The organism is Actinomyces oris, from assembly GCF_001937445.1.
Classification (GTDB): Bacteria; Actinomycetota; Actinomycetes; order Actinomycetales; family Actinomycetaceae; genus Actinomyces; species Actinomyces acetigenes.
This window is the reverse complement of sequence record NZ_MSKS01000007.1, coordinates 1-43,442: the sequence shown is the minus strand read 5'-3', so window position 1 is coordinate 43,442 and position 43,442 is coordinate 1. Positions and strand designations below refer to the sequence as shown.

The following is a 43,442-nucleotide window of genomic DNA, read 5'->3' as shown; positions in this document are numbered from 1 at the left end:
AGTTCTCAAACAACACACCCACCGAGATTTGAGACCAGGAAGAATTCCTTGCTTGCCTCTCGAAGACGACCGGACTAGCATAAGCAGGTTGTCGTTCGGGAATCAAATTCGGATCGCGTGACCCTGATCTCTGAACTATTCTGCTTTTCTCCGTACCGACTGGATCACTCCCGCCGTTCCGGCGTTTCCGCCGTCCGGTGCCACCGTCGAACCGTGAGGTCGCGTCGGCAGCGAGGAGTACTATAGGCAGGCTTGATGGCCTCCTGTCAAACGACTTTCGCGCGACCTGCGTCACACCTCAGTTCCTGAGTGCCAGACCTGCTCTCCCCGCTCCGTCGCCTCGCTTCACCACTGCTCCGCTCGGCACCGCGTGGAGCCGAACCACGCGGGCCCTCAGGAGGCGCGGGCGCGGGAGGCCTGGTAGGCGGCCCCCACGATGCCGGCGGTGTTGAGCAGCTGGGCCGGGACGATCGGGGTCTTGAGGTCGAGCAGCGGCAGGTACTTATCGTGCTTGCGGGAGACGCCCCCGCCCACGACGAACAGGTCCGGGGAGAAGAGCATCTCCACGTGGGAGTAGTAGCGCTGGAGGCGCTTGGCCCACTTCTTCCAGGACAGGTCCTGGGCAGTGCGCTGCCCGGCCGAGGCCCGGCTCTCGGCGTCGTAGCCGTCGATCTCCAGGTGCCCGAGCTCGGTGTTGGGGACCAGGGTTCCGTCGACGATGACGGCCGAGCCGATCCCGGTACCCAGGGTGGTCACGATGATGGTCCCGGGCACGTCCTTGGCGGCACCGAAGGCGACCTCCGCCAGCCCCGCGGCGTCGGCATCGTTGAGCCCGGTCACCGGCCGGCCCAGGTGCTCGCGCATGAGCTCGGTGAGGTTGACGCCAGTCCAGGACTTGTCGAGATTGGCGATGAAGGGAACGGTGCCGTGGACGATCGGAGCGGGCAGAGCCACGCCGACCGGGACGTCGTCGCCCACCTCGAGCTGTTCGAGGAGCTCACGGCACACCTCGGCGACAGCCGCGGGAGTGGACTCCTCAGGAGTATCGATGCGGACGCGCTCACCGATGAACGTGCCCGTGGCCAGGTCGACCAGGGCGCTCTTGACGCCCGATCCGCCGATGTCGATCCCGCATGCCACGGAAACTGCTGATGCTGTCGAAGTCATGAGGCCCTCCTGGTACTACGCGTCCTCGCGGCCGCCGCCCAGCCTAGTGCAGGGACGGCGACCGCGAGGACGGTCGGAGGAAGCGATGGTTGCCGGAGACTCCAGCAGCGCCCCTCAGTCGCGAGAACTCTCCTGGCGGGCGCCCCGGTAGAGGTACCACAGAGTGCCGACGAACAGCACCGCGCCCACCCAGGGAGCGATGCCGGCGAAGCCCTCAGGCATGATGGCCAGCGGGTCCGCCTTGCCGCCGAAGGCCACGACGATCCCGGCGTAGACCACCCCGGCGAGGCTCTCGCCAACGATGAGGCCGGTGGCCATGAGCGTGCCCATGCGCTTGGCCCGCTCCGGGTTGGCGGTGCGCTCGGCCCAGCGGTCGTAGAGGTGACCGAGGACGGCACCGATGACGAGCGCCACCTGCTGCTTCCACGAGCTGGCCGGTCTTGAGGTCCTGAAGGTTGTCGTTCGAGATCGTGGCCACGCCCTCGGGGTAGGGCAGGTCGGAGTTGGTCACGAGCGTGCGCCGCAACGGGATGGAGTAGGTGACGCCGAGGATGCCGCCCAGGACGATGACCAGGACCGTCTGGAGGTAGGGGAATACCCACGATGATGAGTCCAGGCAGCACGAAGATGATGGCGGACAGCGTCCCGGCCGCCGAGGCGATCGTCTGGTTGTTGTGGACATGGTGAGATCTCTCGATGTCGGGACGATTCCGAGGCGAGACCAGCGCTGTGTCCGAAAACGATCGTTAACAGCTCATTCGATGCACAACGGATCAGGGCGGCCGTCGTCGTCCTCAACACTTCGACCGAATCTTCATAGAAGACCCGGAGCCGCGTCTTTCATGAAGTTTTGGTCGAGGTCGAGAACCCAGCCAGGTAGGAGGCGGCCATGTCCTCGTGAGCGTGGCCGGCCTCGGCGACACGGTCGAGCCGGGCGGAGAAGGCCTCCATGCCATCGAGCCTCAAGCCGGCTTCACGGGCGAGGTCGAGGATGAGGTGGGCGTCCTTGCCGGAGGTGTCCACGGCGAAGTTGGCCGGGCTCAGAGCGCCCCGTTCAACGAGGTCGGCCTTGATGCGCAGGAAGGGCAGGTCCAGGCCACCGCCGTCGAGCACCTCGAAGAACTGGGCCGGGGGCACACCGATCGCCTTCGCCAGGGTGACGATCTCGCCGGCGGCGTTGGACACGGCGATGACCCAGGAGTTGACGACCAGCTTGAGGCGGGTCGAGGTGGCGGCGGCACCATCCTCGCCGGTCCACACAGTGCGCGACCCGACGGCGTCCAGGACCGGGGTGACCAGCTCACGGCCGGAGGCAGGGCCGGCGGTCATGATGACCAGGGTGCCGGACTCGGCGGGCTGGCGGGTCCCGGAGACGGGCGAGTCGTAGAAGAGAACCCCGGCTGACTCCGCGATGGCGGCCAGGCCGGCCACATCATCAGGGCCGACGGTGGTCATCTGCAGCCAGGCGGCTCCGGAGCGCATGGCGGGGGCGGTCTCACGCATGACCTCGGCGACGGCGGCGCCGTCGAAGAGCATGGTGATGACAACGTCGGCCCCCTCGACGGCGGCGGTGACGGTGGGAGCGACCTCGATGCCGTCGTCGGCCAGGGGCTGGGCACGTGAGATTGTGCGGTTCCAGGCGCGCACGGCGTGGCCGGCGCCAGCGATGTTGCGAGCCATCGCCGAGCCCATGATTCCGGTACCGAGTACGGCTACGGTCAGCTGAGACATGCTTCTCCCTTGATTTTCTCTGATCGAGCGTGTCGACCTGTCCTTGGTCGGCCACCCGCCTGGGCACCCTCCGGCGCCCAGGATCGGGAGTGTTGCCGTCCTCTGCACACGACCATAGGCACCCAAGTCACTCGGAAGCCAGGGCGCCGGCGATCCTGTACAGGGCGACAGCCAGGAGGAATGCGAGGCCAGTCATGAGGCTGGGGCCCCAGAAGCCGGGGAGTCGGGTGAGAAGGTCCCCGCCGACGGCGCCGGCGATCGTGGCACCGAGGTACATCGCCGTGTTCGACAGTGAGGAGACGGTTCCTCGCGCCTGGCCTGCGTGGGCCTGCAGCTGCCCCATGAGAACCGGCAGGAGGAAGCCGGCGACCACCAGGGCCGCGGCGAAGGCCATGACGGCACCCCACATAGTGTGCACAATGAGCGGCATCGCAGCGGCCAGGAGGTAGAACGCGCCCTGGACGAGGATGCCGGCCCACAGCGACCGCCGCTCACCGATCCTTGCAACGAGCCTCGGACCGAGGATCGACCCCAGCGCGGTTCCCAGTCCGATCATCATCATGGCCTTCCCGATAGCGGTCTGCGAGGCACCGAAGTCCTTGGCCAGCCAGGAGCCGATGAAGGAGAACGAGGCGTAGTTGCCGGTCTGGAACACGAGGTAGGCGAGGAGCGACCACCGCAGCACCCGAGAGCCGAGGACTCTCCGGTGGGAGCCGACGACGTCGACGGGCTCCCCGACCGGCCGCACATGCGGGAACGCGATGAAAAGAAGTCCCCACAGGACGACGCTGACCGCCGCAACCACGAAGAACGGCAGCTGCCACCCTCTGACCGACAGGTAGGAGCCGATCGGCACGCCGGCCACCTGAGCAACCGCAAGTCCCGCGGTCGCATAGCCCATGACCTTGATGATGGACGGCCGGGGCACCGTCATCGGGATGGAGGCCCAGATCTGGGAGCTGACGAAGGCGGCGCTCACGCCGGCCAGGAAGCGGGCGGCGACCATGCTCCAGAAGCTCCAGGCCAGACCGCACGCGCAGGTGAGAACGGCGAAGGCCGCCAGGCCGGAGAGGATGACCCGACGTCGGTCGTGGCGGTCAGAGACGGGTCCGGCCACGAGGGCGAACAGCGCGTACCCCAAGGCGTAGGCGGAGACCAGCCAGCCTGCCCGGGACAGGGGGACGTCGAGCTCTCGCTGGAGCAGGGGCAGCAGGGGCGCGACGAGGAAGGTGTCGGTCCCGATGGCGAACATGGTGAAGAAGGACAGCCATCCCATGGTCGAGACGCGAGCACTCTTCGGCGGCACCCTCTCGTCATCTGCGGACGCACGCGTTGAGACACGAGCTTCTTCCGTCATCCCAAACCTCCTTAGTTCGATGTTTGACGAACTAAGAATTATTCGAGACGCTATCGTTGTCAACCTCATCCCAGCGCACGCCGGGGCGACGGTCGGGACACACGGGGCAGAAAGGCAGGAACGATCCGTGAAAGACAGGGAGCTCTTCCACCCCGAGGCGGCCGATATCTCCCTGGACGCGGTCCTGGGCGCCCTGTCCGACCCCATCCGCCGCGACGTCCTGCGCCGGATTGCCAGTGAAGGCGCCCTGTACTGCGGTGACCTGAGCTACGACGTCGTCAAGTCCACGATGTCGCACCACTTCCGGGTGCTGCGTGAGTCTGGGCTCATGCACACCGAACGAGAGGGCAAGCACCGGCGCATTACCCGACGCGACGACGTCATCGAGCAACGCTTTCCGGGGCTGCTGGCCGCCGTCGGCCTGCCCGCGGGCAAGGGGCAGTGGCCGGACTGACGACCGCCCGGGCGAGCACTCTCACGGTGCCAGGACAGGCCGCCGTCGTCGACCTCAACACTTCGACCGAATCTTCAGAATAGACGCGGCTCCGGGTCGATTTTGAAGATTCGGTCGAAGTGAGCGGCGGGCGCGGCCGCCTCACTGCGAGGTCACCTCGACCTGCTGGCAGGTGTTCCACCCCATCTTGGCGCTGGTGACCATCCCCCAGACCCGCAGGGGACGCAGGATCGGTGCGGACCGCAGCGTCGCCACCGGGGACAGGAGGAGGGCCGGCGTACCTCTGGGGGCCGCTGGTGTCTGAGCGCCACACGGTGATGTACCGCAAACCCTGCGCCAGTCCGATCGCGAGAGGTACCAGCACCACCGTCGGGGGGATACCGCCACCGAGGACGAGCGGACGCCACAGCAGCAGGTAGACGAAGACCGAGATCACCAGCCAGATCTGCATCCACCCGGTGGCCTGGCGCCACCAGCCCCATGAGAGGACCGGCAGGAAGCGGATGCGCCAGAGCCCGCGGATGAAGGAGCCGCGGAACCAGCGCTCCTGCTGGCGGTAGTGGTGGCTCCAGCGGTCGGGCATCCAGGCGAAGGCGAAGGCCGAGGGTTGCTGGACGGTCCGGCCGTGCAGCAGGGCGGAGAGCATCCGCACCACGACGTCGGGATCCTCCGTTGTAGAGCGGAACGAGCACGACGACCCGGTACGTCTCTCCGCGGCCGATCACGCGCCCCTCGAAGCCGGCCACCACGAGCTGCACGGCCACGACCACGAGGAGGACATCGAAGGTCCACACGATCCACGCATCCAGGACGTGGTGCCGACTGACCAGCATGCGCCAGCACAGCCACCCCACAACACCGAGGGCCACGACGACGGGCAGGGGTCCGCCGGCCCGCATGTGCGCCCGGGGCAGCCCGGTGGCGTCGGCCGATCGCTGAGCCTCGTCCGTCGTCGTCACCAGAGCTCGTACGGTGACCACCCCGCCACGGCCCCTGCCCCGTCCTCCGCAGCGGACCATCCGCACCACCTGGAGCCTCGTCCCGCGCTTGAACAGCAGCTTGACCGCGAAGCAGGCCAGCAGGACGAGCAGGCCGAGGGACCATGGCATAGGCGTCAGTCTTTCAGTGTCGAGGTGCCGGTTCCAGGCGAGGATGCGATGGCACCTCAGGCCGAGGCGGGCGACTGGCTGCACATGACCTCCGGAACCGTCTTGACGGGCAGGCCGCAGTCCACCACCCGCCTCATGTAGCGCTCGAAGGTGTCCGCCTTCACCGACTCGGGGGCGCCGTCGGGCTGCTCGTCGATGCGGTGGAAGACCATATGGGTCCAGCAGCGGTGCTCCTGGCAGCAGAGGTGAGGTCACGACGAATTGCTGACATGAGCGAGCGGTGAGCGTGCCGTTGCAATCGCAAATAGATCAAGCGGGAGACCAGCACCAGACAAGAGCTGTTGGTCATCGATGCCTGCCTCGTTGACCACCTCACGGGCCCGAGCAAGCATCGATGGCGCCTCAAGGGATGAAACTCTGCCAGGTTCAGCACGTCGCCAACCGTTCTGTGACATACGAATCATGGCATTCCTATACGTCACGTCTCCCATGACACCGAGTGTACGAGCCCGATAGAGGAGCGCAGCGAGACTGACGCCCCAGTGCTCCTTTAACTCCGCGAGTCTGGCCCAGCCCCGTCCCGCCGTCGTCGCAGGAAGATGCGGCCCGATCTCCTCAGCTGGCATCAAGAACTCCGCGGCGAAGCGGTTGGCTTGCTCCTCTGCAACCTTCCCACCAGGCTCAGCATCGTGGTGCATGATCAGGTGCCCAATCTCGTGGGCAACATCGAAACGCTGTCGATAGTAGTCGTCCTTCACAGGATTGAGCACGATGATTGGGCGCGTACCAGTGTGCAAGGAGTAGGCATCGATCGCCTCGATACCAGGTTTGCTAAACACGACGACCACACCAGCACGCTCTGCCAGCCGGACGAGGTGCTGGATCGGTCCCGGCGTGACCCCGAAGAAGTCCCGGGCTTCACGTGCCACTTCCTCCGGTGAGGCATCAGCTTCATCTGGAGCCACAGGGAGATCAGGCAGCAGCGTCTCGGGAAGCTCAACGATTTTCTCAAGGAGTCCAGCAATTTCCGTGACGAATTGACCGTAAGCTTCCGCCTCGTCCTGAGCGACCTGCGGGGTTGAACGCAACGAACGGAAGTGCGGCTTCTCGACACGAGGAGGGATCCCTCCAGCAAAGAACTGTGGCTCAACCCTCAGCGCCCACGCCAGTTTGGCTACTGTGGCGCGGTTGGGTTGTTTAGCTCCGTTCTCCCAGCCCGTAACCGATGCTGGCGACATCCCGATCAAGTCCGCGAGACGAGCTTTCCGAAGGCCAGCGAGCTGGCGCGCCATCGTCAGTCGCCGCCCATTGAAGAACGACGTGGCATTGGCAAGCGTTTGAGCTGTACGTCGCGTGCTAGCCATTCGAAGTGGCCGCACCTTCGCCCGTCTGTGCCTTCTTGAGACGAACAGCAATCTCCTCAACCTGCATCGAAGGAGCGTTGCCCGGAAGAACAGGGGGCAGGCCCCGCCCTGTCAGCTCAGAAGACGTACCGCCGTCGAGCAGCTGACGACGCCAGTGCCAGCATGAATCTCCCCGAAACTCGGAGTTCTTACTCTGACCGATGTAAAGCTCAAACTTATCGGTGATCGGGTCGTAAGAGTGCGCAGCAACGAGTGTCAATCCCTCGAAGTCATCGCCGTCAGGAATTCCGACGATGCGCTTCAGACCGAATTCTTCAATCGAGAAGAGCACGTCCTGGGTGACGAAAGGTTGCGATGCCACACGTCGTTTCGCATCACTCTTCTGCCCCCAATTGATATGATCGACCTCGCCATACTTGAAGGACTGCAGCAGCACGCGATAGCCATCAGCCGCCCATCCCGGCGAACACCGATAGTCGCTTCGACTGATACGACCAGGGAGGATCGACGGCATTGTCCGCAGAGCTTCTGGTGTGATGCCTTTACCGAGAATGTCTTCACCGAGATTGCTAGCGCCGTCTGGAAGGGCATAGCGCCCATTGGCGGTCGCCCGGTCAAGAAGATCGCGGATGTACTCGAAGTTTAGAACGCCGACGACCATCTGATCATGGCCAGCATCTTCGTCGTAGTCCTGCCCCGTTCGAGCGAAAGCCACGAGAACAGCCCACTTGAGCACCTCGAGCAGCCCGGACTGCCCCAGGCTCTCCAGCGCGTCGTCTTCTGAAGTCATGCCCTCATCATAGCGCAAAGTCAGTATGTGGCGCCCCTGCTTTTACTCTCGGCATGTCATCAGCAGGTCAGTGCCAACTTTCGAGGTGGATCATCTCGTCATGTTGACACGGACGTACCCGCTGAGGCGATGAGCGCCGGAGCGCCTTGCAGCCGACCGGTCACCACCTGCCCCCACCGCCCAAGACAACCGGAACGTTGAAAAAGGTCTGCCCCGCCAGCAAACTGACGGGGCAGACCTCTGAGGTGGTGGAGCTAGGGGGATTCGAACCCCCGACCTTCTCATTGCGAACGAGACGCGCTACCAACTGCGCCATAGCCCCAAGTGCGAACTGATCCTAGCATCGCCGCCGGGAGTCCTGGCAAGTTCGGTGGCGGTGAGCCCGCCCACCGCACCCGGGCCGCCGGGCGACGAGCCGCGGCAGTCCCTGCACTACTCGCCGGCTGCTCGCCGCCCCTCGAGGATGGCGTCGAGGTCGATGGGGTGGAAGAGCTCCTCCTCGTCCTCCACCGGAGCGGGGACGTAGGCGCGGGCCGACTGCGGGCGGGCGGGCACCGGCGCGCAGGTGCCCGGGTCGACCACCGGGTCGGCGTAGGAGCGCCGGGGCGCCCTGGCCGCCAGCGTGTAGGTCGGGGCGGGCACGTGGACCGGGCGCCAACCCTGGGGCGGGGTCGACGTCGTCATCTCCTCCTTGACGGCTCCCCCCGCCTCTGCCGGGGCAGCGGTAGCAGGGGCCTGCGGGCGGCCGACGGGACGGGCAGGCTCGGAGGCAGCCCGGGGAGCGGACTCGGCAGTGCGCCGAGCCGGCTCGGCGGCGACCTGCGGGGACGGGGCCGCAGCCGCGCGCTCTTGCGCCTCCTGCTCAATGGCGGTCGCCTCGGCGAAGAGCTTGCCCCAACCGGACAGGCCGCGGGAGGCTGAGGCCGACAGGGAGGCGACGAAGTCCTTGGTGCGCGGCGGGCTCTCCTCGTCGCCATCGCGGGAGACCGCCTCGCGCACTCCCATGTCCCGGGTGACCCTGCCGGCATGGCGGGAGGGCACGTAGACCGAGGCGCGGCGGGTCGCCTCACGTTCGGCGGCCACCGCGGCTGCGGTCTCATCATCGAGGTCGGCGTCGAGCCTGGCCAGGCGCTCCTCCTCGGAGTCGACGGCTCGGGAGGGACTGCCAGCGGCGGTGAAGGTCGCCTCGGCGGGGCTGCCTGCTGCGGTCTCAGCGGACACGGCGGGCTCAGCCTGCACCGCGCCAGCGGCCTCACGGGGCGACGACGCCGAGCGCGCGGCCGGCCGCTGGACGTCCTCGCGGGCGAGGCGCTCGATGAAGGGATCCTGCGCATCGGAGTCACCGGCGGACTCGACAGACTCAGCCGACACCGCCGACACGGCTGGCGAGGCGGCACTGGCGCCGACAGCACCGCTGGAGGCGCTGTGCGCACCGTCGACGACGGAACGGGGCGCGGCCACGACCGAGGCCGATGAGCGCCGGCCGGTCAGGGTCACCAGGGTCTGCTCGAGCTCGGCGATGCGGCGGCGCTCACGGCGGTCCGCCGCGGCCGAGGCCAGAGCGGCCCGGCGCCCGGCCACCATCGAGGTTCCCAACAGGGCGGTGGGCAGCAGTGCGGGCCACCACGGCAGTGCGGTGACCAGGCCCAGCACCCAGGCGCCGAGCGAGACTCCGAGCAGGACGCTGGCGACGATCCCGCGGTGCGAGGCGGCGACCCGGCGGCGCTCACGCCCCTGGGCGTGAACCTGGCGGGCACGGTCGAGCTCACGCTCGGTGCGCAGGGCGCGCACATTCCTCACGGCGGGCCTGTTCATCACCCTCACCTCCGGTCGACGTCGAAAGAGCTCCGCATGCCCACTGTTCGCGCAGGTGTCGTCGCGTTCGACGGCGGCCGCACCCGTGGCCAGGACCCGCAGCTCAGCCGAGTAGCGGTCCTGGACGTTGGAGCGGCGAGTCATCTCGCGGCGCCCCACCAAAAGCGGAAGGAGGTACACGGAGAGAACCGTGATGAGGGCGATGACTGCCCAGATCTCGATTCCCACACAGCAACCGTAAGCGCGCCCGCCCTCGTCCCCGCGCAGGAACACTCCGGCTTTCCTTCGAAATACCTGGGATTCACGACGTCACACTGTCAGCATGACACCCCTGCCACCACATGAGTCACACGCGTTTCTTCCGTCTCTTTGGGCGCGCCGTGACCGACCGGCCGACAGCCAGCCCGAACGCGCCGTCGCCGCACCCGCCACGACCCCGCGAGCGCCCCGCCCCCACCGGCGCGCACGCCATGAAGAACCGTCATCCGCGCGCCAGTCGCTGCTCGAAGCCGGTGCCATTGGGCCCGTGGACCTCCTCAGCAAGGGCCGCGAAGGAGACGTGGTCGGCCCAGGCTCCGTTGATGTGCATGTAACCGCGGCGCAGCCCCTCCTCGCGCAGCCCGAGACCGCGGCACAGTGCCAGGCTCCGCTCGTTGTCGGGGCGCACGTTGATCTCCACGCGGTGCAGCCCCACCGGCCCCAGCAGGTGGTCCAGGACGAGAGCCACCGCCAGGCGCATGATCCCCCTCCCCTGCCAGGCCGAGCCGATCCAGTAGCCGACCTGGGCGCTGCGCGTGGCCCCCCAGATGATCGGGTCGACGGCGATCTGGCCGGCGAAGGCGCCGTCGACCTCGACGACGAAGGGCATCGCCTCGGCGAGCCGGGCCCGGCGCGTCTGGCGGCGCAGGAAGACCGGGAAGGTGCTCAGCGTCTCCCCGCCGCCGGCCGGCAGGGTGGCCTCCCAGGGGGCGAGTCGGTCGTTGTCCGCCAGCCGCAGCACCCTCCAGGGCGCCTCGTCCTCGGCCCGCAGCTCGCGCACGACGATTGAGGGGCACTCGGGCGACTGCGTGGCACCGGGTCCCCGCTCCTCCTGGGCGACTTCGGGCTCGAGGCGCACCGGCCAGGTGAAGCGCGCCGGCGCCCCGGCCCCGAGCAGCAGGCCGGCGACGGCCCGCCTTAGTCCCCCGCCGAGAGTGCCGGCGGACGTCGTCGAGGCCGAGTCGGACATCAGGCGTCCAACAGGAGGCAGTGGAGGGTGTCGCCGGCCACCACGGTGCTCGTGTCCTCGGGCACGACGGCGATGGCGTTGGCCTCAGACAGGCCGTGCAGCCGGACCGTGCCCGGCGGCGTCGTCGGCTCGGCGCGGTATCCGCGGGAGGGCGAGCCGCTGACGCGCACCGGGACGAACTCGCGCTTGCCGCTCGGGGAGTGCCAGCCCTCGGAGATGGTGGCCGGCAGGCTGGAGCGGTGCAGGGAGGTGCGTCCAGCGATCTGGCGCAGGACCGGGCGCACGAAGGTCTCAAAGGCGATCTGAGCACTGACCGGATCTCCGGGCAGGCAGAAGATTGGGATGCCCTCGACCGTCCCCACACCGAGCTGGCGGCCCGGGGACATGGCGACGGCGTCGAAGCGCACCGAGCCCAGGGGAGCCAGAACGTCTTTGACAGTGTCCCCCTGCCCGACACTCAGGCCCCCGGTGGTGATGAGGACGTCGGCGCGCACCAGCTGGTCCTCGATGGTGTCGGCCAGGGCGCGCAGCTCGTCGGGGACGGCGGCCACCCGGAAGGCCTGGCCGCCGGCGTCGGTGACCGCGCAGGCCAGGGCATGACCGTTGGCGTCGAAGACGTCCCCGGCCTCGCGAGACTGACCGGGCTCGACCAGCTCGTCCCCGATGGAGACCACGACGACGCGCGGGGCGGGCCGCACGCGCACCCGGTGCATCCCAAGGCCCGCCAGGAGGGCCACGTGGCGGGCGCTGATGCGCGCCCCCCGTGTGAGGACGGTGGTTCCCGACTTCACGTCCTCGGCGCGGCGTCGGACGTTGTCGCCGGCCGAGACGGCGCGGTGGATGGCGACCCGGGACTCACCGCGGTCGGTGTCGGCCCAGGGGATGACGGCGTCGGCGCCCAGCGGCATGGGGGCCCCGGAGTCGATGAGGACGGCGGCCCCGGAGACGAGGTGGCAGGGGCGCATGTCGCCGGCGCGCACGGCGTCGACGACGTCGAGCACGAGCGGGTTGTTGTGGTCGGCCTCGGTGACGTCCTTGGCGATGACCGCATAGCCGTCCTGTCCGGCCAGGTCCACGGCGGGCAGGTCGATTCCGGCGACGACGTCCTGGGCCAGGACGCATCCGACGGCGTCGGGGAGGACCACGTCGAGGGGTGCTGCCGCCTGGGCGATCTCCAGGCAGGCGGCCAGGTGCTCGGCCACTGTTCTCATGGCACTCAGGTTACCGTCAGGTTGACGACACGCGCCGTGCCCCGCCGGGACGAACGATTCAGGTGCAAGATGTCATCACCTGCGAGGATGAAGCCATGACGACCGGCGCGCTGGACCTTCCCGATACGGGCCGACTCGAGCCCGACGACGCCAAGGACGAACTGCGCAAGGTGCTGCGGGCGCACCGCCGTGCCCATCACCACCACCCGCCCCAGGGGCACACGGCGGACTGCGAGGCGCTGACCAAGCACGCCCTGGAGGCGGTGGCCGGCGCGCAGAGGGTGGCCGCCTTCGTGTCGGTGGGGGCCGAGCCCTGCACCCGGCTGCTGCTGGAGCGGCTTCACGAGGGCGGCGTCCAGGTCCTGCTGCCGGTGCTCGGACCCCGCCTGGCGCGCTGCTGGGGGCTGTTCCAGGGAAGTGAGGACCTGGCGGAGCGGGCACCGAGGCGGCCTCCGGAGCCCAGCGGCCCCACGCTGCCGGCTGACGCGGTCGGCCAGGTCGACGCCCTCATCATTCCGGCACTGGCCGTGGACAGTGCCGGGCGCCGTCTGGGGCAGGGTGGAGGCTGGTACGACCGGATGCTGCCCCTGCGCTCCCCCGAGGCCCACACCTTCGCCATCCTCCATCCCGAGGAGCTGGTGCCCGGGCCGCTGCCGGTGGAGGAGCACGACGAGCCCGTGGACGCCGTCATCACGGCCCAGGAGTGGTTCCTGCTGGCCGCCGGCTCACCTGCGGCCAGCAGGTCCCCGGAGGTCTGAGCCCGCCGACGTCGCCGACTCCCGGGGGCCACAGGCTCGCCGGAGGCGCCCCCTGTCCACAGCGCCGACGAGCGGGCGTGCCAGAAGGCGACCGGCCACCGACCCTGATGGCATGAGACCTCGCCACGGACTGCCCCACCGCCCCGCTCTCAGCGCCTCGCGGGAGCCTCAGGATCCCCGCGAACAGTCGCCGCGCTCCGTCGCATCCGGCTCCCGCCCGGCCCGTCCGGGCAGGCTGGCCGGGTGGGCCGGGGGCCGTCCATCACTCCTGCTGTGGCGCCATCGCCACCTGGTGGTGGCCCTCTGCCTGGGAACCGCGGTCCTGGTCGCCCTCAGCGTGCTGCGTCCCGGCCCCGAACACGGGCAGCAGGTGCTCGTTGCCTCGCGCTCGATCAGTGCCGGTGTGATCCTCACCGAGCAGGACGTCGCGATCAGCACGCTTCCGGCCGGCGCCCTGCCCCAGTCCCCGTTGACCTCCACGGACCAGGCGGTCGGGAGCCGGGCCGCGATCTCTCTGGAGAAGGGCACGGTGCTGACGGCCTCGATGACCAGCGGCGGCTTGGCCCAGCAGCTGGGAGACGACGAGCGACTGGTTCAGGTGCCCATCGACGTCGGTGCCGAGCTGGCCCACCCCGGCGCACGGGTGGACGTCATCGGGCAGGCCCCCGCGGACTGGACACCATCGGAGCAGGACAGCACTCCCCCGGGCGGAACAGCACAGAATCCCGGAGAGCAGCCCGAGGCCCCCGCCGCTCCGCAGGGCCCGGAGAACAGCGCGACAACGGCTCCCCCAGCCGGCCCCGGCACCCCTTCTTCACCGACCGACCAGGGATCACCAGGATTTCAAGAGTCTTCTCAGAGCATTTCCCAAGGAATACCTGTCGCGTCTTTTGGAACGCACAGCACAGTTCTCTGTTCTGGAGCGCGAGTAGTGGCGATTCAGCAGGCTGGAGAGGGTGGGCAATGGACAGGAAACAAGAAAGTAACACTTATCACACTAGTTATTCCCGCAAGTAGCGTTACTCTGGTAGTTGGTGCGGCTACGAATAGCACGCTCGGCATTGCGCTGAGCCCGTAATGCCGCTGCGGCGTCTTACGCGAATGATAAGACGCTTTCACTTTCAGCCCCCGATGGCGCACCCCCGGCAGACGTCTGCCCGCGCCGCTAGAAAGGATCGCCATGATTAAGGGATTCAAGGAGTTCATTGCGCAGGGCAACGCCCTCGAGCTCGCCGTCGCCGTCATCATCGGTGGCGCCTTCAAGCCGATCGTCGACTCGATCACCACCGTCATCATGACCATCCTCGGTCAGCTCATCGGCCTGCCGAACTTCGACTCACTGGGAGCGTTCTCCCTGTACCAGAACGGTCAGTACACGTTCCACCTGGCCACCGCCCAGGAGCTCGCCACAAACGCTAAGGGCTACGTGATGCCCGGAACGATCATCACCACCGTGATCAACTTCCTCCTCATCGCCGTTGCCGTCTACTTCGCCATTGTCCTGCCGATGAACACGATCAAGGAGCGCATGGCCAAGCAGAAGGCCGAGGAGGAGGCCAAGGAGGTCACCGACGTCGAGCTGCTCACCGAGATCCGCGACCTGCTCTCGGCCAACGCCGCCAAGCAGTGAGTCCCGCAGCGATCTGATCATCGCCTCAGCGGAAGGCCCCGCCGATCCTCATGATCGGCGGGGCCTTCCGCTTTCCTGCGCCGCAGCGTCATGTGCTGCTCATGACTGCTGGAGCTTTCGGGTGTCACGACATCCGAGGCAGAGGCCGGACGAGCACTCCTGAGATCGCTTGCTCATGTCGGCCCGGGGCGGTCGTGGCCGTTCATAGATACTGCGGTGGCGTTCTGCGTGTACTGCACGAGGGCGGGGTGCTACTGGAGGAGGTTCGGGGATACTGCAGGTAGGTGGGGCCCTCGTGCAGTACGCACAACCCCCGGCCACCGGGCTCCCCCATTGAGCGAGCGCCTCGCGTTCGTAGGGTAGCCCTCGCGTTCGTACCTTTAACCCCCGAACGCGAGGCATAAGGTACGAACGCGACGGCGGCCTACGCGGCCGACTTCGCCGCCANNCTTTAACCCCCGAACGCGAGGCATAAGGTACGAACGCGACGGCGGCCTACGCGGCCGACTTCGCCGCCAAAGCACCACGAAGTCGGCCCTATCCTCGCCTCCAGGACGATCAGCCCCAGTGCGGGGGGACGTCGCGCCGGAGGCGGGCGTCATTGGAGCCTGCACCACCGGGGGCGGGGGCGTCGAGTCCCTCTGCGGGGCCGCTGAGGGCGTCATGCTCGTAGTCGGCCCTCGCCAGGTCCTCCGGGCTCTGGCCGCGGGCCACACGCGCCTGGTCCCGGGCCGAGAGGGCCACCACCCGACGGCGACGGCGCGTGCTCCCGCACCCAGGCGTCACGCCGCCGGCTGTGGCGGGCTCCGCCTCCGAGGCCCGCGCACAGCCCGATCCACCTGCCCCGGCGGCATCATTCACGCCGTCACTCGCGGCATCATTCATGACAGCCCGGTCATTCACTGCGTCATCCAGCACCGCTCGGGCAGCTCAGCGGGTACGCCGCACAGCATTGGCCAGGACGGCGTCGATCCCCGAGCCGCGGCGGCGCAGAGCCAGCGCAGACCTCAGCTCCTCGACCTCCCCGGCCTCAGAGCGGCTCACGCCGTCGGAGCGGATCCAGGCCATGAGGTCATCGAGCTGGTCGTCGGAGTAGGCCTGCAGCGGCAGCCCCTGGGCGATGCGGGGGCGCTCGGTGCGCTCATGGGCCTCGGCGGCCTCGGCCTCGGACGCCTCCTCGGGAACGGCTCGCACCGCGTCGTCGACGCGCTCGGGCACGGCCTCCATGGCCGGGGCGGCCTCGCCCTGGCGCTCCACCAGGACGGCCAGGACGAGCTCCTCCACGGCTCTCGCCTCGGCCTCCGGGTCCACGAACACCCCGGCGGAGAAGGCCATGTGGACGTGCCACCCGCGCCGCTCGAGGCGTTCGACGCGGTGCCGGTCGCGTCGGCGCAGGCTGGGCTCGGAGACGTAGTCGACGTCGTCGGTCAGGACCGCCACGAGCAGCTCGTCGGGGTAGTCGGGGTGGCCGATGGCCAGCGGGATGCGCACGCCGCCGTCGGTCCCGTAGCGGGGCACGACAGACAGGCCCTTGCGCCACAGGTGCTCGGCCAGGTCCACCAGGAGCCGGTCGGGCACCTTGCCGGCGGAGTTTCCGGACTGGGAGGAGTCCTCGGCCCGGGCCAGGACCTCACGCAGCAGGCGCGCCCCGGGAGCGCGCAGGCGGTCGCGGTCGATGTCGCCGGCGGCCAGGCAGGAGACCACCTGGGTGCTGCCCCGCGAGGCGCACAGGGCCTCGACGAGCCCCACCATGCCGCTGTGGTCCGAGACGGGCCCGAAGTTGTGGATGGTGCGTCCGTGCGGGGTCTTGGCGTAACCCACCGAGATGATGATGTGGTCGCGCTGGAGGGCGCGGGCCTCGGCCAGCTCGACGACGGTGAAGGGCTCTGCCGCCCCGGGGGCGAAGAACTCCTCCAGTGCGGGGGCGCCGGCGGCCGCCCGGGTGATGGCCGAGCGCAGGGCCTCGGCGTGCAGGTGGTTGAGGGCGATGACGGCAAGGGATTCCTCGGGCCGGGTCAGGGCCCGGTCGATGACCATGTCGACGACGCGGGTGACCTCGGCCTCCACCGTCTCCACCGCGGTCTGCCCGGGCGCCGGCATGCCCCGCCCGTCCACGAGCTCCAGGGTCAGGGAGGTGTCCCCCGGCGGGGAGGGCACGGCCTCGACGACCCCCTCGTAGCCGTTGGCCGCCAGGAAGGAGGCGATGCCGGCGTCAAGGCTGTTGCGGGCCGTCGGCAGGGTGCGCGAGGGCAGGAGCGGGCCGAGCTCGGCGGCCAGACCTGTCGTGGCGCGCCGGGAGTCGCCGACGACGAGCACCTGCTCGGCGCGTACGAAGGCGGGCAGCACCTGCGGGACGGGCATGGGCGTGGAGGCGTCCAGCACGGCCAGGTCCACCACCGCGGTGGGCGAGAAGATCTGGGGCACGAGCGTAGGCGGGACGATCCAGATCGGCCGGGCCAGCAGAGCCATGGGGTGGGCGTCGATGATCTCCCGCAGGGGGACACCGTCCTCGCGGGCCAGCGCGATGTACAGGACGCGGGCGTCGGCCTTGTCCTGCTCGACGGCGGCCCGCACCCGCCGGGCACAGGCCTGGGCCACAGGGCCGGACAGGGAGCGCGTGTGGGCGGCGTCGAGCTCGCGCAGCGAGACGGCCATCTGGGACAGGGCGCGCGCGTCGAGACCGCCGAGGTCGGGGTCGGCGGCGAGGATCTGCGCCAGCAGGGAGGACCACCAGCAGTAGGTGAGCTCGGGCTCGAGCTGGTCGGCCTCGACGCCGCGGGCGGCCATGTCAGCCACGAAGTCGTTCAGTCCCAGGGCCTCGAGCTCAGTGCGGATGCGGTTGACCTCGGGGAGCTTCTGGGCGGTGAGGTCGTCGGCGGCCAGAGAGCGGGCCAGCTCCAGGAGATCCTCCAAAGGCATCTCCATGAGCACCGGGGAGTCCTGGGCTCGCCCCAGCAGCGGCTGGACCTCGGCCACGGCGCCGCGGGCGCGCCCGGCGGTGCGCCGCATCTCGTCCAGCCCCTGGGGCAGGCGGGGCCAGCCGCCGTCGGGGTCGTGGCGGCGCCACACCTCGCGGCGGCGCTGGACCTTGACCAGCTCGGCGTGCAGGTCGTCGACGACGCGGCCCGGCCGCACCAGATCGTTGGCCTGCCGCGTGAAGCGCCGGCGCCGCGAGCCGTCCATGTGGATGCCCCGCTCGTCGCGCCAGCGCTTGGAGGCGGTGGCGATGACCATGTCGGCGGCGGAGCGCTCGAAGACCTCGGGCAGGAAGACGTCCAGGGACTCGCGCACGCCGTCGAACATGTCGAGCTGCTCGATCCACTGGCCCAGGTTGCGGGCCCGGCTCAGGCCCGTGGTGCGGGCGACCACGGCCGTGTGCTCCTGAATGGTGGGCAGCAGGTCGTTGGCCAGGGCGCGCAGGTGGACGAGCGCGTCGGTGGCCTCGTCCATGTCCTCCACCGGGATCCCGTTCCAGGCGCTGGAGGAGACCTCCGGGGTGAACAGCCCCAGGGTGTGCCCGCGGCGCAGGAGGCCCAGGGCCCGCTCCCGGCCGTCCTCGTCAAGGCGGCCCAGGTGCTCGGCGTCGATGCGGGCCCGGGTGGTCGCCCGGTCACGGCGGCTGGTGAGCTCGGCGAGCTTCTGCAGCGCCTCGTAGGCGGAGACCGACCAGGGCTCGCGAGGCCGGTGCAGGGCGCGCACGTAGCGGTCCAGGCGGGAGCGCACCGAGGTGAGGCGGTCCCGCATGGAGATGATCCCGGCGACGTCGAGCTGGGGCGGCTGGACGCCCAGGCTCTCGCGGATGCCCTCGGAGGCGTGCTGGCGCCAGGCGGCGTCCTCGGTGAGATCCAGGACCATGGATCCCAGGCCCTCCTCGCGCAGGGCGGCCGCGACGGCGTGCCCGTCGGCGCTGGTGGCGGGCACGTGCAGCACGGTGCGTCCGGAGGCGGCGGCGTCGGCGAAGACGGCGGCCAGGGTGCCGGCGACGTCGGAGCCGGGGGGTGCGTCGATGAGGAAGCTCGCGCCGGTTCCCACCGCCTCGATGACGTCGAGCTGGGCGGGCTCCAGGTCGCCCACGCCGCGCTCGGCGCCGGGGGCCCGGTCGGTGGGGACGGCCGGGGGAAGCTCGACGCTGAGGGCCTCGCGGGCGCCCTCGTCCCCGGCGATGGCGGCGACCAGGGCGGAGGTGCGCGAGCGATCCAGGACGGCGTCGAAGTCCTCCACCAGGGCCTGGCCGGGGTGCACGAAGGCGCCGACGACGAGGCGCTCGTGGATCTCGAAGCCGGGCAGGAACTGCCGGCCCAGGGCGCCGATGCGGGCCAGGGCCGCACGCGGTGTGAAGCCCGCCGAGGACAGGGCGGCGCTGGCAATGTCCCCGATGTCGGTGGTGCACTGGTAGCGGCGCAGGGCCCGGGTGAGAACCGGGTTGACCTCGATGGTGGGGTCGAGGGTGAGGGTGGCGTCCGCGGTGGCGCTGGTCAGGCGCACGGGGCGCAGTAGGACGGGGGCGTTGACCGTGCGCACGCGCGGCGCCGAGGGGTCCTCGGGGACGGTCAGGCCGGCGGCAGCCAGGGCGTTGCGGGCGGCGTGCTCAGCGGCGATGCGCTCGACGTGCGGGATCTGGGCGGTCAGGTCCGCCTCCGGTGAGGCGCCGTCGGCCAGGTTGATGCTGCCGTCGTCCTCGCCGTCCTCGGGGACCGTCTCGTTCCAGGTGGCCACCCCGATGGCCAGGTAGACCGGTGCGACGCCGAACTGGCGGGCCAGGACGTCGGTGCGCGCCGAGACCTCCCGCAGGGACTGGCGGGCCTCGCCCAGGGCGTTGCGCTCGCGCACGATGCTGGACAGGTTGGTGGGGCGGCCGGCGTAGAGCTGAGCCAGGCCGGAGGGGTGGGCGGCGGTCAGGTCGACGACGCCGTCGAGCAGGGTGATGTCGTCCAGGCTGGCTACGCCCCCCAGGTCCACGAGCTGGCTGCGCCAGGTGGACAGGGCCGTGTCAATGCGCTCGCGCCGCTCGACGTCCGCCGCGCTCAGCGGCGGTGCGGGGGCGGGGCGCACCGGGGCGGGAGGCGCCGGCGCGGGGGCGGGCTCGGGCTGGCGCGGCGCCGCGGCCAGGGCCCCCAGGTCCGCGGCGAAACGCCGTCGACTCGCGGTTTGATCCGAGCCGGCCGAGGATCGGGCACCCTTGCGTTCATCCTCCCGCAGGGCAGCATCGCGCCGTTTGCGGCCGAAGGAGAAGAACGAAGGCGTCATACGCTCAAGATATAGGCCGATCGACCCTTGGGCGTGGAGACGCACCGCGGCGTGGCACGCCCCATGGGCCGGCGTCGGCCGGCGCCCGCCAGCACCGGTATCCGCCGGCCGGCAGCGACCGACGCGCAGTGCGCCTGCCACCGGCGTGCAGGGACACCGGGTGGAATCGATCGGGTCCGTCGGGCGGCGAGGCCTGCCGAGCGGACCCGGTGGTGTCAGTGCCCTCGATTGGATTCGAACCAACGACACCCGCTTTAGGAGAGCGGTGCTCTATCCCCTGAGCTACGAGGGCCTGGGGGGAAGACTACCAGCGGATCGACCCGCCCATGACCACTCGGGTCACGGGGCGGCGCCGCGACGAGCGAAGGTGGGCTCGCCGCGGCGGGGGGGGACCTCAGGCCCGACCCCACGGGGTGGAGGTGCGCGAGGTGCGCCGCTCCCCCTTGGCCTGGTGCGTGGGGGCGACCAGCACGGGGCAGGAGGCGTGAGACAGGACGGCCTGGCTGGTGGAGCCCAGCAGGAGTCCGGAGAAGCCCCCGCGTCCACGCGAGCCAACCACGATGAGGTCCACGGCGGTGGAGAACTCTGCCAGGAGCTCGGCCGGGTTGCCGTCCAGGGCGTGGCGGCGCACTGTGACGCCCTCGTGGCCCTCGAGGGCCTCGTTGATGGCGCGGTCAAGTCCCGAGCGGACATCAGCCAGGACCTGCTCACGGTCGACGGCGGCCGGCAGCCAGGCCAGCGCCCCGGCCCCGGAGGCCATCGGCACGGCGGCGATGGCGGTGAGCTCGGCGCCCCACGCCTCCGCCTCGGTCACGGCCCACTTGAGGGCCCGGCGGGCCGAGGAGGAGCCGTCGACCCCGACGACGATGCGGCGCACCGGCGTGTAGTCGGCACCCTCGTTGTGCTGGGGCACGACGACGGCCGGGCAGTGGCTGTGCGCGGGCAGGGCCGAGGAGACGGTTCCCAGGAGCCGGTCGGCGAAGCCGCCGCCTCCCCGAGTGCCGACGACGGCCAGCGTCGCCTCCTCGGAGAGGTCGACGAGAACCCCGGCCGGGTCCCCGGTCTCCAGGGAGGAGGTGACGGCCACACCGGACTTCTTGACACGCTCGACTGCCTCATCAATGACAGCCTGGGCGCCGGACCTGATGGCCGAGTCGTCGAGTGCCGCGTAGCCGCCGTCGAGGGAGGCGGTGGTGAAGGAGGGCAGGGAGTAGGCGCACAGGATGTGGACGCGCCAGCCCTGGCACTCGGCGCGCGCCACGGCCCAGTCCACTGCCGCCAGGGACTCCGGTGAACCATCGACTCCAACGAGGACGACGTTGTCATCAGTCATGGGATCTGCCCTTTCTCGAGATAACGGTCTGCGACCCAAGGAACATTCTGCCCCGAAAAGGGGTGTGGGGACCACCACATGAGACGGTTGTCCTCATTTTGCTCCCCGGAGGCGCCCCGATGACCGGCCTGACACGCCGTGAGGGGCGGGCGCCAAATGGCACCCACCCCTCACGGTGAAGACTTCAGCGTCTGGGATCAGCCGACGCGGACGAAGCTCGGGGAGCCCCAGAGGTCGCGGTAGACCACACCGGTGTCCTCGCTGCCGGCGTCGATGACCTTGCCGTCACCGGCGTAGATGCCGACGTGGCCGGGCCAGGTGACGAGGTCGCCGGGCTGGGCCTCAGCGGCGGACACCGGGGTGCCGGACACGGCCTGCTCGCCGGAGGTGCGGGGCAGGTTGATGCCGACCTGGGAGTACACGTACTGCGTGAAGCCGGAGCAGTCGAAGGCGTTCGGGCCGGAGGCGCCCCACACATAGGGGGAGCCCACGTACTGCATGGCGATGGCCACGACAGAGGAGTTGGCGGTGCCGGTCGGCGCGGAGGCCGGGGTGGCCTGCGTGTCAGCGGAAGCGGCGTCAGTGCCCTGGTCCGCAGCAGGGGCGGCGGCCTCGGAGGAGTTCTGCTCGGACTGAGCAGCGGAGGTCTCAGGGGCGGCGGGCGTCTGAGGAGCCGCAGGGGTGGGGGCGACGGCCTCCACCTCCGGGACAGCCTCGGTGACCCAGTTCGCCTGGGCGATGGTGATCTGCTGACGGGCAGCCAGGGCCTCGCGGGCGTTGGCGGCGAAGATGCCAACCCCGGGGGTCACGCCGGAAGCCTCGATGGTGCCAGAGGAGGTGACCTCGGTGTGGCCGGCGGCGTTGGCTCCCGAAGCGATCATGGTCAGGGCGAGGCCGGACGAAGCGGCGACAGCCAGACCGCGGCGTGCGGTGGGAGCAAAGTCATCCAGTGGGGTAAGGGCGCGGGTGGCTTTGCGGTGACGTGCGGTGGTGCGTGAGGACATGAATGCTTTCTCCTGTTGAGCCGACGAGGTGAGCTGTCGGGTTCGGACTGGAGACGTCCGGCCCGCAGATGCGGGCTTCACCCCAAGGCCGCTTCGGCTGTTCGCCTGGGCGACCGGTAGTTGGTTCCCCCGTTCCTGCCACTTGAGTTGTTGGTTCCACGTGCCTCAGATCGAGTGGCAGGACTAAGCCCCGATCCGAGACGTCACCGAGACGGTTGTCTGCGGCAACGACCTGAACGCTACATGACAGACCCACGCTTCGTCACGGCTAGGTGTCACACACTGTTGTGAGCCGAAGCACTATGAAGCGCTTCTCGCTTTTATCCATATTGACCCAGGGACCTCAGTCCATCGGCGCACTCGCAGGAGAAACAGGAAATGCGCGATATTCCGCGGAAAAATTACATCCGCCTCGACGGGCTCCCGACATAGGCCCTGCGTCCCAGCGTTTATGGGACCCCACAGCGAGGGCATCCGGCGGGCCGTCAGACGGACCGCGAGACAGTCTCCCGAATCTCACTTACTGAGACAGAAAACACCCCTCAAAACCCCTGCCTGCACAGAGTATTTTCAGGCTCCCTTGAGAGTCCTGACAGGCAGGCCGAGCGCCGTCGCTCAGCGCTGTACGAAGAGGTGACGGGCGACGTCGTCGGCCAGGACCACGGGGTCACCGGAGGGCCCCACGAGCCTCACCCCGCCGGCGCTGACGCGCAGCTCCACCTCGGCTCCGGCGACGATCTGGGCGTCCTCGAGGCTGGCGAGGATCTCCGCGTCAGCCTGGATCGGCTCCCCAATGCGACTGATGACGGCCGTGGTGGTATCGCGTCCGGCGACGTGGTCCACGCCGACCTCATCGGCGGACGGCCTCGGGTGCTCCGCGGTCCGTGGCGGGACGGGGTTGCCGAAGGGGTCGGTGGAGACGTCATCGAGAATGACGGCGAGGCGCTCCTCGACCTGCTCGCTCATGACGTGCTCCCAACGACAGGCCTCCTCGTGGACGAATCGGCGCTCGATGCCGATGACGTCCAGCAGCAGTCTTTCAGCGAGCCGGTGCTTGCGGATCACGTCGGTGGCGCGCCTGCGTCCCTCATCGGTGAGCTCGAGGGAGCGGTCCTCGGCGACCTTGATGAGGCCGTCGCGCTCCATGCGCGCCACCGTCTGGGAGACCGTGGGGCCCGAGTGGTCGAGACGCTCGACGATGCGGGCACGCAGCGGCGGGACGCCATCCTCCTCAAGCTCATAGACGGTCTTGAGGTACATCTCGGTGGTATCGATCAGCTCGGTCATGGGGGTGGGCTCCTGCTTGAGGTGGGTTACCGCGGCCATTCGATGCCTTCGGAGGGGGCTCGCTCACCGAACCGCGTTCCTCGACAGGATATGCGGCATCCTGTGATGTGGGCCAGTACCGCCTGAAAGCGCGCCGATCCTCGGATGGGGAGGACTCCCCAGTGTCTGGGAGATGCGCCACGGGTAGCGTACGTATTACTCGTTCGGTGACCCGTGCGGCCCGGTCAGCGGTGGCCGAGTGGCATGAACCGGCTTCCGGTGGGTTCCGGTGGGTGTCAGTCGGCGCTAGTCGGCGTCGTCGGCACGGGTCTGCTGCGAAGTCTGCGGCTTCGGCGCGGCCCTGAGGTAGGGGCGGGTGGAGGAGTAGTGCAGGGACAGGTTCCAGTGCCTGTAGCTCCAGGCGGCGGCCACCAGCGCGGTGAGGACAGCGCTCAGGCCGCCGACCGCGATCGCGATGCGCGGCCCCCAGGCGTCGGCCACCCAGCCGATGAGCGGAGAGCCGAGCGGCGTCGACCCCAGGAAGAACATCATGTAGATGCTTAAGACCCGCCCGCGCATGGACGGCTCGGTGGTCATCTGCACGGTCTGGTTGGCGCTGGTCAGGAGGGTCAGGACGCACAGACCCACCGGGATCGTCATGACCATGAAGGTCGGGTAGGTGGGCATAACGGCCAGCAGGAGGGTGAACACCCCCAGGGCGAGGGCCGCCAGCACGACCGTGCGGGGGCGGGGGTTGCGGCGCCTGGCCGCCCACAGGGCCCCGGAGAGGGACCCGACGGCGAAGACTGAGGAGACGGTGCCGTAGGCGTCGGACTCCAGGTGGAAGACGGTGCGCACCATCGCGGCCATGGTGACCTGGAAGTTGAGGGTGAGCATGGAGACGACGGCGACCACGGCGATGATGACGACGAGGTCCGTGCGGCCGCGCAGGTAGGTCAGGCCCTCGCGGAGCTGGCCGGCGGCGCGGTGGACGCGGGGCATGTCCACAAGCTCGTTCACGCGCATGGCGACCAGCGCCACGGCCGGGAAGACGAAGGTGGCGGCGTTGACGGCGAAAACCCAACCGGCACCGACCCAGGCGATGACGACGCCGGCGAGGGCCGGCCCCAGGAGGCGGGCGGCGTTGAAGGAGGCCGAGTTGAGGCCCACGGCGTTGGACAGGTGCTCGGCGGGCACCATCCGGGCCACGAAGGTCTGGCGGGCGGGGGCGTCGTAGGCGGCGGCGACACCCGTGAGGAAGGCGGCCAGGTAGACGTGCCACAGGCGGGCGGTGCCGGCCAGGACGTCGAGGGCGAGGATCGCGGAGACCAGGCCCATGGCGCTCTGAGTGAGGATGAGGAACTTGCGCTGGTCGACCCGGTCGGCGACGAGGCCGGCGTGGGCGGACAGCAGCAGCATGGGGAGGAACTGCAGGGCCGTGGTCAGGCCGGTGGCGGAGGCGGAGTCGTCGGTGAGGACGCGCAGCACCAGCCAGTCCTGCGCCACGCGCTGCATCCAGGTCCCGGTGTTGGCCACAAGAGCGGACAGGAACCAGATCCGGTAGTTGTGGAATCTCAAGGAGGCGAAGATGCCTCCGCCGGGGCGGCGCTGTGAGGTCGTGCGAGTCATGTCCTGAAGCTGTGAAGACGTGAGGAGTGGGTTGACGAGTGTGGCGTGACGGGGTGTCGGTGTCCACAGCGCTGACATCAATCCTGCATCGGCGCTGCACGTCGAGGAAGAACCGCAGCATTCCAACGATTCTCGCCGAGTGTGTCGACGGTGGGCTCGTTCATGTCAGCGCTGTGGACACCAAGCCGTGGAACTGATTGACTCTGCGGTGCCTTGGCGGCGAAGTCGGCCGCGTAGGCCGACGTCGCGTTCGTACCTTATGCCTCGTGTTCGGGGGTTCAGTGTACGAACGTGAGGGCTACCCTACGAACGCGCGACCTACCCTACGAACGCGAGGCGCGAGGTTAGCGAGGCTAAGAGGCGCGGAATGCCGCCCACAGGCTCCGGAGTGTCCACACCGTCATCACCCAATGAGGGGCGGCCTCCGGCGGCAGCGCCGGAGGCCGCCGACCTCGTCAGGAGACGCCGAGGATCGCCTTGATCGGGGCGAGGGTGAAGTAGACGACGAACATCGCGCAGGCCACCCACATGAGCGGGTGGATCCTCCGCGCCCTCCCCTGAGCCACCTCGACGACCAGATAGGACACGAAGCCGGCCCCGATCCCGTTGGTGATCGAGTAGGAGAAGGGCATCATGATGATGGTCAGGAAGGCCGGCAGGGCGATCTCCGGGGACTTCCAGTCGATGTCGGTCACCTGCATCATCATGAGGAAACCGACCACCACGAGCGCCGGGGTGGCCGCCTCGTAGGGGACCATCTTGACCAGCGGCGCGAAGAACATGGACAGGGCGAACATAATGCCGGTGACCACGGAGGCCAGGCCCGTGCGAGCCCCCTCCCCCACGCCCGCGGCGGACTCCACGTAGGAGGTGTTGGAGGAGACGCCCCCAAGACCACCAGCAATGGCAGCCAGGGAGTCGACGACAAGGATCTCGCGCGTCTTGGGCGGGTTGCCGTGCTCGTCGAGCAGGTCGCCCTCGGCGCCGATGGCGACCATGGTGCCCATCGTGTCGAAGAAGTCGGCCAGCAGCAGGGAGAAGACCAGGAGGATCACCGAGATGATCCCGACCTTGTGGAGGCTGCCCAGCAGGCTGAAGTGGCCCAGCGTGGACAGGCTCGGCAGGTCCACCGGGAAGCCGTCCAGGTGCGGCTCCGACAGGGACCAGCCGGTGAGATTGAGGGTGCCCTTCTCCGGGTCGTCGTTGAAGGGGCCCAGGTGGGCAAAGGCGTCAATGACAATGGCCAGGACCGTGGCCGAGGCGATGCCGATGAGGATGGCGCCGCGGACCTTGCGCACGTGGAGCACCACCATGAGGAAGAGCCCGAAGAGGAAGACGAGGACCGGCCAGCCCTGGAGGGAGCCGCCCAGGCCCAGCTCCAGGGGGGTACCGCCGCGGCGCACCATCTTGGCGTCCACCAGGCCGATGAGCGCGATGAACAGGCCGATGCCCACCGAGATCGCGGTCTTGAGCTGGTCCGGGACGGCCTTGAAGACGGCCTCCCGGAAGCCGGTGAGCACCAGGACCAGGATGATGACGCCCTCGATGACGACGAGGCCCATGGCGTCGGCGTAGGTCATGCCCTGGGTGCCCACGAGGGTGTAGGCGACCATCGCGTTGATCCCCAGGCCCGCGGCCAGGGCCATCGGGTAGTTGGCGACAACGCCCATGAGGATCGTCATGACTGCGGCGACGAAGGCGGTGCCGGCGGCGAGCTGGGCCTCGGTTCCTGGAGGGCTCGCCTTGGACAGGATCGCGGGGTTGAGGACGAGGATGTAGCTCATCGAGAAGAAGGTGACGATGCCGCCACGGATCTCTCGGGAGATGCTCGAACCGCGTTCAGTGATGTGGAAGAACCGATCCAGTCGGGAGACCTGACTGGGCGAGGACGAAGATGAGGACTTCGTCGGGGTACGTGTGCTCACGGCGGCATTCTTCCAGATCATCACGCGCTGAGCGAAACCCGACGGTTGCCCCACGACAACACGACGCGTTATCGAAGCCGGCAGAACTATTTACACCGTCACAACAGCAGCGCCCCTAGGGTCCTGTCCCGTGCACGTAACCGGCTCATTCGAACCACCGACAGGCTGTCCGACGACGTCGAGCACGCCGCCCGAGGAGGCTGCGCCCAGCAGGCCGTCGGGTACCTCACCGACAGCGCCGTCGACGACGCCCTCCCCGCCTCGCCGGCGCATCATCGGGCTCGATATCGCCCGCGCCCTGGCACTGATCGGCATGGTGGTGGCCCACCTCATGGAGCCTGAGAGGTGGCCGGCAGAGATCGTTCGCGGGTTCCCCTCGGCCCTGTTCGCCGTGCTGGCCGGCATATCGCTGTCCATCATGGGATCGCGCGGGGTCCGTGAGGGAGGGGCGGCGCTGGCGGCATCACGTCACGGGATCATCGTCCGCGGCGCCATTCTCATTGTTCTGGGCGAGATGATCACGCCTTTCGCCGGCACCATCAACGTGGTGCTCACGGCCTTCGGCATCTGCTACATCGCCCTGGCCTGCGCACCGCGCTGGCACACCCGCACGCTCATGGTCGTCCTCGCGTGGACGATCATCCTCTCCGCGGTCTGCCACGTCCTCGACGCCACCGTCGGGGTGCCCTCACAGGCACTGGCCGGGGCCTACCCGGCCTTCGCCTGGGCGAGCTACATGATCACCGGGGTACTCGCCCACCGTTTCATTGTGGGCAGCACCCGGGCCCAGGCCCTCACGGCCGCCGTCGGCCTGCCCCTCGCCGTCGCCGGAGCCGTGGCACGCAACACCATCGACGTCGTCGCCGCGGTCTCCTCCGACAAGCTGAGCGTCATCATCCCCATGATGCTCATCGATCCGGTCACCCACTCCGGGGCGCTGATCGACCTCGTCACGACGGCGGGCGGGGCCCTGGCCATCGTCTCCCTGTGCCTCCTGGCCCACAGAGGGACTCGCACCGGCTGGGCGGGCCGGCTGGTCCTCCCGCTCCAGGCCATGGGCTCGATGTCCCTGACCGTCTACGTCTGTCACGTCCTGAGCGCCGGTCCCTTCCTCTCCGACGACGCCCCGCTGCGCATGCCGGTCCTGGGGGCCGCCACGATCCTGTTCACCCTGGCGCTGGCCACGATCATCCGCCTGAGGTTCGACCACGGCCCCCTGGAGTGGGCGCTGCGGCGGCTCGTCCGAACCGCCACCGACCAGAACCGTCCCGGCCGGACGATTCCCGGACTCACCTGAACCATCACCGCCCCAAACTCACACCGGAACCCGCACGAACGCCTTCATCCCACACACCGCACCGCCGCTCAGGTCAGAGGAGAACACCATGTCACCCACCGTCACGATCCCGGACCCCCAGCCGCTTCCGCACCGTCTTCACCTCCCCCGCTCGCTCGTGCGCGCCCACGGCCTGCTCGCCGTCACCGCCCTCGCGCTCCTTCCAGCAGGCGCGGCGCACGCACTCATGAGTCCCGACACGGCCGGGGCCGACGACGCCACCAGTTCCGCCGTCGTCTCCGAGAAGATCGGCAGCGAGGGCGATCCCAACGGCAACTGCACCGGCACCGCGATCGCCCCACGGTGGGTGGTGACCGCCCGGCACTGCGTCGAGAACTCCCCCAAGGCCTCCGGGTCCTCCGTGCGCATCGGCCAGGGCGACAAGCAGCGCGTCGTCAGCGTCGACCGGTGGGAGAAGGCCCCCGCCGGCGACATCGCGCTCATGCACACCACGGAGGACATGAAGCTCGCCAGCTACCCCAAGATCGCCGACACGGTCCCCTCCTCCGGTGAGGTAACGGTCTACGGCTGGTCCTCCGACGGCTCAGGCGGCACCAAGACGCTGCCCAAGGCGACCGGAAGCATCACGGGCACCGCGGACTTCACCCTCTTCGAGGGCAAGCAGTCCCTGAGCGTCGATCTCCGCAACGGCGCCAAGACCCAGCCGGGGGACTCCGGCGGCCCGGTGTTCACCGGGGACAAGGTGGCGGCGGTCCTCACTGCGAGCATTGACGAGAGCAATCCCGAAGCCACCTCCTCCAGCCACTTCACATGCGCTCCCCTGGCCGAGCAGCACGACTGGATCATGAAGACGATCTCCGCCGACGACGGCGACTCGGGCTCCCAGGCCAAGGCCAAGGAGTCCCGTGACCTCAGCCCGCTGTGGCTGGTTGGTGGAGGGATCGTGCTACTGGCCGCGTTGGGCGCGTCCTTCGCCGTCATCAAGCGGGGCAAGAAGGACCAGGTGGCGGACGAGGCCTCAGCGCCCCTCACGGCCGGTAACGCCGGCGCCTCTCACGACTCCGACGCCCGGGTCGGCGAGCCCGACTCCGAAAGCTCCCCCACCGAGGAGTCCTGACCCAGTCCCCTGCGGTGGCGGTGGGTGAACGGAGACGGGGCTGCTCTCCCACCGCTGCCGCAGGCCTTGTCAGCTCCGCGCAGCGAGCCGGTCGGCGCGATGAAGACGCGCGGATTGCTGTCACACCCTCGTGGAAGGATGGTCACTGAAGCCACAAGGCGAACGGGGGTGATCGAGCATGGCTGCGGGCACAACATCGAGCAGCAGCAACGACGCCGCGGCGGCCAGCGCGCACAGACCGGGCTGGGCGGGATTCTCCCCGACCACCCGCACCTGGTTCCTCGACGCCTTCCCCACCGGGCCCACCACCGTGCAGGAGCGGGCCTGGGCCGCGATCGGCCGGGGTGAGAACGCCCTGGTCATCGCCCCCACCGGTTCGGGCAAGACGCTCGCGTCCTTCCTGTCCGCCATCGATCGCCTGGGTCGGCTCGACGCCGGCGAGGAGGCCCGCGAGCGCCCGGAGCCAACCGACGGCGTGCGGGTCCTCTACATCTCTCCGCTCAAGGCTCTGGGAGCGGACGTGGAGCGCAACCTGCGCCGGCCGCTGGCGGGGATCGCCGCCGTCGGCCCCACCCGCCCGATCTCGGTGGGGGTGCGCTCGGGGGACACGCCCGCGCGGGAGCGTCGTCGGCTGCGCAGCCACCCGCCCAGCATCCTCATCACGACGCCGGAGTCGCTCTACCTCATGCTCACCAGCGCCGTGCGGGAGACGCTGCGGACGGTGGAGACGGTCATCGTCGACGAGATCCACTCCTTCGCCGGTTCCAAGCGCGGCACGCACCTGGCCGTGTCCCTGGAGAGACTCGATGACCTCCTGGGGCGGCCAGCGCAGCGCATCGGCCTGTCCGCCACCGTCTCGCCGCCGGAGGAGGTCGCCCGCTTCCTCGGCGGGCCGCACCCGGTGACGATCATTGCCGACGACGGCCGGGCGACGCCGGAGGTCACGGTGGCCGTACCGGTGGAGAACATGGCCCGTATCCCGGCGATCTCGGACCGGCGCACCCGGATGGAGCGGGCGCTGGCAGCACCCGCGAGTGCGGGCGGCGGCTGCGGCGCCCAGCCCTCCGGGCTCGGGCGGGCGGGGTCCTCGCAGGCCTGGCGCTCCGATAAGGCGCTGGGCCGGGCCATGGCGGCGGGGCGGGCTGACGGGCCCGGTGCGGGGGTGCCCGCCCGGGTGTCGGCCTCGATCTGGCCGCATCTTGAGAACGCGATCCTCGACCAGGTCCTGGCCCACCGCACGACGCTGGTCTTCGTCAACTCCCGGGGCGCCTGCGAGCGACTCACCGCGCACCTCAACGAGGCCTACGCCGCGCGTCTCGGGACGGCGGCGCCAGCGCCGCAGGCGCCGGTTCACCGGGAGTCCTGGGAGATGGGAACCGGTTCGCACACCGAGGCCCTGGCGGCGGGCGCCCCGGTGATCGCCAAGGCCCACCACGGGTCGGTCTCCAAGGAGCAGCGTCTGGGTGTGGAGCGGGAGCTGGCCGCGGGCGAGCTGAGGTGCGTGGTGGCCACGGCCTCCCTCGAGCTCGGCATCGACATCGGCTCGGTCGACCTCGTGCTCCAGGTGGCGCCGCCCCCGTCGGTCGCAGCGGGCCTGCAGCGGGTGGGGCGCGCCGACCACCGGGTGGGCGGGCGGCCGCGCGGCGTCATCTACCCCGTGGAGCGCACTCACCTGGTGGACGCCGTCGTCGCCGCAGAGGGGATGCGCGCCGGGGAGATCGAGCGCACCGAGCTGGTGTCCAACGCACTGGACGTGCTGGCCCAGCAGACGGTTGCCGCGGTGAGTGTGGCGGAGGGGCTGACGGCCGAGACCTGGTTCGCCACCGTCAGGCGGGCGGCCCCCTACGCCTCGCTGCCGCGCCCGGCCTTCGACTCGGTCCTGGAGCTGCTGGCCGGCGGTTTCGCCTCGGCGGATCTGGCGGACTTCTCGCCGCGGATCGTGTGGGACCGCGCCACCGGTGAGCTCAGTGCCCGCCCCAGCACGCAGCGGCTGGCGGTGGCCTCCTCGGGAACGATCCCGGACCGGGGCATGTTCCCCGTCGTCCTGCCCGAGGGGGCGCAGGATGCCGGGCGGCGGCGGGTCGGGGAGCTCGACGAGGAGATGGTGCACGAGTCCAGCCCGGGCGACATCATCACGCTGGGGACGTCGAGCTGGCGGATCCGCCAGATCACGGGGGACCGCGTCGTCGTCGACCCGGCTGAGAGGCGCAGCGCCCGCCTGCCGTTCTGGAAGGGCGAGGGGCTGGGGAGGCCGGCGGCCACCGGGCTCGCCAAGGGCTTCTTCCTGCGTGAGGCGCAGGCATCCTTGCCGGCGGAGGCGGGAGCCGGGGAGTCGGAGGGCGAGCGGTCGCTGCGGCGCCGGCTCACGGAGGCGGGACTGGATGACCATGCCCGCAGCAACCTACTGGCGCTGCTGTGCGAGCAGTACCGAGCCACCGGCGCCCTGCCGACCGATGAGACCCTGGTCCTGGAGCGCTATGAGGACGAGTCCGGCAGCTGGCGGGTCATCGTCCACAGCACGCTGGGTCGGTGCGTCCACGAGCCCTGGGCGATGGCGATCCGGGAGCGGGTGCACCAGGTGCTGGGGGTGCGCCCGCAGATCATCGTGGCCGACGACGGCATCGTCCTGCAGATCCCGCCGGTTGAGGGCGACCTCCCGGGGGCCGGGCTCATCACCTTCGACGCCGCGGAGATCTCCTCCCTGGTGCGCAGCCGGATCGAGACGACGGCGCTGTTCGCGGCCCGGTTCCGCGAGTGCGCAGCCCGCGCCCTGCTCATGCCCGCCGCCCGCCCGGGGCGCCGCACGCCGTTGTGGCTGCAGCGGGTCAAAGCCGGACAGCTGCTCGAGGCCTCCCGCCAGTTCCGGGACTTCCCCGTCAGCGTGGAGGCGGCGCGCGAGTGCCTCCAGCAGTACTACGACCTGCCCGCGCTCACCGACCTCATGGAGCGTCTCGCCTCCGGCCGGGTGCGCGTCGTCGAGGCCATCACCAGTGAGCCGTCGCCCTTCGCCCACCCGCTGCTGTTCGGGTACGCGAGCACCCTGATCTACCAGGAGGATCTGCCCCACGCCGAGCGCCGGGCCCAGCTGCTCTCCCTGGACCCCAAGGCGCTCGACGCCCTGCTGGGCGACGCCGGCATCGCGGACCTGCTCGACGACGAGGTCCTGGCCCAGGTGGAGGCCGAGCTCCAGCACCTGGCCCCCGGCAGGCGGGTACGCGCCGACGCCGAGGCGATCGCCGATCTTCTGCGTGAGCTGGGACCGTTGAGCGCGGCCGAGCTGGCTGAGCGGTGCACCGACGTGGGCGGGCGGGATCCGGAGGAGGATGCGCGAGGCGACAGCGCGGACGGGGCCGACGGTGAGGTCGAGGGCGAGGTCGGGCGGGCGCTTGCTGAGCTGGCCGGGGCGCACCGAGCCGCCGCGGTGCGGGTCGGCGGGCGGGAGCTGTGGGCCCGGGTCGAGGATGCCCAGGATCTGCGGCGGGCCCTGGGAGCGGAGGTCCCCGACTGGGCGCTGGAGCAGGCTGAGGCCGGTGGCGCTGTCGAGCGGACCGCGGCGGCCCGTTCACCGCTGAACGACCTGCTTCTGCGTTACGCGCGCACCCACACGACTGTGACGCCGCAGCGCGTGGCGCTGGCCTTCGGGCTGGGGACGGCGGTGGCGGAGGGAGCCCTGGCCGAGCTGGCCGGGGACGGCTCCCTCGTGGACCTGGGGGCCGCGGGGTGGATGGAGTCGGCGGTTCTCACCCGGGTGCGCCACCGCTCCCTGGCCCGGGCGCGGGCCGCCGTCGCTCCGGTGCCACCCACGGCTCTTCAGCGTCTCGTGCTGGAGCGGGCGGGGCTGGATGAGCCGGGCGGCGGCGTCGACGCCCTGGCGGAGGCCCTGGCGGCACTGGAGGGCGTGTGGCTGCCGGCCGGCCTGTGGGAGTCGGTGGTGCTGCCCGCGCGCGTGGCCGACTACCGGCCGGCCATGCTTGATGAGCTCATCGCCTCCGGGGAGGTCGTCTGGCAGGCGCGGCCCGTCAGCGATGCGATGTCCCGATCCGGTGCGGCCCGGAGGCGAACCGGGGCCGAGGACGTCCCCGCGCCGGGCGAGATCGCCTTCTTCCCCACGGACTCCGCCCTGGCGCCGGTCGCCGGGGAGGCGACCGCCCCGGGTGAGCCGGAGGCGCCGGAGGGCCGGGAGACGGGAGTCACCGGGGAGGAGCTCTGGCAGCTGGTTCGTGAGGGGGCCGCCACGGGCCGCTCCTTCGAACCGGTGCGCCGGGCACTGGTGCCCGCCGCCGGGACGCGTACCGCCCTGCCCTCACGGCGAGTGCGCAGCCGCCGGGGCCGTCGCCTCATGATGGGGATACCGAGCGCTGGGGAGGTGACGGCGGCCGGGCGGCTGTCCTCCGTGGTGGGCTCCACCTCCTGGGTGAGGCTGTCTTCCACCTCGGCGGGCGATGAGGAGCGGGCGATCGCGGAGGTGGAGTCACTGCTGGACCGCTACGGGGTCGTCTCCTGCGACCTCGCCCTGACCTTCGGCGGCGCGGGAGGGCTCGGGCCGCTCATGCCGGTGCTGCGGCGCATGGAGGAGACCGGGGTGGTTCTGCGTGGCAGTTTCATTGAAGGCTTGGGGCCGGCGCAGTTCGCCGAGCGGGAGAGCGTCGAGCGGCTGCGGTCCCTCACCCCCGGCCCCGCCGGCGCGGCGGAGACACCGGTCGTGCTCGATCTCAAGGACCCGGCCTGTCTCGTCGGGCGCGGGGTGCCGTGGCCCGAGCCGGTGCTACCTGCTGGCCTCGGCGAGTCGGCCGGGGGCCACGGTGAGGAGACGAGCGGCCCGCCGGTCCGGCGCCAGGGGGCAAGCGTCGTCGTGCTGGGTGGCGCCCCGGTGCTCTACGCCTCAGAGAACCTCAAGGTCCTCATCTCTTACACGTCCGCGCGCGAGGAGCTGGCACGCGCCCTGACCGCGCTGGCGGCCGACAGGCAGCGGATGTTTACGCGCCAGGGGACCGCCGCAATCAGGCGCCGCACAGTGGTGGAGTCCCTCAACGGGGTCACCGCGCTGGAGCCCACCGTGAGCGACCTCTTGCGTCAGGCCGGTTTCGTGCGCGACCCCAGGGGGATGCGGCTCGCCGTCGGCCCCTCCGGAGCCACCTGGCGATGAGCGGGCCGGCCCTTCACCGGTGACAGAAGCCGGCCCATGGTGCGCTCCACGCGTCCACAATGAGGACATGGCCGATCCGCACCCCGTCACCGGAGCGTTCTTCGATTCCCCGGTCCCTCCCGGGACCGGGTGGCCCGAGGATCCCGCTACTGCCGCCACACCCGTGGCCCGATCGGCCGCCGATGTGGCGCGCCTGGCCGACTCGTCGTCGGATCTGCCCGAACTCGACGCCCGGGTCACGGTGTGCCGTGCCTGCGACCGGCTCGTGGCCTGGCGTGAGGAGGTGGCCCGGACCGGCCGTCGCGCCTCCTTCGCCCATGAGCCGTACTGGGGGCGACCGGTGGCGAGTGTCGGGCCGGCGGATGCCCGCATCTACGTCGTCGGGCTGGCGCCCGCGGCCAATGGGGCGAACCGCACCGGCCGCATGTTCACGGGGGACCGCTCCGGGGACTGGCTGTGGGCGGCCTTCCACCGGGCGGGCCTGGCGACGTCCCCCACCTCGACGGCGGCCGGCGACGGGCAGCGGCTCACCGGGGCGCGCATGGGCGCCGCTGTGCGTTGCGCCCCGCCGGCCAACAAGCCGACGGCCGTCGAGCGCGCCACCTGCGCCCCGTGGCTCGCCCGCGAGATCGCCCTCATGCCTGAGGTCAGGGTGCTGCTGGCGCTGGGCGGGATCGGATGGGGCGCGGTGCTGCGAGTCACCCGCGAGGCGGGGTGGACTCTCCCCCGCCCCCAGCCGCGCTTCGGCCACGGGGCGACGGCGGAGCTGACGACGCCCGATGGCAGGGCGGTGACACTGCTCGGCAGCTACCACCCCAGCCAGCAGAACACGTTCACCGGTCGCCTCACCGAGACGATGCTCGATGAGGTGCTGGCGACCGCCAAGCGCCTCGCTGAGGCATGACGTCGGGCTGCGGCCGACGCGGTATCAGATGCGGTTGGGCAGGATGGCCTCGAGCTCGGCGAGGGTCCGCGGCGTCTGCTCCGCGGGAGCGTCGACCTCGGCGCTCTCGGTGTCGTCGGAGGTTGCGTCGCCCTGGGGTACGTCGATCCCCAAGGCCAGGGACAGGCCGGCGACGGCGGCGCGGGCCGAGGCGGCCCGCTCGCTGGGTGTGTCGCTGGACTCGCCGCTGGCGGGGGCCGATGAGGGCGGCTCCGCGGTTGCCTGGAGAGGCTCGGCGGTTCTCGCAGCATCGGGGGCTGAGGAGGCCGACGCCGCGGCGGCCGCCCGCTCGAGCTCTCCCAGGTCGAGCCCCACCAGGCGGCTGCTGCGCTCCTCGGAGGCTTCCTCGGGCGAGTCGGCCGTGCGACGGCGGCGCGTCGAGGAGGCCGCGCGTCGGGAGCGCTTCGCGGCGGGCTTCTGCTCGGACGTGGCGGACTTCTTGGTGGTCTTGGTGCCGGACGCCTCCGCCTGCTCCTCGGCAGCGGGCGCGGTGGCATCCGTGCCGGCGGCGCCGTCCTCGGCCTGAGTGTCCGGGGCGCCGGCGTCCCGAGCCGGCGACTCCGTATCGGTTCCCTGACCGGGGGCGCCTGCTACGTCCGCCGCGTCCTCGGCGGGGGCACCACCCGGCTCGGCGTCGACGTCGTCGCCCTGCTCAGCGGCGAGCTCGGCGATGCTGCGGCCCTCGCGCAGATCGAGCCCGTTGGTGCTCAGCGGCACCATGAGGTGGTCGTCGACCCGCGAGGGGTTGATGGGCCACTCCGGGCCTTGATCGGGCAGGTCGGTCTCGGAGTGGGCACCGCAGCCGTGGTCCAGAGAGACGACGCTGCCGTCGTCGGCGGCCCACTCGTTGGCGCACACGCCGAAGATGGCGCGCAGGGCCCCGGCCATCGGCACGAAGAAGCCGCAGGTCGAGCAGGTGGCGTGGGCCTTGCGGACGCCCTCGGCCTCGGGGCCGTGGTCGCCGCCGTACCAGCGCTCGGCGGCACTGGCGACGCCCTGGGCACTCAGGACCCGGGGGCGGCCCAGGTCGAGCTCGTCCAGGGCGACGGCGTCGGCGTCCTCACCGGTGGCCTCCCACCCGGGTTCGAGGCGCTCGTCGGTCTCCTTGCGGGGAAGGCGGTCGGAGCGGGTGATGTCGCCGGGTTCGAGGCGCTCGGCCCACGGGACCCAGGCGGGCGCGAGGAGGGCCTCCTCACCGGGGAGGAGCTCCACCTCGCAGACGGTGGCGGTGCGGCCGCGCGGGACGCGGCTGAGGGTGACCGCCCAGCGCCAGCCGCGGTAGCCGCTCAAGGTGCAGTCGAAGAGGTGGGTGACGAGGCGCTCGGCGTCGGGCGCGGCGGCCACGTACTCGCCGACGGTGATGGGGTCGGTGACCTCCTCCAGCGCGTGGCGGGCCAGTTCGATGGCCGCCGGGGAGGTGAGGGTCTTGTCCTTGGAGGCCAGGGCCTGCTCGGCCGGGGTCGGCAGGGCACCGGCGCGGGGCACGGGGGCCTGCGTCGGAGAGGGCGAGGCCGCACTCGGTGCCAGAGCCGGGCGCTCCAGGGTCGCCGTGGAGGTGCGCGCCCCGGTGGCGGCGCCCGCCGGTGAACCCGAGTCGGTCCCGGTTGCGGGCTCGCCTGAGGCGTCGGTGTGAGAGTCGATCGTGTCGGTCACTCGGCCAGTGTAGGGGAGGCTCCTGAAACTGCCCCGGCCCGCGAGGGTTGGCCTGGGCACACCGGCCCGCCCTCCCACACTTCGACCGAATCTTCAGAATCGACACAGATACGCGTCGATTCTGAAGATTTTGTTGGTGAGTGAGAGAACGGTCAGCTCGCCTCGACCGAGACGATGCGGTGGACGGCCACGGTCAGCTCGGTCTCGCGCACGACGTCGCGCAGGCGCACCCGCCCGGGCTCCACGGCCATGACCCGCACCTGCCGCTCCTGCACGGCGCCGTCAGGGCCGGCCAGACTCAGCCGCAGCCGCGAGCGCGAGGACTGGGCCTGGCGCAGCACCGCCAGGGCGTGCACCGGGTCGGTGGCCACAGCCGTCTCTCCGGCGGCCTGCAGCGCCTCCTGCCCCACACGCAGCCGCCCTACGAGGGTCGTCAGCTCGCGCCTTCCAGGCCGACGTCGTCGCACCGAGTGCTCGCTGCCGGGGCGCGTCGGCTCGGGGGCCCGGCGGGCCTGCTGCGCGGTGGCCGGCCCGATCACCAGGTGGCCGCCGGTGTCCTCGGTCACCGGCGCCAGCCCGGTGGCGCGCAGCTCGCGCAGTACCTGCCCAGCGCTGGCCGTGGCCACGAGGATCCCGGGAGCCACCTGGTCCAGGCCGAGGTCCTTCAATCGCGGTTCGGCCAGGAGCCCGGTGGCCGTGGCCTCGTCGCCGATCCGCAGCAGCGCGGACACGGCTCGCACGCGCACCGCCCCGTGGTGGCGGGCAGCGTCCTGGATGAGCACACTGAGCGAGTTCGGCAGGGGCGTGGGACTGTAACGGTCGATCTCCTGGGTGATCTCCTCGGCCCGGTAGCCGACGTCGAGCGCGCCGCGCACCGACTCGGGCGTGAAGCGCACCGTGAGCGCTCCGCCGCGCGACTCGACGACGCTCGTGCGTTCCAGCAGTGCGGCCAGCTCGGGGGCGGGGCGGCCCGGCACGATGGCGGTGAGGTCGGACTGGACGAGGATCATCTCGACGGCGGCCGGCAGGTCTGCGGCGAGCGCCGCCTCCAGGGCGGTGAGGGCCTCGTCGTCCGACAGCGGCTCAGCGTGCGCGGCGCCGCCGGTCTCCTCGGCGCGGCCAGCGCCTCCGGGGCCGCCGCTGAGTCCGGTGTCCTGCTCGTCGAGGCTCGCCGCCGCCCGCCGGGCAAGGATCCTGCCGGCCTCGGTCAGCGCTCCGCCGCCGGTGATCCCGAGAGTCTCGGCCTCGGCCAGGACCGCGGAGATCGCTCCGCCGGGGATGGTGCGCCGGGGGCTCTGCCAGGTCAGGGCCGCCCGCACGAAGGCGGGGGTCGCGCTGGTCCCCGGCGGGAGGTCGCCCAGGAGGGCGAGCACCCGGGCGCGCAGTCGCGCCGCCCACCCGGCCTCCAGATCCGGGCCGAGGGCGGCGCGCAGGGTCCCGTCATCGTCGCGGGTGCCCGTCAGCCAGGGGGTGCGGGCGCTGCCCGACCAGGCCAGGGCGAGCGGCGCCCAGCGCTGGGGGAGGCTGTCGGTGAGCCAGCCGGCGGCCCGGGAGGAGGGCACCCAGGTGGCGCCGTCATCGTCGAGTCCCAGGAGCCCGGCGCCCGCGGCGATCTCGATGATGCGGGCGGCGGAGTCGGTCTCCAGGTCGAGGGCGTCGGCGGTGCGGGCCAGGGTGCGCGCGCTCACTCCGCCGGTGCGGCGGATCGTCCCGCCCTCGCGGCCCCACTCCTCCAGGAGGGCGGCCACGAGCCGGACGGCCTCCTCGGCGTGGAAGGAGGCCTCGGAGGCGACGACGTCGGCACCCACCGTCTCCAGGTCGCCGACCTCGGGGGCAGTGAGGGGCTCGCGGGTCAGACGGCCGCCGCGCAGGGCGAGGGCGACCTGGCGCGGCAGGATGAAGCGGGTGCGCCCGTGGGCATCGCTGCTGCGCTCCAGCCAGCCGCGGTCGATGAGCGGGGCCGCGCCCGGTGCGGTGCCGCCTGCGCGCAGGGTGCCGGCGGGTGGCCCCCAGGTGAGGGCCTGGAGCATCTCCACGGAGGCCGCCGGGATGACCGGCTTACCGCCGGCTCCGCTGGCCGAGTGCTCGCTCAGTTCCTCCAGGGTGGGTGGCAGCTGTTCGGCGCTCACCGGCTCGGCGGCCCAGGGCCCCAGGCCGAAGGGGTGCGGCCCGAAGGCCGCCTCGAGCGCGGCCAGGGGCCTGCCCTCGATGACGAGCGCCAGCCGGCGCAGGTGCCCCAGCGCCTCAGAGACCTGCTCAGCAGGCAGTGGGAGGTGAGCGGCGACCAGCCCGGCCAGGTCAACGCTGGTCGCACCGTCCGCACTGTCCGGGTTGGCCGGATGGCCTGCGGGATCGCTGGCCGGCTCGCCGAGGGGCGCGCCGCCGGCCCTGCCGGCCCCGGCAGCCTGCCCGTTCCCGGCTGCCTCGGTACTCTCGGTGACTTTGGTCAGCCCGGCTCCGTTGTCCTCCCCCGACCCATCGGGTCGGTTGAGAGCCACCACTGCCTCGGCCACGGCCAGCGTCGGTGCATCCAGCTCGGCCAGGGCGTGCTCGATGCTGCCCGGAGCCCCCGCGCGGGTCGCCAGTGCCAGGAAGGAGGAGGACGGCGGCGCGGCCAGGTCCGGGCGCGCCACCAGCAGGGCGGCGACCTCGCGGTCCGGCAGCGCCGTCAGGTGCACGGCGAGGTCCTGGGTGGAGGCAGAAGGGCTCATCCGCACCAAAATACGCCCCCGCCCGCTCGCGGACAGAGCGGGCCCAGTCTTCCGGCTAGTTTCGGAAACCGAGAGGCCCCGCCCCGCTCGCGGACAGAGCGGGCAGCGGGGATGAAGGGCGCCGGTGTCCAAATCGGTGACAAAGGGACCCGGCCACCCCTGAGGCCAGCAACGCGAACCGCAGAATCATGCGGTTTTCTTTCGCAGGCTGGAGTCCGTCTCGCGCCTTTGTCACCGATTTGGACACGATCCCGCAGATTTCACTGTTCCTGGCCCCTTGTGGCGCCTCCCGACCCGCGTCCGGGGCTCGCGTTCGCGCCCCACGGCTCGCGCGCCGCCGCGGCAGCCCAGAATCCGGGCCGTCAGCCGCGCTCGCATGGTCATGACACGAATTGATGTGTTGTCACTGCTGGTTCTGCGCTGTCAGCCGCGCTCGCCCCGGGCATGAGACCGGCCGGCTCGCCCCTCCCGCTGGAAGAGGAACGTCTCCTCCGTCACGGCGGCGCGCTGCCCCGGCTTGGGATACTCCCGCCCATGTCCGCTACGCCCAGCGATCCTGCGTCCCCGGCCCCCGACGGCCCGCTCATCGTCCAGTCCGACAAGTCCGTCCTCCTGGAGGTCGCCCACCCCCAGGCCGGGCAGGCCCGCCGCGCCATCGCCGCCTTCGCCGAGCTGGAGCGCGCCCCCGAGCACATCCACACCTACCGGATCACGCCGCTGGCCCTGTGGAACGCGCGCGCCGCGGGCCTGGACGCGGAGACGGTCGTCCACACCCTCATCACCTACTCGCGCTTCCCGGTGCCGCACGCCCTACTCACCGAGATCGCCGAGACGATGAGCCGCTACGGCCGCCTTCAGCTCCTCACCGACCCCGCCCACGGCCTGGTCCTGCACGCCACCGACGTGCCGGTCCTGGAGGAGGTCATGCGTTCCAAACGCACCAAGGGCCTGCTGGGGACACGGCTCGGGGAGGCCGATGTCGTCGTCCATCCCTCCGAGCGCGGTCACCTCAAGCAGGTGCTCATCAAGCTGGGCTGGCCGGCCGAGGACCTGGCCGGCTACGTCGACGGCGAGGCCCACCCCATCACCCTGACCGACTCCCCCGACACCTTCCAGCTGCGCCCCTACCAGCGCGAGGCGGTGGAGAGCTTCTGGGCGGGGGGCTCGGGCGTGGTCGTCCTGCCGTGCGGGGCCGGCAAGACTCTCGTGGGCGCCGCCTCCATGGCCAAGAGCTCGACGACGACGCTCATCCTGGTCACCAACGCGGTCTCGGCGCGCCAGTGGAAGGAGGAGCTCATCCGCTTCACCTCCCTGACCGAGGAGGAGATCGGCGAGTACTCCGGCTCGCGCAAGGAGGTCCGCCCCGTCACGATCGCCACCTACCAGGTGCTCACCACTCGCCGCAAGGGCGTCTACCCGCACCTGGACCTGCTGGACTCCCACGACTGGGGGCTCATCGTCTACGACGAGGTCCACCTCCTGCCAGCCCCGATCTTCCGCATGACCGCGGATCTGCAGGCGCGCCGCCGCCTGGGCCTGACGGCGACCCTCGTGCGCGAGGACGGCCGCGAGGACGAGGTCTTCAGCCTCATCGGCCCCAAGCGCTACGACGCCCCCTGGAAGGACCTGGAGAACCAGGGCTGGATCGCCCCGGCGATCTGCACCGAGGTGCGCTTGACGCTCGACGCCGGCGAGCGCATGGCCTACGCGACCGCCGAGCCCGGGGAGCGCTACCGCCTGGCCGCCTGCTCGCCACGCAAGCTGTCGATCATTGACGCCCTCCTGGCCCGCCATGAGGGCGAGTCGGCCCTAGTCATCGGCCAGTATGTGGACCAGCTCACCGAGATCGCCGAGCACCTGGACGCCCCCGTCATCACGGGCTCGACGACGGTGCGCGAGCGCCAGCGCCTCTACGACGCCTTCCGCTGCGGGGAGATCCGCACGCTCGTGGTCTCCAAGGTCGCGAACTTCTCCATCGACCTGCCCGGGGCGAGCGTCGCGATCCAAGTCTCGGGCTCCTTCGGCTCGCGCCAGGAGGAGGCCCAGCGGCTCGGCCGGATCGTGCGCCCCAAGGAGGACGGCCGCCAAGCCCACTTCTACACGGTGGTCGCCCGCGACACCGCCGACCAGGAGTACGCCGCCCACCGGCAGCGCTTCCTGGCCGAGCAGGGCTACGCCTACGCTATCATCGACGCCGAGGAGGTATGAACCATGACTGACGACACGAAGCGCGCTGCCCAGGAGAAAGCACCCAGGCCACTGCTCGGGTCCCTCTCGGTGCTCGTGGCAACGAGTGGCATGCTCCTTGTCCTCTTTCTGCCATCTTCTATGAACATGGTGAACAAGCTCCTCGCGGGCGAGTACATACCGACGTCCAGGCTGATCGCATTCACCATGGGCAGCACGATCCTGATCGGCTTGCAGCTCGCCGCCTTCCTGTCCCTGTTCATCTGCTGGCGCCGGAGCCGCAGGAAGGCCGCCGAGCATCAGTGAGCCCGGCGGCCGTGCGCGTGCCGGCTCAGCGCGACAGGCGGCGGGCGCGCACGTTGCGCACGAGGACGCGGGCCAGGCTGCGGCCGAAGGCCTGGATGGCGGGGTCGACCCTCTCGGCATCCTCGCGGGCAGCGGCCCCGGCGCTCGCAGCCGCCTCGGGCAGGTCGGCGGCCGTGGCCCCGTGGGTTCCGGCGGCGCCCGGCGCAGCGCTCCGGCCGGCGGCCACCTCCAGGGCGTCGCGGGCGGCCTGGAGTGAGGCCGCGTCCATGGTGCCGGCCAGGTCGTTGAGGGCGTCGCGGGTGCGCCAGTAGGCCACGCGCGCCGGGTCGGACTCGGGGTGGTGCTGGAAGGCCAGGAGCCGGCCGGCCCGCCAGGTGTGGACCGGGGAGCGGTCGGAGGAGGCCAGCAGGGTGGCGGCCTCGGGCAGGTGGGTGACGGCGTCGTGGTGGGAGACGATGACGGGCAGGCGCGTGCCGTCGGAGGTGGGGATCCCGGCGCGGTGGGCGGCGCGGATGGCCTCGGCGGCCACGGCCCCGAAGATCGGGTCGCTCTCGCCGGCGGCCGTGATGGTCAGCTCGACGACGCCGACTTCGTCGTTGCCCAGCGCCGGCACGGCCGTGGAGCCTCCGAGGGCCTCGGCGGCCACCTGGGCGCCCAGGCAGATGGCGATGGCGGGGACGTCGTCGGCGACGACGCCGCGCAGCAGCTCACGCAGGTCCGCCAGCCAGGGGTGGTCGCCCTCGTCATGGGCGCTCATGGAGCCGCCCAGCACGACGAGTCCGTCGCCGATCTCGTCCAGGGTGGGGATGGGTTCGCCCCGCCAGGGACGCACCATGCGCAGCGAGGCGCCCTCAGCGAAGAGCCACTCCCCCAGGCGCCCCACGGGCGCGAGCTCCTCGGGCTCGATGACGGTGATCGTGAGCGTGTCTGTCATGGGTGACATTCTGCCGCCGGTTCGGTTGCCTGCGCGCGGTGACAGGCGCAGGCGTGCCGCCTGAGGTGAACCGACTTGCTCACACCCGCGTTCTGTGGGTTTGTGTTTTGGGCTGGTTTAGTTGGTGGCC

General features: G+C 70.7%; 30 protein-coding genes, 2 tRNA genes, 2 pseudogenes and 1 riboswitch. Of the genes and pseudogenes, 10 read left to right on the top strand and 24 right to left on the bottom strand.

Annotated features, from left to right (window positions below):
* Window positions 1-393: 393 nt before the first annotated feature.
* The 5 genes and pseudogenes from ppgK to BKH20_RS02295 all read right to left on the bottom strand — a co-directional run bounded on the left by ppgK (window position 394) and on the right by BKH20_RS02295 (window position 4,174).
* Window positions 394-1,167 carry a polyphosphate--glucose phosphotransferase gene (gene ppgK / locus BKH20_RS02315; RefSeq protein ID WP_075389779.1) on the bottom strand — a complete coding sequence of 258 codons (774 nt, stop codon included), beginning with the start codon at window positions 1,165-1,167 and terminating at the stop codon, window positions 394-396.
* Between the two features lie 114 nt (window positions 1,168-1,281).
* Window positions 1,282-1,581: a hypothetical protein gene (locus tag BKH20_RS14995; protein ID WP_256692989.1), complete on the bottom strand. Its 300-nt coding sequence runs from the start codon at window positions 1,579-1,581 to the stop codon at window positions 1,282-1,284.
* 58 nt (window positions 1,582-1,639) lie between these two features.
* Window positions 1,640-1,853, bottom strand: a pseudogene (locus BKH20_RS14990) (OPT/YSL family transporter); the annotation flags it as partial.
* 154 nt (window positions 1,854-2,007) lie between these two features.
* Window positions 2,008-3,006: an NAD(P)-dependent oxidoreductase gene (locus tag BKH20_RS02300; protein ID WP_256692988.1), complete on the bottom strand. Its 999-nt coding sequence runs from the start codon at window positions 3,004-3,006 to the stop codon at window positions 2,008-2,010.
* Between the two features lie 19 nt (window positions 3,007-3,025).
* Window positions 3,026-4,174, bottom strand: a complete 1,149-nt coding sequence (locus tag BKH20_RS02295) for an MFS transporter (RefSeq protein ID WP_256692987.1) — start codon at window positions 4,172-4,174, stop codon at window positions 3,026-3,028.
* A 208-nt stretch (window positions 4,175-4,382) separates the two neighbouring features.
* Between BKH20_RS02295 and BKH20_RS02290 the strand changes: the two genes are divergently transcribed.
* Window positions 4,383-4,709: an ArsR/SmtB family transcription factor gene (locus tag BKH20_RS02290; RefSeq protein ID WP_075389777.1), complete on the top strand. Its 327-nt coding sequence runs from the start codon at window positions 4,383-4,385 to the stop codon at window positions 4,707-4,709.
* A 460-nt stretch (window positions 4,710-5,169) separates the two neighbouring features.
* Here the strand turns inward: BKH20_RS02290 and BKH20_RS14485 are convergent.
* The 8 genes and pseudogenes from BKH20_RS14485 to BKH20_RS02250 all read right to left on the bottom strand — a co-directional run.
* Window positions 5,170-5,361 (bottom strand): annotated as a pseudogene (locus BKH20_RS14485) (glycosyl transferase family 2); the annotation flags it as partial.
* Between the two features lie 513 nt (window positions 5,362-5,874).
* A complete protein-coding gene (locus BKH20_RS02280) occupies window positions 5,875-6,030 on the bottom strand; it encodes a hypothetical protein (protein WP_256692986.1) in 156 nt (51 codons plus the stop codon).
* Window positions 6,031-6,069: 39 nt separating this feature from the next.
* On the bottom strand, window positions 6,070-7,182 hold the full coding sequence (locus BKH20_RS02275; RefSeq protein ID WP_075389776.1) for a helix-turn-helix domain-containing protein: 1,113 nt from the start codon (window positions 7,180-7,182) through the stop codon (window positions 6,070-6,072).
* On the bottom strand, window positions 7,175-7,972 hold the full coding sequence (locus tag BKH20_RS02270; RefSeq protein ID WP_075389775.1) for a hypothetical protein: 798 nt from the start codon (window positions 7,970-7,972) through the stop codon (window positions 7,175-7,177). The genes BKH20_RS02275 and BKH20_RS02270 overlap by 8 nt, the downstream gene beginning before the upstream one ends.
* 246 nt (window positions 7,973-8,218) lie before the next feature.
* Window positions 8,219-8,294 (bottom strand) — tRNA-Ala (locus BKH20_RS02265).
* 110 nt (window positions 8,295-8,404) lie between these two features.
* On the bottom strand, window positions 8,405-10,015 hold the full coding sequence (locus BKH20_RS02260) for a hypothetical protein (RefSeq protein WP_256692985.1): 1,611 nt from the start codon (window positions 10,013-10,015) through the stop codon (window positions 8,405-8,407).
* A gap of 253 nt (window positions 10,016-10,268) precedes the next feature.
* The gene (locus BKH20_RS02255) at window positions 10,269-11,015 is read right to left on the bottom strand and encodes a GNAT family N-acetyltransferase (RefSeq protein WP_075389773.1); all 747 of its coding nucleotides are present in this window, start codon (window positions 11,013-11,015) and stop codon (window positions 10,269-10,271) included.
* Window positions 11,015-12,226, bottom strand: a complete 1,212-nt coding sequence (locus BKH20_RS02250) for a molybdopterin molybdotransferase MoeA (protein WP_075389772.1) — start codon at window positions 12,224-12,226, stop codon at window positions 11,015-11,017. Before BKH20_RS02250 ends, BKH20_RS02255 begins: the two co-directional genes overlap by 1 nt.
* A 95-nt stretch (window positions 12,227-12,321) precedes the next feature.
* Here BKH20_RS02250 and BKH20_RS02245 point away from each other — a divergent pair, with 95 nt between their 5' ends.
* The 3 genes from BKH20_RS02245 to mscL all read left to right on the top strand — a co-directional run bounded on the left by BKH20_RS02245 (window position 12,322) and on the right by mscL (window position 14,614).
* Window positions 12,322-12,984 carry a 5-formyltetrahydrofolate cyclo-ligase gene (locus BKH20_RS02245; RefSeq protein ID WP_075389771.1) on the top strand — a complete coding sequence of 221 codons (663 nt, stop codon included), beginning with the start codon at window positions 12,322-12,324 and terminating at the stop codon, window positions 12,982-12,984.
* A 292-nt stretch (window positions 12,985-13,276) separates the two neighbouring features.
* Window positions 13,277-14,062: an SAF domain-containing protein gene (locus BKH20_RS02240; protein ID WP_075389770.1), complete on the top strand. Its 786-nt coding sequence runs from the start codon at window positions 13,277-13,279 to the stop codon at window positions 14,060-14,062.
* A 102-nt stretch (window positions 14,063-14,164) separates the two neighbouring features.
* Window positions 14,165-14,614, top strand: coding sequence for a large conductance mechanosensitive channel protein MscL (gene mscL / locus BKH20_RS02235; protein ID WP_075389769.1), 450 nt, complete (start codon window positions 14,165-14,167; stop codon window positions 14,612-14,614).
* 558 nt (window positions 14,615-15,172) lie between these two features.
* Here mscL and BKH20_RS02230 read toward each other — a convergent pair.
* From BKH20_RS02230 to BKH20_RS02195, 8 genes are all read right to left on the bottom strand, one after another.
* Window positions 15,173-15,499 (bottom strand): hypothetical protein, encoded by a 327-nt coding sequence (locus BKH20_RS02230; protein WP_081381562.1) that lies wholly within the window; start codon window positions 15,497-15,499, stop codon window positions 15,173-15,175.
* A gap of 45 nt (window positions 15,500-15,544) precedes the next feature.
* Window positions 15,545-19,861, bottom strand: coding sequence for a DNA helicase (locus BKH20_RS02225; RefSeq protein ID WP_075389768.1), 4,317 nt, complete (start codon window positions 19,859-19,861; stop codon window positions 15,545-15,547).
* A 219-nt stretch (window positions 19,862-20,080) separates the two neighbouring features.
* Window positions 20,081-20,153 (bottom strand) — tRNA-Arg (locus tag BKH20_RS02220).
* A gap of 102 nt (window positions 20,154-20,255) precedes the next feature.
* The gene (locus BKH20_RS02215) at window positions 20,256-21,194 is read right to left on the bottom strand and encodes a universal stress protein (protein ID WP_003788970.1); all 939 of its coding nucleotides are present in this window, start codon (window positions 21,192-21,194) and stop codon (window positions 20,256-20,258) included.
* A gap of 197 nt (window positions 21,195-21,391) precedes the next feature.
* Window positions 21,392-22,198, bottom strand: coding sequence for a C40 family peptidase (locus BKH20_RS02210; RefSeq protein ID WP_075389767.1), 807 nt, complete (start codon window positions 22,196-22,198; stop codon window positions 21,392-21,394).
* Between the two features lie 3 nt (window positions 22,199-22,201).
* Window positions 22,202-22,357, bottom strand: a riboswitch (cyclic di-AMP (ydaO/yuaA leader).
* Between the two features lie 456 nt (window positions 22,358-22,813).
* Window positions 22,814-23,485, bottom strand: coding sequence for a metal-dependent transcriptional regulator (locus BKH20_RS02205; RefSeq protein WP_075389766.1), 672 nt, complete (start codon window positions 23,483-23,485; stop codon window positions 22,814-22,816).
* Window positions 23,486-23,770: 285 nt separating this feature from the next.
* The gene (locus BKH20_RS02200) at window positions 23,771-25,093 is read right to left on the bottom strand and encodes an MFS transporter (RefSeq protein WP_075389765.1); all 1,323 of its coding nucleotides are present in this window, start codon (window positions 25,091-25,093) and stop codon (window positions 23,771-23,773) included.
* Between the two features lie 455 nt (window positions 25,094-25,548).
* Window positions 25,549-27,039, bottom strand: a complete 1,491-nt coding sequence (locus tag BKH20_RS02195; RefSeq protein WP_178388538.1) for an NCS2 family permease — start codon at window positions 27,037-27,039, stop codon at window positions 25,549-25,551.
* Window positions 27,040-27,148: 109 nt separating this feature from the next.
* On the opposite strand from BKH20_RS02195, the gene BKH20_RS02185 reads away from it, so the two are divergent.
* The 4 genes from BKH20_RS02185 to BKH20_RS02170 all read left to right on the top strand — a co-directional run bounded on the left by BKH20_RS02185 (window position 27,149) and on the right by BKH20_RS02170 (window position 35,482).
* Complete coding sequence (locus BKH20_RS02185) at window positions 27,149-28,315, top strand: DUF418 domain-containing protein (protein ID WP_143224928.1); 1,167 nt, start codon at window positions 27,149-27,151, stop codon at window positions 28,313-28,315.
* 88 nt (window positions 28,316-28,403) lie between these two features.
* Entirely contained in the window at window positions 28,404-29,432 is a 1,029-nt protein-coding gene (locus BKH20_RS02180) for a S1 family peptidase (RefSeq protein WP_075389762.1), read from the top strand.
* 178 nt (window positions 29,433-29,610) lie between these two features.
* Window positions 29,611-34,578 (top strand): DEAD/DEAH box helicase, encoded by a 4,968-nt coding sequence (locus BKH20_RS02175; protein WP_075389761.1) that lies wholly within the window; start codon window positions 29,611-29,613, stop codon window positions 34,576-34,578.
* Window positions 34,579-34,645: 67 nt separating this feature from the next.
* Complete coding sequence (locus BKH20_RS02170) at window positions 34,646-35,482, top strand: uracil-DNA glycosylase (RefSeq protein ID WP_075389760.1); 837 nt, start codon at window positions 34,646-34,648, stop codon at window positions 35,480-35,482.
* Window positions 35,483-35,506: 24 nt separating this feature from the next.
* Here the strand turns inward: BKH20_RS02170 and BKH20_RS02165 are convergent, their stop codons facing one another.
* Both BKH20_RS02165 and BKH20_RS02160 read right to left on the bottom strand, forming a co-directional pair.
* Window positions 35,507-37,174 (bottom strand): DUF3027 domain-containing protein, encoded by a 1,668-nt coding sequence (locus BKH20_RS02165; protein WP_256692984.1) that lies wholly within the window; start codon window positions 37,172-37,174, stop codon window positions 35,507-35,509.
* 152 nt (window positions 37,175-37,326) lie between these two features.
* Window positions 37,327-39,885 carry a helicase-associated domain-containing protein gene (locus BKH20_RS02160; protein ID WP_256692983.1) on the bottom strand — a complete coding sequence of 853 codons (2,559 nt, stop codon included), beginning with the start codon at window positions 39,883-39,885 and terminating at the stop codon, window positions 37,327-37,329.
* Between the two features lie 534 nt (window positions 39,886-40,419).
* Here BKH20_RS02160 and BKH20_RS02155 point away from each other — a divergent pair.
* Together BKH20_RS02155 and BKH20_RS02150 are read left to right on the top strand one after the other, a co-directional pair.
* Window positions 40,420-42,093: a DNA repair helicase XPB gene (locus tag BKH20_RS02155; RefSeq protein WP_075389758.1), complete on the top strand. Its 1,674-nt coding sequence runs from the start codon at window positions 40,420-40,422 to the stop codon at window positions 42,091-42,093.
* Between the two features lie 3 nt (window positions 42,094-42,096).
* The gene (locus BKH20_RS02150) at window positions 42,097-42,378 is read left to right on the top strand and encodes a hypothetical protein (RefSeq protein ID WP_143224927.1); all 282 of its coding nucleotides are present in this window, start codon (window positions 42,097-42,099) and stop codon (window positions 42,376-42,378) included.
* A gap of 25 nt (window positions 42,379-42,403) precedes the next feature.
* On the opposite strand, the gene BKH20_RS02145 is transcribed toward BKH20_RS02150, so the two are convergent.
* The gene (locus BKH20_RS02145; RefSeq protein WP_070658469.1) at window positions 42,404-43,312 is read right to left on the bottom strand and encodes a type 1 glutamine amidotransferase; all 909 of its coding nucleotides are present in this window, start codon (window positions 43,310-43,312) and stop codon (window positions 42,404-42,406) included.
* Window positions 43,313-43,442 lie beyond the last annotated feature (130 nt).

Bases quoted from the DNA above. Each gene is read 5' to 3' on its own strand.
- ppgK (WP_075389779.1), bottom strand. From the start codon at position 1,167: ATGACTTCGACAGCATCAGCAGTTTCCGTGGCATGCGGGATCGACATC.
- BKH20_RS02295 (WP_256692987.1), bottom strand. From the start codon at position 4,174: ATGGGATGGCTGTCCTTCTTCACCATGTTCGCCATCGGGACCGACACC.
- BKH20_RS02280 (WP_256692986.1), bottom strand. From the start codon at position 6,030: ATGGTCTTCCACCGCATCGACGAGCAGCCCGACGGCGCCCCCGAGTCG.
- BKH20_RS02275 (WP_075389776.1), bottom strand. From the start codon at position 7,182: ATGGCTAGCACGCGACGTACAGCTCAAACGCTTGCCAATGCCACGTCG.
- BKH20_RS02270 (WP_075389775.1), bottom strand. From the start codon at position 7,972: ATGACTTCAGAAGACGACGCGCTGGAGAGCCTGGGGCAGTCCGGGCTG.
- BKH20_RS02255 (WP_075389773.1), bottom strand. From the start codon at position 11,015: ATGTCCGACTCGGCCTCGACGACGTCCGCCGGCACTCTCGGCGGGGGA.
- BKH20_RS02250 (WP_075389772.1), bottom strand. From the start codon at position 12,226: ATGAGAACAGTGGCCGAGCACCTGGCCGCCTGCCTGGAGATCGCCCAG.
- BKH20_RS02245 (WP_075389771.1), top strand. From the start codon at position 12,322: ATGACGACCGGCGCGCTGGACCTTCCCGATACGGGCCGACTCGAGCCC.
- mscL (WP_075389769.1), top strand. From the start codon at position 14,165: ATGATTAAGGGATTCAAGGAGTTCATTGCGCAGGGCAACGCCCTCGAG.
- BKH20_RS02230 (WP_081381562.1), bottom strand. From the start codon at position 15,499: ATGAATGATGCCGCGAGTGACGGCGTGAATGATGCCGCCGGGGCAGGT.
- BKH20_RS02225 (WP_075389768.1), bottom strand. From the start codon at position 19,861: ATGACGCCTTCGTTCTTCTCCTTCGGCCGCAAACGGCGCGATGCTGCC.
- BKH20_RS02215 (WP_003788970.1), bottom strand. From the start codon at position 21,194: ATGACTGATGACAACGTCGTCCTCGTTGGAGTCGATGGTTCACCGGAG.
- BKH20_RS02210 (WP_075389767.1), bottom strand. From the start codon at position 22,198: ATGTCCTCACGCACCACCGCACGTCACCGCAAAGCCACCCGCGCCCTT.
- BKH20_RS02205 (WP_075389766.1), bottom strand. From the start codon at position 23,485: ATGACCGAGCTGATCGATACCACCGAGATGTACCTCAAGACCGTCTAT.
- BKH20_RS02200 (WP_075389765.1), bottom strand. From the start codon at position 25,093: ATGACTCGCACGACCTCACAGCGCCGCCCCGGCGGAGGCATCTTCGCC.
- BKH20_RS02195 (WP_178388538.1), bottom strand. From the start codon at position 27,039: ATGATCTGGAAGAATGCCGCCGTGAGCACACGTACCCCGACGAAGTCC.
- BKH20_RS02180 (WP_075389762.1), top strand. From the start codon at position 28,404: ATGTCACCCACCGTCACGATCCCGGACCCCCAGCCGCTTCCGCACCGT.
- BKH20_RS02175 (WP_075389761.1), top strand. From the start codon at position 29,611: ATGGCTGCGGGCACAACATCGAGCAGCAGCAACGACGCCGCGGCGGCC.
- BKH20_RS02170 (WP_075389760.1), top strand. From the start codon at position 34,646: ATGGCCGATCCGCACCCCGTCACCGGAGCGTTCTTCGATTCCCCGGTC.
- BKH20_RS02160 (WP_256692983.1), bottom strand. From the start codon at position 39,885: ATGAGCCCTTCTGCCTCCACCCAGGACCTCGCCGTGCACCTGACGGCG.
- BKH20_RS02155 (WP_075389758.1), top strand. From the start codon at position 40,420: ATGTCCGCTACGCCCAGCGATCCTGCGTCCCCGGCCCCCGACGGCCCG.
- BKH20_RS02150 (WP_143224927.1), top strand. From the start codon at position 42,097: ATGACTGACGACACGAAGCGCGCTGCCCAGGAGAAAGCACCCAGGCCA.
- BKH20_RS02145 (WP_070658469.1), bottom strand. From the start codon at position 43,312: ATGACAGACACGCTCACGATCACCGTCATCGAGCCCGAGGAGCTCGCG.